The 57,671-nt window shown below is 43.6% G+C and carries 54 protein-coding genes (2 of these 54 only partly in view); 35 read left to right on the top strand and 19 right to left on the bottom strand.

Annotated features, from left to right (window positions below; genetic code table 11):
* The 3 genes from PP178_RS08580 to PP178_RS08570 form a co-directional block, all read right to left on the bottom strand.
* Positions 1 to 730, bottom strand: partial view of a carboxypeptidase-like regulatory domain-containing protein gene (locus PP178_RS08580; RefSeq protein ID WP_272593932.1) — the 5' portion only. The gene continues 743 nt to the left of window position 1, outside the view; the window shows 730 of its 1,473 coding nt (coding positions 1-730); it begins with the start codon at positions 728 to 730; its stop codon lies beyond the left edge, outside the window.
* Positions 731 to 795: 65 nt separating this feature from the next.
* Positions 796 to 1,575, bottom strand: a complete 780-nt coding sequence (gene speB, locus PP178_RS08575; protein WP_272593931.1) for an agmatinase — start codon at positions 1,573 to 1,575, stop codon at positions 796 to 798.
* 65 nt (positions 1,576 to 1,640) lie between these two features.
* A complete protein-coding gene (locus tag PP178_RS08570; RefSeq protein ID WP_272593930.1) occupies positions 1,641 to 4,331 on the bottom strand; it encodes a TonB-dependent receptor in 2,691 nt (896 codons plus the stop codon).
* A gap of 113 nt (positions 4,332 to 4,444) precedes the next feature.
* Between PP178_RS08570 and ychF the strand changes: the two genes are divergently transcribed.
* The 5 genes from ychF to PP178_RS08545 all read left to right on the top strand — a co-directional run bounded on the left by ychF (position 4,445) and on the right by PP178_RS08545 (position 11,732).
* The gene (gene ychF / locus PP178_RS08565) at positions 4,445 to 5,539 is read left to right on the top strand and encodes a redox-regulated ATPase YchF (protein WP_272593929.1); all 1,095 of its coding nucleotides are present in this window, start codon (positions 4,445 to 4,447) and stop codon (positions 5,537 to 5,539) included.
* A 145-nt stretch (positions 5,540 to 5,684) separates the two neighbouring features.
* Positions 5,685 to 7,544 carry a DNA topoisomerase IV subunit B gene (locus PP178_RS08560; protein WP_272593928.1) on the top strand — a complete coding sequence of 620 codons (1,860 nt, stop codon included), beginning with the start codon at positions 5,685 to 5,687 and terminating at the stop codon, positions 7,542 to 7,544.
* Positions 7,545 to 7,569: 25 nt separating this feature from the next.
* The gene (locus PP178_RS08555) at positions 7,570 to 10,233 is read left to right on the top strand and encodes a DNA gyrase/topoisomerase IV subunit A (RefSeq protein ID WP_272593927.1); all 2,664 of its coding nucleotides are present in this window, start codon (positions 7,570 to 7,572) and stop codon (positions 10,231 to 10,233) included.
* Positions 10,234 to 10,258: 25 nt separating this feature from the next.
* Positions 10,259 to 10,693, top strand: a complete 435-nt coding sequence (gene mscL / locus PP178_RS08550; RefSeq protein ID WP_272593926.1) for a large-conductance mechanosensitive channel protein MscL — start codon at positions 10,259 to 10,261, stop codon at positions 10,691 to 10,693.
* An 82-nt stretch (positions 10,694 to 10,775) separates the two neighbouring features.
* Positions 10,776 to 11,732, top strand: a complete 957-nt coding sequence (locus tag PP178_RS08545) for a sterol desaturase family protein (protein WP_272593925.1) — start codon at positions 10,776 to 10,778, stop codon at positions 11,730 to 11,732.
* Between the two features lie 301 nt (positions 11,733 to 12,033).
* On the opposite strand, the gene PP178_RS08540 is transcribed toward PP178_RS08545, so the two are convergent.
* The 3 genes from PP178_RS08540 to PP178_RS08530 are packed head-to-tail and all read right to left on the bottom strand — an operon-like array spanning position 12,034 to position 13,664.
* Positions 12,034 to 12,849 carry a TerC family protein gene (locus PP178_RS08540; RefSeq protein ID WP_272593924.1) on the bottom strand — a complete coding sequence of 272 codons (816 nt, stop codon included), beginning with the start codon at positions 12,847 to 12,849 and terminating at the stop codon, positions 12,034 to 12,036.
* A 1-nt stretch (position 12,850) separates the two neighbouring features.
* Positions 12,851 to 13,228, bottom strand: coding sequence for a DNA topoisomerase IV (locus tag PP178_RS08535; protein ID WP_272593923.1), 378 nt, complete (start codon positions 13,226 to 13,228; stop codon positions 12,851 to 12,853).
* Positions 13,229 to 13,286: 58 nt separating this feature from the next.
* A complete protein-coding gene (locus PP178_RS08530; RefSeq protein WP_272593922.1) occupies positions 13,287 to 13,664 on the bottom strand; it encodes a helix-turn-helix transcriptional regulator in 378 nt (125 codons plus the stop codon).
* A gap of 274 nt (positions 13,665 to 13,938) precedes the next feature.
* Here PP178_RS08530 and PP178_RS08525 point away from each other — a divergent pair, with 274 nt between their 5' ends.
* The 3 genes from PP178_RS08525 (at position 13,939) to PP178_RS08515 (ending at position 16,177) form a co-directional block, all read left to right on the top strand.
* Positions 13,939 to 15,042: a M14 family metallopeptidase gene (locus PP178_RS08525; RefSeq protein WP_272593921.1), complete on the top strand. Its 1,104-nt coding sequence runs from the start codon at positions 13,939 to 13,941 to the stop codon at positions 15,040 to 15,042.
* Positions 15,043 to 15,148: 106 nt separating this feature from the next.
* Positions 15,149 to 15,628, top strand: a complete 480-nt coding sequence (locus tag PP178_RS08520) for an Lrp/AsnC family transcriptional regulator (protein WP_133644300.1) — start codon at positions 15,149 to 15,151, stop codon at positions 15,626 to 15,628.
* Between the two features lie 33 nt (positions 15,629 to 15,661).
* Positions 15,662 to 16,177, top strand: coding sequence for a DinB family protein (locus PP178_RS08515; RefSeq protein WP_272593920.1), 516 nt, complete (start codon positions 15,662 to 15,664; stop codon positions 16,175 to 16,177).
* Here the strand turns inward: PP178_RS08515 and PP178_RS08510 are convergent.
* Both PP178_RS08510 and aroB read right to left on the bottom strand, forming a co-directional pair.
* Positions 16,172 to 16,525, bottom strand: coding sequence for a hypothetical protein (locus tag PP178_RS08510; protein WP_272593919.1), 354 nt, complete (start codon positions 16,523 to 16,525; stop codon positions 16,172 to 16,174). The genes PP178_RS08515 and PP178_RS08510 overlap by 6 nt on opposite strands.
* Positions 16,526 to 16,658: 133 nt before the next feature.
* Positions 16,659 to 17,720: a 3-dehydroquinate synthase gene (gene aroB / locus PP178_RS08505; RefSeq protein WP_272593918.1), complete on the bottom strand. Its 1,062-nt coding sequence runs from the start codon at positions 17,718 to 17,720 to the stop codon at positions 16,659 to 16,661.
* Positions 17,721 to 17,819: 99 nt separating this feature from the next.
* Here aroB and PP178_RS08500 point away from each other — a divergent pair, with 99 nt between their 5' ends.
* Positions 17,820 to 18,986, top strand: coding sequence for a proline dehydrogenase family protein (locus tag PP178_RS08500; RefSeq protein WP_272593917.1), 1,167 nt, complete (start codon positions 17,820 to 17,822; stop codon positions 18,984 to 18,986).
* A 12-nt stretch (positions 18,987 to 18,998) separates the two neighbouring features.
* On the opposite strand, the gene PP178_RS08495 is transcribed toward PP178_RS08500, so the two are convergent.
* Positions 18,999 to 19,727: an arylesterase gene (locus tag PP178_RS08495; RefSeq protein WP_272593916.1), complete on the bottom strand. Its 729-nt coding sequence runs from the start codon at positions 19,725 to 19,727 to the stop codon at positions 18,999 to 19,001.
* A gap of 70 nt (positions 19,728 to 19,797) precedes the next feature.
* Here PP178_RS08495 and PP178_RS08490 point away from each other — a divergent pair, with 70 nt between their 5' ends.
* Both PP178_RS08490 and PP178_RS08485 read left to right on the top strand, forming a co-directional pair.
* On the top strand, positions 19,798 to 20,481 hold the full coding sequence (locus tag PP178_RS08490) for an ABC transporter ATP-binding protein (protein WP_272593914.1): 684 nt from the start codon (positions 19,798 to 19,800) through the stop codon (positions 20,479 to 20,481).
* Positions 20,482 to 20,483: 2 nt separating this feature from the next.
* Complete coding sequence (locus PP178_RS08485) at positions 20,484 to 23,042, top strand: ABC transporter permease (RefSeq protein WP_336298524.1); 2,559 nt, start codon at positions 20,484 to 20,486, stop codon at positions 23,040 to 23,042.
* Positions 23,043 to 23,058: 16 nt separating this feature from the next.
* Here PP178_RS08485 and PP178_RS08480 read toward each other — a convergent pair whose 3' ends face one another.
* The 8 genes from PP178_RS08480 to tsaE all read right to left on the bottom strand — a co-directional run bounded on the left by PP178_RS08480 (position 23,059) and on the right by tsaE (position 30,249).
* Positions 23,059 to 23,646, bottom strand: coding sequence for an SET domain-containing protein (locus PP178_RS08480; RefSeq protein ID WP_272593913.1), 588 nt, complete (start codon positions 23,644 to 23,646; stop codon positions 23,059 to 23,061).
* A 49-nt stretch (positions 23,647 to 23,695) separates the two neighbouring features.
* Positions 23,696 to 25,255: a bifunctional GNAT family N-acetyltransferase/carbon-nitrogen hydrolase family protein gene (locus tag PP178_RS08475; RefSeq protein WP_272593912.1), complete on the bottom strand. Its 1,560-nt coding sequence runs from the start codon at positions 25,253 to 25,255 to the stop codon at positions 23,696 to 23,698.
* 61 nt (positions 25,256 to 25,316) lie between these two features.
* Positions 25,317 to 26,897 carry an amidase gene (locus PP178_RS08470; RefSeq protein WP_272593911.1) on the bottom strand — a complete coding sequence of 527 codons (1,581 nt, stop codon included), beginning with the start codon at positions 26,895 to 26,897 and terminating at the stop codon, positions 25,317 to 25,319.
* Between the two features lie 93 nt (positions 26,898 to 26,990).
* Positions 26,991 to 27,371: a DUF4258 domain-containing protein gene (locus PP178_RS08465; protein ID WP_272593910.1), complete on the bottom strand. Its 381-nt coding sequence runs from the start codon at positions 27,369 to 27,371 to the stop codon at positions 26,991 to 26,993.
* A gap of 2 nt (positions 27,372 to 27,373) precedes the next feature.
* Entirely contained in the window at positions 27,374 to 28,573 is a 1,200-nt protein-coding gene (locus PP178_RS08460; RefSeq protein ID WP_272593909.1) for an alanine dehydrogenase, read from the bottom strand.
* 95 nt (positions 28,574 to 28,668) lie between these two features.
* Positions 28,669 to 28,935, bottom strand: coding sequence for a hypothetical protein (locus PP178_RS08455; protein ID WP_272593908.1), 267 nt, complete (start codon positions 28,933 to 28,935; stop codon positions 28,669 to 28,671).
* A 378-nt stretch (positions 28,936 to 29,313) separates the two neighbouring features.
* The gene (locus tag PP178_RS08450; protein ID WP_133644287.1) at positions 29,314 to 29,538 is read right to left on the bottom strand and encodes a hypothetical protein; all 225 of its coding nucleotides are present in this window, start codon (positions 29,536 to 29,538) and stop codon (positions 29,314 to 29,316) included.
* 285 nt (positions 29,539 to 29,823) lie between these two features.
* Positions 29,824 to 30,249: a tRNA (adenosine(37)-N6)-threonylcarbamoyltransferase complex ATPase subunit type 1 TsaE gene (gene tsaE, locus PP178_RS08445; RefSeq protein WP_272593907.1), complete on the bottom strand. Its 426-nt coding sequence runs from the start codon at positions 30,247 to 30,249 to the stop codon at positions 29,824 to 29,826.
* 492 nt (positions 30,250 to 30,741) lie between these two features.
* Here tsaE and PP178_RS08440 point away from each other — a divergent pair, with 492 nt between their 5' ends.
* Both PP178_RS08440 and PP178_RS08435 read left to right on the top strand, forming a co-directional pair.
* Positions 30,742 to 31,515, top strand: coding sequence for a hypothetical protein (locus tag PP178_RS08440; protein WP_272593906.1), 774 nt, complete (start codon positions 30,742 to 30,744; stop codon positions 31,513 to 31,515).
* 84 nt (positions 31,516 to 31,599) lie between these two features.
* Positions 31,600 to 32,811, top strand: a complete 1,212-nt coding sequence (locus PP178_RS08435; RefSeq protein ID WP_272593905.1) for a hypothetical protein — start codon at positions 31,600 to 31,602, stop codon at positions 32,809 to 32,811.
* Between the two features lie 2 nt (positions 32,812 to 32,813).
* Here the strand turns inward: PP178_RS08435 and PP178_RS08430 are convergent, their stop codons facing one another.
* Positions 32,814 to 33,197: a hypothetical protein gene (locus PP178_RS08430; RefSeq protein WP_272593904.1), complete on the bottom strand. Its 384-nt coding sequence runs from the start codon at positions 33,195 to 33,197 to the stop codon at positions 32,814 to 32,816.
* 194 nt (positions 33,198 to 33,391) lie between these two features.
* Between PP178_RS08430 and PP178_RS08425 the strand changes: the two genes are divergently transcribed.
* From PP178_RS08425 to PP178_RS08405, 5 genes are all read left to right on the top strand, one after another.
* Positions 33,392 to 34,540, top strand: a complete 1,149-nt coding sequence (locus PP178_RS08425) for an HlyD family secretion protein (protein ID WP_272593903.1) — start codon at positions 33,392 to 33,394, stop codon at positions 34,538 to 34,540.
* Between the two features lie 777 nt (positions 34,541 to 35,317).
* Positions 35,318 to 35,479: a hypothetical protein gene (locus tag PP178_RS08420; RefSeq protein WP_272593902.1), complete on the top strand. Its 162-nt coding sequence runs from the start codon at positions 35,318 to 35,320 to the stop codon at positions 35,477 to 35,479.
* Between the two features lie 10 nt (positions 35,480 to 35,489).
* Entirely contained in the window at positions 35,490 to 35,648 is a 159-nt protein-coding gene (locus PP178_RS08415; protein WP_272593901.1) for a hypothetical protein, read from the top strand.
* Positions 35,649 to 35,665: 17 nt separating this feature from the next.
* Positions 35,666 to 35,830: a hypothetical protein gene (locus tag PP178_RS08410; RefSeq protein WP_272593900.1), complete on the top strand. Its 165-nt coding sequence runs from the start codon at positions 35,666 to 35,668 to the stop codon at positions 35,828 to 35,830.
* An 832-nt stretch (positions 35,831 to 36,662) separates the two neighbouring features.
* Entirely contained in the window at positions 36,663 to 38,879 is a 2,217-nt protein-coding gene (locus PP178_RS08405) for a peptidase domain-containing ABC transporter (protein WP_272593899.1), read from the top strand.
* On the opposite strand, the gene porX is transcribed toward PP178_RS08405, so the two are convergent.
* Positions 38,865 to 40,409: a T9SS response regulator signal transducer PorX gene (gene porX / locus PP178_RS08400; RefSeq protein ID WP_272593898.1), complete on the bottom strand. Its 1,545-nt coding sequence runs from the start codon at positions 40,407 to 40,409 to the stop codon at positions 38,865 to 38,867. The two genes, PP178_RS08405 and porX, sit on opposite strands and share 15 nt — an antisense overlap.
* A gap of 38 nt (positions 40,410 to 40,447) precedes the next feature.
* Between porX and PP178_RS08395 the strand changes: the two genes are divergently transcribed.
* From PP178_RS08395 to PP178_RS08315, 17 genes are all read left to right on the top strand, one after another.
* Positions 40,448 to 41,686, top strand: coding sequence for an HD domain-containing protein (locus PP178_RS08395; RefSeq protein WP_272593897.1), 1,239 nt, complete (start codon positions 40,448 to 40,450; stop codon positions 41,684 to 41,686).
* A 142-nt stretch (positions 41,687 to 41,828) separates the two neighbouring features.
* Positions 41,829 to 42,854 carry a UDP-3-O-(3-hydroxymyristoyl)glucosamine N-acyltransferase gene (lpxD, locus tag PP178_RS08390; protein ID WP_272593896.1) on the top strand — a complete coding sequence of 342 codons (1,026 nt, stop codon included), beginning with the start codon at positions 41,829 to 41,831 and terminating at the stop codon, positions 42,852 to 42,854.
* A gap of 4 nt (positions 42,855 to 42,858) precedes the next feature.
* Entirely contained in the window at positions 42,859 to 44,247 is a 1,389-nt protein-coding gene (locus tag PP178_RS08385) for a bifunctional UDP-3-O-[3-hydroxymyristoyl] N-acetylglucosamine deacetylase/3-hydroxyacyl-ACP dehydratase (RefSeq protein WP_272593895.1), read from the top strand.
* A 1-nt stretch (position 44,248) separates the two neighbouring features.
* The gene (gene lpxA / locus PP178_RS08380) at positions 44,249 to 45,034 is read left to right on the top strand and encodes an acyl-ACP--UDP-N-acetylglucosamine O-acyltransferase (RefSeq protein WP_272593894.1); all 786 of its coding nucleotides are present in this window, start codon (positions 44,249 to 44,251) and stop codon (positions 45,032 to 45,034) included.
* A gap of 6 nt (positions 45,035 to 45,040) precedes the next feature.
* Complete coding sequence (gene efp / locus PP178_RS08375) at positions 45,041 to 45,604, top strand: elongation factor P (RefSeq protein WP_272593893.1); 564 nt, start codon at positions 45,041 to 45,043, stop codon at positions 45,602 to 45,604.
* Between the two features lie 34 nt (positions 45,605 to 45,638).
* A complete protein-coding gene (locus PP178_RS08370) occupies positions 45,639 to 46,580 on the top strand; it encodes a UDP-3-O-(3-hydroxymyristoyl)glucosamine N-acyltransferase (protein WP_272593892.1) in 942 nt (313 codons plus the stop codon).
* A gap of 65 nt (positions 46,581 to 46,645) precedes the next feature.
* Positions 46,646 to 47,518: a succinate--CoA ligase subunit alpha gene (sucD, locus tag PP178_RS08365; RefSeq protein WP_272593891.1), complete on the top strand. Its 873-nt coding sequence runs from the start codon at positions 46,646 to 46,648 to the stop codon at positions 47,516 to 47,518.
* A 169-nt stretch (positions 47,519 to 47,687) separates the two neighbouring features.
* Entirely contained in the window at positions 47,688 to 48,434 is a 747-nt protein-coding gene (fabG, locus tag PP178_RS08360) for a 3-oxoacyl-[acyl-carrier-protein] reductase (RefSeq protein ID WP_272593890.1), read from the top strand.
* A gap of 70 nt (positions 48,435 to 48,504) precedes the next feature.
* Positions 48,505 to 50,541: a VWA domain-containing protein gene (locus PP178_RS08355; protein ID WP_272593889.1), complete on the top strand. Its 2,037-nt coding sequence runs from the start codon at positions 48,505 to 48,507 to the stop codon at positions 50,539 to 50,541.
* 14 nt (positions 50,542 to 50,555) lie between these two features.
* Positions 50,556 to 51,371, top strand: a complete 816-nt coding sequence (locus PP178_RS08350; RefSeq protein ID WP_272593888.1) for a prohibitin family protein — start codon at positions 50,556 to 50,558, stop codon at positions 51,369 to 51,371.
* A gap of 200 nt (positions 51,372 to 51,571) precedes the next feature.
* On the top strand, positions 51,572 to 52,429 hold the full coding sequence (gene hisG, locus PP178_RS08345) for an ATP phosphoribosyltransferase (protein ID WP_272593887.1): 858 nt from the start codon (positions 51,572 to 51,574) through the stop codon (positions 52,427 to 52,429).
* Positions 52,426 to 53,739: a histidinol dehydrogenase gene (gene hisD / locus PP178_RS08340; RefSeq protein ID WP_272593886.1), complete on the top strand. Its 1,314-nt coding sequence runs from the start codon at positions 52,426 to 52,428 to the stop codon at positions 53,737 to 53,739. The genes hisG and hisD overlap by 4 nt, the downstream gene beginning before the upstream one ends.
* A gap of 2 nt (positions 53,740 to 53,741) precedes the next feature.
* Positions 53,742 to 54,794: a histidinol-phosphate transaminase gene (hisC, locus tag PP178_RS08335; protein WP_272593885.1), complete on the top strand. Its 1,053-nt coding sequence runs from the start codon at positions 53,742 to 53,744 to the stop codon at positions 54,792 to 54,794.
* Positions 54,794 to 55,942: a bifunctional histidinol-phosphatase/imidazoleglycerol-phosphate dehydratase HisB gene (hisB, locus tag PP178_RS08330; protein WP_272593884.1), complete on the top strand. Its 1,149-nt coding sequence runs from the start codon at positions 54,794 to 54,796 to the stop codon at positions 55,940 to 55,942. The genes hisC and hisB overlap by 1 nt, the downstream gene beginning before the upstream one ends.
* A 42-nt stretch (positions 55,943 to 55,984) precedes the next feature.
* Positions 55,985 to 56,566, top strand: coding sequence for an imidazole glycerol phosphate synthase subunit HisH (gene hisH, locus PP178_RS08325; protein ID WP_272593883.1), 582 nt, complete (start codon positions 55,985 to 55,987; stop codon positions 56,564 to 56,566).
* Positions 56,563 to 57,339, top strand: coding sequence for a 1-(5-phosphoribosyl)-5-[(5-phosphoribosylamino)methylideneamino]imidazole-4-carboxamide isomerase (locus PP178_RS08320; protein WP_272593882.1), 777 nt, complete (start codon positions 56,563 to 56,565; stop codon positions 57,337 to 57,339). Before hisH ends, PP178_RS08320 begins: the two co-directional genes overlap by 4 nt.
* On the top strand, positions 57,336 to 57,671 hold the 5' portion of the coding sequence (locus PP178_RS08315; RefSeq protein ID WP_272593881.1) for a DinB family protein. The gene runs 171 nt beyond the window's last position; the window shows 336 of its 507 coding nt (coding positions 1-336); its start codon is at positions 57,336 to 57,338; its stop codon lies beyond the right edge, outside the window. The genes PP178_RS08320 and PP178_RS08315 overlap by 4 nt, the downstream gene beginning before the upstream one ends.

Here is a 57,671-nt window from a genome sequence, read left to right as displayed (position 1 = left end):
CGGTATAGGTCAAGGTGGTGTCCATGTACTGCAGGACGATGTTCTTAGCTCTTTCCTCTACATTTTCCATAGAGAAATCCTTCTTGCTGTCTAGTAGTTCCGTGGCTTTTACCACTTCTAGCTTAGACGAATCTGCGTTGTGGATCATAAAGTTACCCAGGAAGTCTTTAAAATTTTTAGATTGGCTTTCCATGACTGTACTTGATAGAGCCTGGAGTTCCCGGTTGGTCTTCTCCCTTTGCTCTTTATTGACATGGGAAGCTTTTTCGACCTCCATCTCCAGGTCCTCGAAATCTGCCTTAGAAGTCTCCCTGAAAAACAACCTGTAGGAACGATCATCGAAATCGTAATTATCGGGAATACGTTCTTGAACTTTTCGAAGGATTTGGTAGGGGTCCGGCCTAAGGTTGCTGACCATTACCTCGTCAAGGACAACCACTGCCTCGTCCAGTAAAATGACAGCATCAGATGTATTCAGTTTTTCCAGTGGTAATGTCTTAGTCTGGTATCCCATGCAGGAGATGGTAAGCCTGCTTGCTGCTTTACCAAGTGGTAAGACAAAATACCCTTCATCATTACTGATCACACCTTCCATTTGGTCGGACTGAATGGTGGCGAAGGCTACAGGTTTTCCTGTATTTACATCCAGGATCCGCCCGCTTATTTCCTGTCCGGCTAACTGTGTCCACAGTAAAAGGCTAATAATTGAGGTAAAAATCAGGGTCTTCAATCTTAAACGAGTTTGGTATTGAGACGATAAAAGAAAAGATTTGTTACAGGGTAGAATCCGATATTTTATTTGATCATCAGAGCGACCAATTCTTTAAACAGTTTACCACATACCATGGCCGTCTGTTCATTGACATCATTCTTGGGATTGAATTCTACAAGATCTGCACCAATAACCTTGGATTTAATGGATTGCAATATAGCGAGGACTTCTCGGGTGCTGAAGCCACCGGGTTCCAAATGAGATACCCCCGGGGCAAAGGCCGGATCCAGGGCATCTATATCCAGGGATATATAAAGGGGGTTTTTAAATTCGGGCAAGCGGGCTAATTCCCAATCTTTCATCTCTAAAATCTGTACTCCAAACTTTTCAGCTTGTACCTTCTGAGACCTATTCAAAGTGCGAATTCCGACTTGTACCAGGTTCTCTGCAAGCTGTTCCTCCATGATCCGGGCAAAAGAGCAGGCATGTGAAAGTCGGTCCCCTTCAAAATTGTCATATAGGTCAGCATGTGCATCAATATGGAGAATATCAACCGGGCCGTGTACCAGGTGGATCGCTTTCAGCAGGGGGTAGGTGATAGAATGATCCCCGCCAAGGGTCAATAACGGGAGTCCGTCTGACAGGTTTTCCAAGGTATGCCTTTCTATGTCAAAATGACCCTTAATAGCATAATCACCTTTATCATCAATGATATCCTCGGGAATATCCATCCCGTTCTCTGCGTAGGTATTGGACGAGTCGTTCAGGTAAGCCAGCCTGATCAACGGAGGGGCGAGGGCCGGTCCCCTTTGGTAAGATGACCTTTCATCATAGGCCATACCCTGCAGTACTATTTTTTTCATAGCTCCTAAAATAAAAAAGAGCTGCCTATTAAAGCAGCTCTTCTTGTTTTCTTTTATTGTATTAATTAGAAATTAAAACCTAACCTCGTATAGTAGAAGGTTCCGCTGAATCCCATCTGTACCGAATCCCAATATCCACCGGCTTCAGTCCAGTCGTCCTGCTGGTCCGGGTATACATTGAAAAGATTATTGGCTCCAACGTTCAATTTCAGGTTGTCCCAAAGTTCAAAACCTAATACGAGGTCTGTGACCAATTTAGGGTCATAGGTATCAGTTGCCGCAACGATCTGGTTCTGGAACCCACCGTAATCTGCAGGATCTTCAAAGGTTTGGAAATCGAGCAGTTCTATTCTGCTGAAACGGGTGAATCCAAGCCCGGCGTTAAACCAATCCTTGTCGTAATTCAGGTTTAACGTGAATTTGCTGTCCGGGGCTGATGCAAGTAAGAAAGCCTTGTCTCTCTCACCAAAGAAGGTCTGTTCATCCAGGTTACCGTTTTTAACTTCGGTGATGGTCATATTGTTGATGTTCCCGGTAAAGGTGGCGGAAAACCTGCTGTCTGCAAAATTCTTTCTCCAGGAAAGCACTACATCCAGACCGACAGTTTCTGTATCTGCGCCGTTTGCAAAGAACTGGGCCGCCTCAACATTCGGGATCTGTGGGGCATCAAAATTGCCCGTCAGAACAATTCGGTCCTGGACATTGATGAAATACCCGTCTACCGTTGCGTTGAATGCTCCGAAGGTAGCGGTAAACCCAATACCGGCATTAAGCGCAGTCTCTTCTTTCAACTGATCTATGCCGAATGAGGCCGTTACAGGGCTGTTATTGGGGGATAAAAGTGATTCCAGTGCTTCTCCACCCACGAAATTCGTAAAGCGCAGGTTGTAATAGATCTGGGCCAGTGATGGAGCACGGAATCCGCTGCTTAATGATCCTCGAATATTAAAGTTGTCTGAAGCTTTAAGGCGAGCGGCAAGTTTCCCATTAAGAGTGCTTCCAAAGTCGCTGTAATTTTCAAACCTCGCGGCGGCACTCAGTAAAAATGACTCGCTCAAGTCAAATTCCCCATCGGCATAGAGGGAGAAATTGGTACGGCTACGGTCCACTTCGTTCGCAGGTCCGTAACCCGGGAATCCCTGTGACCCACCCGGCCGGGGATCACCACTGATAGGATCTACAGGCTGTGTCTGGTTTGCCGGATCGGTAATCAGGATACCATTCTCGTCATAAGTCCCGTAAGAACCTTCTTCCCCGGCAAAAATGATAAAGTTCTCTGTCCGGTACTCCGCACCAAAGGCCAGGTTCATCCCGTACAGTACATCTTCATAATACTTGGAAAAATCGAGATTCGTGGTATTCTGGCTCAGGCTGTGGCCGCCGGCGTCAAAGTCTGTTGGCGACACTTCACCTAAAGAAGCATTCAGCGTTCCCTTGATAAAGTAATGGAAATTATTCTTCCCGTAGGTATTGCTCAGGTCAACTTTCCAGTCATTTTCCATGACCGTTCTAAACCCGGCAGTCACTGCATTATCAATGATATTTGAAGTGATCCTGGGAGTGAACCCATTCGGATAAATAGCAGGGATTACCCTTGCGCCCCCGTTACGGGTAAAGGCATATGCATCGGTATCCCTGTAATTTCGGCCTCCAAAAGCGTAAAACTCTGTATTCTCGGAAACGGGTATTGCGGCATTTAGCATAAAGTTCAGCCCGTCTATCGCAGCTTCTCCAAATCCTTTCCTGAAATCAAAAGCAGGTCTGAGGGTTTTATTCTTACTGATGTATTCCATGGTAAAATTGGCGTATCCTTTCTCACCGATTCCAACACCGTAATTCACCGCGGCCTTGACCGATCCGCCGTCAAAATTCTGGTCGTCTCCAATGGCGTTGCCATCGCGTTCGGTGTCCAGGCGAAAACCGTCTGTATTCCATACCCCGTAGTCATCAGCTTCAAAGTCAGAGATATCCACATCGGCATTGGTATTGTAGGCACCGTAGCTCACAACCCCGGATACTCCTTCTGTGCGATCTTTTAAAACAATGTTGATTACCCCGGCAATAGCGTCTGATCCGTATTGGGCTGATGCCCCGTCACGAAGAATTTCTATACGCTTAATCGCCGCAGCGGGGATAGCGTTGAGGTCTGTTCCTGTATTACCGCGCCCTCTGGTGCCGAAGATATTGATAAGTGAAGACTGATGCCTTCTTTTCCCGTTGATCAGCACCAGTGTCTGGTCTGGTCCAAGTCCGCGCAAAGTGGCAGGGTCTATATGATCAGCACCGTCAGATCCGGATTGTTTATTGGCGTTAAAGGAAGGAGCTGCATATTGCAACAGTTCATTCACTTCTATACGTCCACTTTGTGTGGTGACCTCGGCCACATCGATCACATCGACGGGAACAGCTGTATCGGTCGAAGTCCTTTTAGGGCTCCTGGAGCCAACGATCTGTACTTCATCAAGTGCAACGCCTTCGGTGAGAATTACATCCACGGTACTGCGATTATTGACCGGCTCTTCCAAAGTGTTAAATCCAATATAACTGAACACCAGGATATCATCCCCGTCTGCATCAATGCTATAGATCCCGTCAAAGTCGGTCGTAGTCCCGCGTGTCGTACCTTGTACTACTATATTAACCCCGACCATGGGTTCCCCGGCATCATCTTTTACTGTACCCGAAATCTGCTCCTGGGCCGTGAGGGAGGAAATGGCCGAGAGGCAACTTAATAGAAACAAAAACTGAATCTTCATATTTAAAGAGTTAAATGGTTAAGCGATTAAAATACTAAAATTCCTTAAGTGGGGATAGATAACTGTATTAATCAATAGAAGCACTATATTTGCGGCGTTAAAAAAATCCCTTAATGAAAGCAGGAATCGTAGGATTGCCCAACGTGGGTAAATCAACCCTTTTTAATTGTTTATCGAACGCCAAGGCTCAGAGTGCCAATTTTCCATTTTGCACCATAGAACCGAATATCGGGGTGGTCAATGTTCCGGACCCGAGACTGGAGAAGCTGGAATCCCTGGTGAACCCGGAAAGGGTAGTACCTGCAACGGTAGAGATCGTAGATATTGCAGGTTTGGTAAAAGGAGCCAGCAAGGGTGAAGGATTGGGGAACCAATTCCTTGGAAATATTCGTGAAACAGATGCGATCCTCCATGTATTAAGATGTTTTGAGGATGATAACGTAGTTCACGTAGATGGTTCTGTAGACCCTATAAGGGATAAAGAGACCATTGATATGGAGTTGCAGTTAAAAGACCTGGAGACCGTAGAAAAGAAACTTGAAAAAGTGGCGCGAGTTGCTAAGACCGGGAACAAGGATGCACAGAAAGAACAGCTTGTGCTCCAGCAGTTGAAAACCGGCCTGGAAGCAGGGAAAAGCATCCGCGCTATCGCTTTAAGTGATGAGGACAGGGAAGAATTTGTAAAACCGTTACAGCTAATCACAGGAAAACCGGTACTTTACGTTTGCAATGTGGATGAAGGATCTGCTGTCAATGGAAATGCTTACGTAGATAAGGTAAAGGCAGCAGTGGCTGATGAGAATGCAGAGGTTATTGTCCTTGCCGTGGGTACAGAAGCTGATATAACCGAATTGGAAACTTATGAAGAGCGGCAGATGTTCCTCGATGACTTAGGGCTGACAGAACCGGGTTCGGCAAAGTTGATCCGTTCTGCATATTCCCTGCTTAATCTTCAAACCTACTTTACGGCAGGTGTTAAGGAGGTGAGGGCCTGGACCATTCCAACAGAGGCCAGTGCTCCACAGGCAGCCGGGGTGATACATACTGATTTTGAAAAAGGATTTATCCGGGCCGAGGTTATTGCCTATGATGATTATGTACATTATGGGAGCGAAGCTAAAGTGAAGGAAGCAGGAAAAATGAGGGTAGAGGGTAAGGAGTATAAAGTGAAGGACGGCGATGTGATGAATTTCCGTTTTAACGTATAGGGCGCGTTGCCTGATCGATTATCTGACACTCAGATTAAATGAAGCTTTACCCGTGCCTATCAACAAATAGCGCAGGCATTGTTAATTACTTTAATTTTGATTATTCCCCCGAAATTTTATATTAGCGGGGTTAACCCCCTTAAACATGTCGGATACCCAGTATACAGAAGATAACATACGGTCATTAGACTGGAAAGAACACATCCGGATGCGTCCCGGGATGTACATCGGGAAACTAGGTGATGGATCATCAGCTGATGACGGAATCTATATCCTCTTAAAAGAGGTCATTGATAACTGTATTGATGAATTTGTTATGGGTGCCGGGAAGACCATCGATATTTCTATCAATGGCGACAAAGTTAGTGTTCGGGATTACGGTCGTGGAATACCCTTGGGGAAAGTGGTGGATGTAGTTTCCAAGATGAACACCGGTGGAAAGTACGATACCCGGGCATTTAAAAAATCGGTCGGTCTTAATGGGGTAGGTACCAAAGCGGTCAACGCACTTTCTTCGTACTTCAAAGTAGAGTCCACGAGGGATGGAAAATCCAAATCGGCAGAGTTCAGCCAGGGCGATCTGCAGGATGAAGAGATGCTGGAGGAGACTTCTCGCAGGAGAGGAACCAAAGTGATGTTTTGTCCGGACGAGTCCATTTTTAAAAAATACAAATACCGGAACGAGTATGTGGAACGCATGCTCAAGAATTACGTATACCTGAACCCGGGCCTGACCATTATTTTTAACGGTGAAAAATTCTACTCGGAAAACGGGCTGAAAGATCTGCTGGAAGACAATAACAGTGAATCGGATCTTTTATACCCTATAATCCACCTGAGAGGAAATGATATCGAGGTTGCACTAACCCACAGTCGGACACAATACAGCGAAGAATACCACTCCTTTGTCAATGGACAGAACACTACTCAGGGTGGCACCCACCAGGCAGCCTTCCGGGAGGCAATCGTAAAAACATTCCGTGATTTTTACGGGAAGAATTACGATGCATCCGATATCCGGAAGTCGATTATTGCAGCTATTTCCATTAAAGTGATGGAGCCTGTTTTTGAAAGCCAGACTAAAACCAAGCTTGGATCAACGGATATGGGGGGTAATCTACCCACGGTGAGGACCTATATCAATGATTTTATCGGGAAGCAGCTGGATAACTACCTGCATAAGAACCCTGAAACTGCCGAAAAGATTCAGCGGAAGATCATGCAGGCAGAGAAAGAGCGGAAAGAATTATCCGGGATCAGGAAACTGGCCCGTGACCGTGCAAAGAAAGCGAGCCTTCACAATAAGAAATTAAGAGATTGCCGGGTGCACCTAGGGGATATGAAGAACGATCGACGTCTGGAGACCACCCTCTTTATTACGGAAGGGGACTCTGCATCGGGTTCTATCACCAAATCCAGGGATGTAAATACCCAGGCTGTTTTCAGTTTAAGAGGTAAGCCATTGAATTCTTTTGGGATGTCTAAGAAGATCGTCTATGAAAACGAGGAATTCAATTTGCTCCAGGCCGCCCTGAATATTGAAGATTCCATGGAGGATCTTCGCTACAATAATATTGTGATCGCCACCGATGCCGATGTGGACGGAATGCACATCCGGTTATTACTGATTACTTTCTTCTTGCAGTTCTTCCCGGAACTGATTAAAGAAAACCATTTGTATATACTACAGACACCCCTCTTCAGGGTAAGAAATAAAAAAGAAACGATCTATTGCTACAGCGAAGATGAAAAAAGGGAGGCTATTCAAAAACTGACCGGCAAAGCGGAGATTACCCGATTTAAGGGGTTAGGAGAAATCTCCCCGGACGAATTCCAGCACTTTATCGGAGACGATATCCGCCTGGAACCCGTAATGCTGGACCGGGCACTTTCCATAGAAGAATTATTGAAATTCTACATGGGTAAAAATACCCCGGACCGCCAGGAATTCATCATAGAAAACCTTAAAGTAGAAGTAGATTTAGTAGAAGAAAACCAACTATAAATCAAATAAATACGATTCTCATTGAATGGAAGAGAATGAGGGAGTAAACGAACATCAAGAAGATTCACAGGATAACTCGCAAGATAGCCTGACGCGGGTAACCGGCATGTACAAAAATTGGTTCCTTGATTACGCTTCTTACGTGATCCTGGAAAGAGCGGTACCTGCAATTGAAGATGGATTTAAACCGGTTCAGCGCCGGATCATGCATGCACTTAAGGAATTGGATGATGGCCGCTATAACAAAGTAGCTAATGTTGTAGGGCACACTATGCAGTACCACCCGCATGGCGATGCCAGTATAGCAGATGCCATGGTGCAGATAGGTCAGAAAGACCTGTTAATAGACACCCAGGGAAACTGGGGTAACATACTCACCGGTGACGGTGCTGCAGCATCACGATATATCGAGGCCAGACTCTCCAAATTTGCCCTGGACGTAGTTTTCAGTCCTAAGATCACCGAATGGCAAATGTCTTATGACGGTCGTAAAAAAGAGCCGGTTAACCTGCCGGTAAAATTCCCTCTATTACTGGCCCAGGGGGCAGAAGGAATTGCGGTTGGACTTTCCACAAAGATTCTTCCTCATAATTTTATTGAACTGATCGACGGCTCTATTAAGCATTTACAGGGCAAGCGATTTAAAATATATCCTGATTTCCCTACAGCAGGAGTCATAGACGTCACTAATTACAACGACGGGATACGGGGCGGCAAGATAAGGGTACGTGCCAAGATTGAGCAACTGGACAAGAACACCCTCGTAATTAGGGAGATACCCTATGGCACCAATACTTCTTCTTTAATTGATTCTATTCTTAAAGCCAACGATAAGGGAAAGATCAAGATCAAGAAAATAGAAGACAATACGGCGGCAGAAGTAGAGATACTGGTACACCTGCCTTCAGGCCTGTCGCCGGATAAAACAATAGATGCACTGTATGCCTTCACGGCATGTGAGTCTTCCATATCTCCTTTGGGTTGTATCATCGAGGATAATAAACCGTTGTTTATAGGGGTGACCGAAATGCTGGAACGTTCAACCGATTATACGGTAGAGTTGTTGCGGCAAGAACTGGAAATCCAGTTAGAAGAGCTGGAGGCACAGTGGCATTTTGCATCCCTGGAACGAATTTTTATTGAGCACAGGGTATACCGGGAAATCGAAGAAGAAGAAACCTGGGAAGGCGTGATTTCGGCTATAGATAAAGGGCTGAAGCCGCATACGGGCCACCTGAAACGAGAAGTGACCGAGGAGGATATTGTGCGACTGACCGAGATCAGGATCAAGCGGATCTCGAAATTTGATCTCGATAAGGCTCAACAACACATTGAGAGCCTGGAAGATAAATTAGCTCAGACCAGGCACCACCTGGCCCATTTGGTAGAATATGCCATTGATTATTTCAAGGAATTAAAGGCAAAATACGGAAAAGGCAGGGAGCGTAAATCTGAAATTAGAGTATTTGATGAGATCGAAGCCACCAAGGTGGTGATCCGTAATACAAAGCTCTATGTGAACCGCGAAGAAGGTTTTATTGGTACATCCCTGAAGAAAGACGAATATGTCACAGATTGTAGTGATATAGACGATATCATCGTTTTTACCAAAAGTGGTGAAATGATGGTGACCAAAGTAGATGCCAAAACATTTATCGGTAAAAACATTATCCATGTTGCGGTCTTTAAGAAAAAGGACAAGCGGACTATTTATAACATGATCTACAAAGATGGTCGTGGAGGAGCAAGCTATGTGAAACGGTTCAGCGTAACCAGTATCACCCGTGATAAAATGTACGACTTAACAACCGGTAAGCCGCAATCAGAGGTGCTCTACTTCACTGCCAATCCAAATGGGGAGGCAGAGGTGGTTACTATTCACCTGCGGCAATCCGGTAGTATCAAAAAACTGAAATGGGATCTTGATTTTGCCGATGTACTTATCAAAGGCAGAAATTCTAAAGGGAACATTGTCACTAAATATGCTGTGAAACGCATTGAGCTTAAGGAAAAAGGCCTGTCCACCTTAAAGCCTCGTAAGATATGGTTTGATGAAACCGTACGCAGGCTCAATGTCGATCAAAGAGGCGAACTCCTGGGCGAATTTACCAGTGAGGATCTCTTATTGATCGTTACGCAGAAGGGAATTGTGAAAACGGCCATCCCGGAACTCACTATGCATTTTGAATCAGACATGCTTGTTCTTGAAAAATGGAAACCGAATAAGCCTATTTCTGCCATTTATTTTGATGGAGAAAAAGAACGATTCTATGTAAAACGATTCCTTATCGAAAAAGAGGGTAAGGAGGAACTTATTATTACGGAGCATCCAAAATCTTACCTGGAATTGGTATTTACGGATTGGAAGCCTGTAGCCGAACTGGTGTTCACAAAGCCGAGAGGTAAAGAACAAAAGCCAAACCAGGAGATAGCTTTAGAAGAGTTTATAGCTGTTAAAGGAATTAAAGCAATGGGGAACCAGCTTACTTCTGAGAAGGTCAAGCAGATCAATGCTTTGGATCCACTGCCCTATGAAGAACCCGAGCCACATAAAACTGAGGATATCGAAGTGGTTGATGAAGTGAATATCAGAGCTGAAGGGGGTGATTCAGGTCCGCAGCAGGATAAAGCCAAAAAAAATCCTGATAAAGGAGGCGAAGATGAAGATTCTCAGCCAACTTTGTTCTGATGATAAAAATAATAACGTAAAACGAATGAAGAAGTTTTTTACCGAGTTTAAGAATTTTGCGGTTAAGGGCAATATGATAGACATGGCGGTAGGTATCATCATAGGTACTGCTTTCAATAATGTGGTCAATACCATTGTAAAGAAAGTAGTAATGCCACCTCTTTCACTGTTGACCGATGGGGTAAACCTGGCGGATAAAAAACATGTTTTAAGAGAGGCGTCTGAAACGGCAGAGGAAGTGGCTATTGGCTACGGTGAATTGTTAGAGGTTTTAATTGACTTTCTCATCATTGCATTGACTATATTTGTGGTCATTAAATTTATCAACCGGCTTAAAGAAAAGTCGGAAGATCCGAAGAACCAGGAGCAGCCTACACCGAAGAACATAGAACTTCTTTCTAGTCTGGAGAATTTAATGAAGGAACAAAATAACTTATTGCGTTCCAGGAAAGACTCTTGAGTGTTATCGATTCAAAAAAACATAAAATGCTAGGCCACATCACTATGCCTTACCATTCTTAAATTAATACTTGACCTAATCAATGGATTTTACGAACCCCCTAGTATACGGAGTACCTTGTTTTATCGCATTTATATTGTTAGAGCTGACCTATAGCAAAACTCACGGTGATGACGATCTCTACCATTGGAAAGATCTTTTTGCCAGTGGCTTCATGGGGGTTGGTTCGGCCATATTGGGGCCGTTATTCAAGGTTATTTTCATGGTATTCTTGTTTGAGTATACCTATGAATTGTTTAACCCGGTAGTAGGCGGCGTTCGCACACATATATTAGGATATGAATCCTTTGGATACGCTTGGTATGTCTGGATCTTCTGCATGCTGGCAGATGATTTCACCTATTATTGTTTCCACCGTGCCAACCACGAAATCCGAATCCTCTGGGCGGCGCATATAGTGCATCATTCCTCGGATAACTTTAACCTGGGTACCGCGGTCCGAAATGGTTGGTTTACCATTCTTTATAAGCCATTGTTTTATATGTGGATGCCTGCTCTTGGATTTCCGCCAGAGATGGTAATAGTATGCCTTGGAATTGAAGCGCTATGGCAGTTTCAGCTTCACTCGGTCTATGTTCCTAAACTCGGTTTCCTGGAAACATTTTTGAACACCCACACCATGCACCAGGTGCACCACGCTCAGAATGTGGAATACCTGGACAAAAATCACGGGGGTATCCTCAATGTTTTTGACCGGATGTTTGGCACCTACAAAGCCCTGGATGAGAGCATTGACGTAAAATACGGGGTAATACACGCGCCGAACTCGTACAATCCTGTAGTTATCCTGACGCACGAATTCAAGGATATCTGGAAGGATATGAGGAAATCCGGTAATTGGTATCATAAATTCATGTATGTCTTTGGCCCTCCGGGATGGAGTCACGATGGCAGTACAATGACCGTAAAACAACAGCAGCGAGAATTCCAGGAGTATAAGCGCAAGAATCCTAAGTTAGCTTTCAGCAGGCCCAACTAGGGCGCATTTCAAGATAAAATAAAACGGCATCCCCAAAGGGTGCCGTTTTTGTTTAGAGTAATGTTGGGTCAGCTAGCTGTAGAGCTGAACCAGCTTATATAAGCTCTGTAGCTGGCAGAAGTCACTTTATGCAAGCCGTGTAGGGTACAGTTCAAAAAAAGCCGACTAGATGTCCTATGGCGGTGAATTTCGCCTAAGCTCAAGGTTGTATGGTGAAAATAGGGTCGGGGGCAAGCTCCCGCCTCCCCAATCGAAAGATAAATTTTCTAACTGCAGGAAAAAAGCAGTGGGATATCTTTAATTATTCAGATGGCCCAATATCCCTGACTTCGCTGGTGTTTTTCCTCATTCGCATATTCAGGAATTCGACCAGTAAGGAGAAAGCAATGGCAAAGTAGAGGTATCCTTTAGGAATAGCCCCGATTTGCTGACCGAAAATTTCGGTATGACTCAGGTGTGCTGCTTCTGCGATCAGCATAAAGCCGATCAGGATGAGGAAAGAAAGTGCCAATAACTGCATGGAAGGGTGCTCGTTGATGAATTTCCTGATCGGGTTGGCAAAGACCATCATTACGATGATAGAGATCACTACCGCGATAATCATTAGGACCAGGGCGTCTGAAGGTTTAGTTCCTATCCCGTTCGTCATCCCGACTGCGGTCAGGATAGAGTCGATTGAGAATATAAAATCGATGATGATGATCTGGACGATAGCACGAGAGAGGGTGGTGAGTTTCTTAGCTTTGATCTTTCCTGGCGCATGTTCTGGCTGGTCGACCTTATCGTGGATTTCCGAGGTGCTTTTATACAATAGGAATAGTCCCCCGAAAAACAGGATTAGCGCCTGTCCGCTTATGCCGATATTCACCCAGGAGGCTTCAATCTGGTAAAAAGGCTCTGACAACCCAATGAGTGCAGAAACCGCGAATAGAAGGAGGATTCGCTGCGCCATCGCCAGGATAAGTCCCCAATTGGTCGCTTTCTTCTGGTCTTTTTCCGGGAGTTTATTAGCCGCGATAGAAATAAAAACAATATTGTCTATTCCCAGTACAATCTCAAGAAAAGTAAGGGTCAGTAGTGCTACCCAAGCATCAGCGGTGGTGAGGATTTCAAACATTCTAGTCGATTTTTATGGCGGTTCCTTTAGATTTCTTTTCGCTGCCCACAATGGCATACTCAAAGGTGTAAGAGCTATCTGTAGTAGTCAATATTTTCATGTGCAAAGAAGCTTCTTCTGCCCGGTTCTTGGGGTTCAGCTTCTTGATGATGTACTCGCAATCATTCAGCCAGCGTATTTCAGAGGTATCTGCTTTCCCCTCGAAATAATCGACCTCCATATTCCCAGACCTGACGAACCTGGTGGTTTTACTTTCACCATTGATCTCGGTAGTAAACGTAAATGTACCGTCTTTGAAAGACTTGCAATCTCTTTCAGGGGTGTAACAACTGCTTAAAGTAAGTATAGCCACGAAGGCAGGAATAAATCTTTGGATCATGTTACAAAATAACTAAAAGGGGGCGAATTCCCCTAATACCAGGAGCGGATAAAAATGCCTAATTCTGATTGGTGTCTAAATTTTTCTGATAACTCTCAAAGCTTCCATCCTTATAAAATATGATAATCTTATCGATGGTCTTGGACCCGGAAGATTCTACAACAGGATCCGGAGACAGAATTTTGTTTGGGGTAGTAGGACTACCCTTATCGGCAGGAAAATTTCCTTTCCCATTCAGAAGCCAATACAGGTTTACTTCCGGAAATGTTTTTACGACCCTGAGTACAAAGTCAAGACTGGGTTTATTTCTTCCGCTAAGCAGGTGAGAAATACCCGATCGCTGTACTCCTAATTGATCAGCAAATGCCGCCGCGGTTAAGCCGTAATGAGCTATGATCCGTTCTAGTCTTGTAATAAACTCTTCTGTGTTTACCATAATAACTTATTTGTATGTAATTGAGGATGGCATGACAAATTACACCAAGATAAAACCTTAAATATATTAATCTTACACATTAAACATAAAGATGTAATAAATTGAAATAGAGCATAATAGTCTCATATCATAGTTTTTGCAAATCTAATGTTAAAATCAATTTACATTTGTATACAGAACCAAGGGTAGAGTCTGGTATTTATGTTTACAAAGGTAAATACTACGATTGACATTTGTGAATTATAAAGATGTTACTTTTGTAAACCAGAAAGCTATGGCAACACCATCATTAGATTATAAGGATATTGTAGAGCAGGCCGTCAAAGGACGATACCTTCCACCTAAAAAGGTGAACAAAGTTATTTCGTCCTGGTCTTATCTTTTTCACCTGAAACATATCGGATATTCTGTCGAGGACAGGCCTATCAGTTTGATCAGTCTGGGCAACGGGCCACGTAAAATCCTGATGTGGTCTCAAATGCACGGCAATGAATCAACAACCACGAAAGCTGTGTTAGACCTGATCAGGTTTTTTGGAAAAGGCGGAGGCAAGGATATCCTCGATAGCTGTACGATAAAGATTATCCCGCAGTTGAATCCGGATGGCGCATATGCTTATACCCGGGTAAATGCCAACGGTATAGACCTGAACCGTGATGCCACAGAACTTACCCAACCAGAAAGTAAGGTGCTCCGAGAATTATATGAGGAGTGGAAACCGGACTACTGTTTTAATTTACATGATCAGCGAACTATTTTTAATGTCGGTGAAACAGGCTCACCTGCCACACTTTCATTTCTTGCCCCGGCGGCAGACGCAGATCGGAGCATAACAGCTTCACGGGCTGAAAGCATGCGACTGATCACGTATATTAATAATGAACTGCAAGCTGTGATCCCGGGGCAGATCGGAAGATATGACGATAGTTATAATCCCAACTGTATAGGCGATACTTTTCAATCTTTGCAAACCCCTACCTTATTATTTGAAGCAGGGCATTCCCCGGGTGATTATATGAGGGAGGTTACGCGGCATTACGTATTCCGGGCTATACATTCGGCATTGAAAGCAGTTAGTCAAGGCCTGCATCTTAAGTTAGAATTGGATGGCTACAACAAAATCCCCGAGAACAGTAAACAATTCTTTGATGTATTAATTTCTAATGCTGAAATCCTATTTACGGCTAATCCGGAAAATAGTAGGGTAGGAATACTCTATAAGGAGGTCTTGAAGAATAACGAGATAGTATTTGAACCTTATATCGCAGAGAAGGGAAAATTGCCCCAATATTTTGGTCATTTACATTTTGATTGTAAAATACCCTCCGACATGGAGGCGCTTGAAAAAAATAATGATATTATGCAAATTCTGGCATAACTATTTTTCTCTGATTTTTAGTGATTATTGAGCATATTTCAAATATCTGCAATTTTTGTTAAGATTAATTTCTTAATTTTCTATTTTTGCCCTAAATAATGTCAACATGGGAAAAATTAAATTAGACGAAATTGATCACCAGATCCTGGACATGTTAATCGATAATACCAGGACTCCTTTTACCGATATTGCCAAAAAACTGTTGATCTCTGCAGGAACGGTTCACGTTCGTGTTAAAAAGATGGAAGAGGCCGGAATCATTAGGGGATCATCCTTGACCCTTGATTATGTGAAACTAGGCTATTCTTTTATCGCTTACGTCGGAATTTTCCTTGAAAAGACCCACCAGACTAAATTTGTACTGGAGAGATTGGTACAGATCCCAAATGTAACTGTAGCCCACATCACCACGGGAAAGTTTAATATCTTTTGTAAGATCAGGGCTAAAGATACTACCCACGCTAAGAATATCATTTTTAAGATTGATGATATTGACGGGATCAGCAGAACAGAGACTATGATTTCTCTAGAGGAAAGTATCAATGACAAGAAACGTCTGATGCATACGATCTTCAACGAGCTCTAAGAAGTACTTCTGAAAAAACACATACATTAAGGTATGAAGGTATCTGAAATAAAAGAGGGAGATTTTCACCCGTACTACCAGGCCTATATCGATACGTTGGGAGAGGTAGAGCTTATGCAGGTGCTGCGTAAGCAAGTTGAGAATTTTCCAAAATTTATTCAGAGTATTCCCGTGGATAAATGGCTTCATTCCTATGAATTGGGAAAGTGGACCATTGCCGAAGTGCTGTTACACGTACTTGATTCCGAAAGAGTTTTTCAATATCGGGCGCTTCGAATTGCCCGCCATGACACTACTCCTTTGCCGGGATTTGAGCATGATTCCTATGTACCGGTGTCCGGCGCTAATAATCGCACCAAAGAAAGTATTATTAATGAATACAGGGCAATACGAAACAGTACCATAGCCCTATTTGATAGCCTGGGGCCGGAAGAATTGCGTTTAAAAGGAACGGCCAGTAATGCTGCTGTCAGTGTTGGTGCCCTGGGATTCCTGATCTGTGGCCACCAGAAACATCACCGCAATGTGATAAGGGCAAAATATTTATAATTCTTCTTCCGGATCTTCTTCACCTTCGTGATCCAGGTTTAATTCAAGTTCACGAATATTTTCACTGAATTCTTCATCAACTGGAGCAACGGAGTCCTTAACCTTCTTGTTAGAGAGCTCTTCCTCAATCGAGGCATCGAAGTTGGCGATAAAATGCGAAAAACTTTTGCTGATCTTCACCAAGTAGAGAATATCCCCGGTACGGAGCTCCACGGCTTCAATATATTCACCGCCGGCAGTTTGGAAGGCGATGATATCGTCGTCCCCGTATCCGTCAGGGTAGGCCTCTATCAGTAATACGGCCACTTCATGCGGCAGGCGTTTGTAGTCTATCAGAATGCGTTTCATAGTTTACAAGCTTAAAGTGCTGACAATGAAGTGGTCATCATTGTGCCATTGGTTATTTACTTCTAAACTATTGTATTTTTTGGTGTTGAGAATTAAAGAGTTGTAAAACCACTGATTTCTGTACATGTAATGCTCATTCCATGTAGTATGCAAAGGATGATCTTAAGCGTTCATCCGGAACCTGTACATCGATGACAGGTTCTCCTATCGATTTCAACAGTACAAAATTCACCTTGCCGTGCGAATTCTTTTTATCATACTTGAGCAATGATATAATGGCATCAATATCATTATCACTAAACGTTATACGCTTAAAATATTTATGGAATATTCTTTTAATCTCAGACAACTGCTCTTCCGGTAATCCCGTCAGCCTGTGTGATAAGTAGGCTTCAAGGATCATTCCTATAGCGATCGCCTCTCCGTGAAGCAGTGGGTCTTTCTCTTCTTTTTCTAAAAAATAAGATTCCACGGCATGTCCGAGAGTATGTCCGAAGTTCAGTATTTTCCTTTCATTTTTCTCAGTAGGATCCTTAAGGACTACCTTATTTTTAAGCGAAACAGATCGGTGGATATGAGTTTCTAATTCATCCATGTTTTCTGTTTGCCCTAAGGCCGACCAATAGGCAGGATCCTGTATTAGGCCATGTTTAAGCATTTCTGCGAAACCACTGGTCAATTGTCTTTTTTCAAGGGTAGCCAGGAATTTTGGAATTACCAGTACCATGGCAGGCTCCCTGATCACCCCAACCTGGTTTTTTAGAGAGCCGAGGTCTACCCCGGTTTTTCCTCCTACAGAAGCATCGACCATGGCGAGAAGGGTAGTAGGGATGTTGATAAACGCTATCCCTCGTTTAAAGGTAGAAGCTACAAATCCACCAAGATCTGTAAGTACACCACCCCCAAGGTTGATCAACAGGCTTTTCCGGTCTGCATCTTCCCGGGATAAAGCATCCCACAATTGCATACAACTCGCAATATTTTTATTTTCTTCTCCGGAGGCTATTTGTAAAATTCCGGCCTTTTCCAGTAAATCCACTTCCCGCGTCAATAAGGGGAGACAGTCTTTCCTGGTATTCTCATCTACAAGAATAAATACAGTGGAATAATTTTCATCTCGCAAATGCTGCCGAAGCTGCAAAAAAGCATCTTTATAAAAATATACCCGGGATCCCAGGGTCTGTATAGATCGCATACTCAAAAAATCTGTTGATATGAGCAAAATAAAGGCAATTTTTAATGAATTGCTTCACTATTCTGTGTTTATATTTGGCGCAATGAATAATTGCTAATAATGAAGAAGATATTTGAGGATACTGCAACAGCTTTCGCGCTGAAAACAGATGCGGAATTGGAGCGAGCCTATTTTTTGTTTAAAATGATCGCTAATGAACCCCTGGTTAAGATCGGTACAGCCGTAACCAACCTTGCGATCAAAGCCCATCTCCCAGTGGAAGGCCTAATCAGGGCAACTGTTTTTGATCATTTTTGCGGAGGTATTAACGAGAAGGATTGTATGCCTGTCGTTCAAAAATTGTGGGATAAGAAGGTCTGTTCCGTACTGGATTATTCCGTGGAAGGAAAAGATACCGAAGACCCCTTAGATGATGCCCTGGAAAAAGTCCTTTATATATTAGATTTTGTAAAGGAAAAAGGGGCAATACCCTTCGCGGTTTTTAAACCTACCGGGTATGGGAGGATGTATTTATTTAAAAAGATAAATGCCGGCGAAGCCCTGAACAAAGATGAAGAGGCGGAATGGGGCAGGGTAGTTAAACGATTTGATAAAACTTGCAAAAAAGCGTACGATCTTGATGTATCCCTACTGATAGACGCCGAAGAAAGCTGGATGCAGGATGCTGCGGATGAACTCGTAGAAGAGATGATGCGCAAGTACAATAAGAAAAAAGCCATCGTTTTTAATACATTACAGTTTTACCGATGGGACAGGTTGGATTACCTCAAAAAGCTGCATCAGCGAGCCAAGGAAGAAGGCTTTAAAATCGGGATCAAAGCCGTAAGAGGGGCTTACCTGGAAAAAGAAAATGAAAGAGCTGAAGAAAAAGGATACCGATCTCCTATCTGTACCTCTAAACAGGAAACCGATGAAAATTTTGATGCAGGTGTAAAATACGCCTTAGAGAACCTGGACAACATATCGATATTCGCCGGTACCCATAACGAACAGAGCAGTTATATGCTGATGGAACAAATGGAGCAGAAAGGTATAAATAAAGATGATTCAAGGATCTGGTTTGGCCAGCTTTACGGGATGAGTGACCATATATCGTTCAATATGGCGGCAGAAGGATACAAAGTAGCCAAATACCTTCCGTTTGGGCCGGTACGCGACGTGATGCCTTATCTTATAAGGCGCGCCCAGGAAAACACTTCGGTTGCAGGGCAAACCAGCAGGGAATTAGAACTCCTGAAAAAGGAACGTAAAAGAAGAAGGATGTAATTTGGAAAGATATTAGGGCAGAGATGCTGTTTCTTCCAATTCTTCTTGAGTTTCTCGTATGGCTTCAAGCAGGTAGGGCCACACTGTCCTGGCCATTACCTCGTGTCCCTTTTTGGTGGGGTGAATACCATCCTCTTGGTTTAATTTTGGATCTCCGGCAACTCCTTCTAATAAGAATGGGATCAGGATTACATCTTCCTCTATTGCAATTTCCGGGTACATATTTTTAAAACTACCGGTGTATTCAGGTCCGAGGTTGGGAGGAAGTTGCATGCCGGCCAGAAGTATGGCGGTTTCCTCGTTCTTTTTCCTGACCGCCCTTATAATGGATAAAATATTCTGTCTCGTTTCGGTTAAGGAGATACCTCTTAATCCATCATTAGCGCCAAGTTCTAATAAAAAGATGTCTATATCCTGTTTCAGCGTCCAGTCCAGGCGACTCTCGCCGCTGGCAGTGGTATCACCACTCAGACCGGCGTTTACAACAGTATATTTGTACCCAGCTGAATCCAGCATTTTTTGTAACAGTGCCGGATAAGCATCTTCCGGGGCAACTCCCAAGCCTGCGGTCAGGCTATTTCCGAAAATAAGAATGATTTTTTTATGCTGAACCACCGCTGGTTCAGAAATTTCTTCAGTCCCGGACGCCTCCTTTTTCTCGGCTGCTTTTTTGGTCTCAGTACCGCAGGAGATCATCAGGATCAAGGCAATTGGGCAAAAATATTTTACAAGCGGATTCATACGGAATAGACTTATCGTAAAAATTCTTCTTATTTTGTCTCCATACAATTATACAATAAAAGGGAATAGGATGGCAAACATTTTAAGCGTGCGTAACTTGTCTAAAAGTTATCAAAGCGGAACCAGCGAACTGCACGTCTTACAGGATATCACTTTCAATATCAAGGAAGGTGAATCATTTGCCATTGTCGGACCGTCCGGAAGTGGTAAAACAACCTTATTGGGACTCTGTGCTGGTTTGGATAAGGCAGATACGGGAAGTGTTGAATTATGTGGAACAAAGCTTGAAAGCCTTAATGGGGATCAGCGTGCGCTACTCCGTAATCAACATGTGGGCTTTATTTTCCAGGATTACCAATTGTTACCAACACTCACGGCCCTTGAAAACGTGATGGTGCCCATGGAGTTAAGGGGGGTGAAGGAAGGAGATGCCCTTGCCCTGGAGCTGATGGAGCGTGTAGGGCTGGGTGAAAGAATTCACCACTACCCATCCCAATTATCAGGCGGAGAACAACAAAGGGTTGCCCTGGCCAGGGCTTTTTCCAATAATCCTTCCATCTTATTTGCGGATGAGCCAACCGGAAACCTGGACGAGGAAACCGGAGACCGAGTTGTTGACCTGCTTTTTGAACTGAACCGGGAGGCTGGTACTACCCTGGTCATTGTCTCGCATGATATGGAGTTAGCAGGCAAATGCGATAATATCCTTCGACTGAAAGGTGGTAAGATCATTGAAGAACCAAGTCACTCATAAATGTGAGCTGGAAAGAAAAGATTATATCTAAAGCCGGAATATTCTGGCTGATCAAAATGGCCTGGAGAGATGGAAGGGCCAGCCAGGGGAAGCTTTTTCTTTTTATGGCTTCAATTGTCATTGGTATAACCGCTGTTGTTTCTATTCAATCTTTTAGTGACAGTCTTAAATCCAACATCGATCTGCAATCTAAATCACTAATTGGAGCAGACTATATCATAGATAGCTCCAGCCCTGTGAACCAAAGAGTACAGGAAGTAATAGATTCCTTAGGAGGAACCGCGGGCGAAGAAGTCAATTTTGCATCAATGGTACTGTTTACCCAGAGTGGGATGTCCAAATTGATGAAGGTACGGGGTATCACGGATGGTTTTCCATTCTATGGAAAACTGGAAACCCGGCCGGGATGGGCGGCGGACGACTTTAAAAAGCACGGCGGAGCACTGGTAGACGCCACAGTTATGCTGCAGTATAACCTGAAAAGGGGAGACAGTATAAAGATCGGGAATATCACGCTACCGGTAGCAGGGGCTTTAAAATCTGTCCCCGGTGGCTCTGCCCTGGCCAGTACAGTAGCTCCCCAGGTTCTTATTCCGCACGAATTGATAGAGGAAACCGGTTTAATCCAATTGGGTAGCCGTATTGCTTATGAATATTATTTCGTTGCCGAGAACGAGGATATGGATATGGAGGTATTGGAAGACCAGTTAGATGCCATGCTGGATGCCGAAGGAGCAGACCTGGATACACATACGGCAACTAGTCGTAGCCTTGGTAGGCGTTATGGGAACTTCACCCGATTTCTGAACCTGGTGGCTTTTATTGCCTTGCTTCTTGGCTGTATTGGGATAGCGAGTTCTATCCATATCTATATGAATGAAAAGCTTACCAGTGTGGCAGTTCTTAAATGTCTTGGTGCTACACGGATCCAGACTTTTTTAATTTTCCTGATTCAGATCACTGCTATGGGCTTCCTGGGAAGTGTGCTTGGTACACTCGCAGGTTTGCTGCTCCAGTTGTTCTTTCCACTGCTACTGGATGACTTCTTACCCGTAGATATGGTGATCCGCTTGTCTTACCCTGCAGTGTTCACCGGCTTATTGCTGGGTTTATCCATGTCTGTATTGTTTGCATTGCTCCCATTAATGGGAACCTTGCGCGTTGTCCCATTGCAGGCCTTAAGGATTGAAGCAAAGGGTCCGGCACGCTCTAAAAGGATCCGGATATTAATACTATTCCTGATATTCCTGGCGATTTACCTGTTTTCCCTGAGAATGCTCGAAAACTGGCTGTATGCCTTCTTTTTTGTACTGGGACTTGTTGTCGCATTTTCGGCCCTGGCTGGGGTAGCTTATATTTTTGTGAAGGGGATACAGAATTTCTTCCCTGAGAGATGGAGTTTCTGTGCCAGGCAAAGTATGAGGAACCTTTCCCGCCCCAGGAACCAGACTATGACCATGATCCTGGCTATCGGAGTAGGGACATTTTTAATCAGTACCTTGTATTTTACGAAAGATATGTTGCTGGCACGGGCGACGATAGACAGGACCTCGGATAGTCCCAACCTCTTATTCCTCGACGTACAGAAAGAGCAGTCCGCTCTTTTATACCAAAGCCTTGAACAGCAAGACCTACAGGTAATGGAAAACATTCCCATTGTCACCATGAGAGTGCACAGTGTAAAGGGTAGGGGGGCTAAAGAATTAAGAGACGATCCCGATGCCAAGGTTGGTCGGTGGGTCTTGAACCACGAGTTCAGGGCAACCTACCGGGATAGTCTGATCGGGTCCGAATCGGTTGTGCAGGGAGAATGGGTCGGAATGCATAATGGTAACGGAATTGTTCCTATTTCGGTCGCACAAAACTTTGCTTCGGATGCCAGTGTTAAAATAGGAGACCGGGTAACCTTTAATGTCATGGGGCAATTGCTCCCTACCCGGATCGCCAGTGTACGTGAAGTGGATTGGGGCAGAATGCAGCTGAATTTCTCCGTGCTCTTCCCAAAAAATGTATTGGAACAAGCTCCACAGTTTCATGTGCTGACCACTAAAACCGCGGATGAAGAGGCTTCTGCAGAGATTCAGAAAGAGATCGTGATGAAATACCCGAATGTCTCTGTTATAGATCTTCGGCAGATCCTGAATACTATAGAGAATATCCTGGACCGGATAGGGTGGGTGATTAATTTTATTTCGTTCTTTAGTATAATTACAGGAATTATTGTGCTCATCGGTGCGGTCAGAACCAGCCGATTGCAACGGATCAAAGAAAGTGTACTGCTGAGGACAATCGGGGCTAGTGGTAAACAGATTATGAAGATCGTAGCACTGGAATACCTTTACCTGGGAATTCTTGGTAGCCTGTCAGGTATTCTGTTATCCCTGCTGGGAAGCGAATTGCTGGCAAGGTTTGCTTTTGAAACGGCATTTATTCCATCCTGGATCCCATTTCTGATATTGTTTCCCTCCATTACGGCAGTAGTAGTTCTGATCGGAATTACAAATAGTCGATCTGTTCTGGAAAGCCCGCCCCTGGAGGTGCTGAGGCGAGAAGTTCGTTAAAAAAGACCTTTACAGCCTATTTTGCCTTATAATAATTATTCAGGATAGAAGCAATGGCTTGCTCCCCTGACAGAACGGCTTCAATTTTCCTAACCACCTCTTTTTTAAGGAGAGGTTTCAGGGGTTGATCCAATTCCGGGATCCGGTGAAATACTGCCCCGATCTTTTTATCCCAGCTCTTATAATATCGCAGCAGGTCGTCAGGGTAGACCACTTTCCTGCGCGTACCCTCGTCAACTCCTCTGAAAGGTGACTGTATGTTCAGGTAGCCATAATCATCAGTCAGTTGTTCTCCCGGCTGTATATCCCGTATGGCTATCTCAAAATCATAAGCGGTCGTCAGGCAGTTGGCCTTGAAACTGTGATTGACAAACCTGCCATTGTCCCAACAAAGGATGTAGTTGCCCTTATTGTTCCTATAGGTATAGATATCCAGGATCTCCTTGTAGGGAGCATTCATTTTCTGGTATTGCTTTGGAGTGAATTCCCTGTCCAGGTCGTCCAGTACCCAGGTTATAGTGCCTGCAGGAATAAGCTTGGTGGCTACTACACCATGGCCAACTACATCATTGATAAACTGCAGGCTGGTATGTGGGTGGATCATAAATATACTTCTAAAATAATACAGCTAATGTAAGCTGAATTTAGACTTCTCAGGGAAGAATATCATCCTTCTGCTTTTTATTTTTTGAGCGGATTACATCGTATATATCCCGTCTTCTATCACGCAGGTTCTTAACGCTGCCATACTGATTAAGCTCGCGCAACAGATCTATATCCACATCAGCAATAAGGGTCATCTCTGTATTAGGAGTTGCCTCCGCTTTGATACCATTAGACGGGAAAGCAAAATCACAAGGGGTGAACACCATGGATTGGGCGAATTGTATATCCATATTGTGAACATTTGGTAGATTCCCAACGCTTCCTGCTATGGCAACATAACATTCGTTCTCTATGGCTCGTGCCCTGGCACAATTCCGGACCCGCGAATAGCCATTCTGGGTGTCGGTCAGGAAGGGAACAAAAAGAATATCCATTCCATCATCGGCCAGTAACCTGCTCAATTCCGGGAATTCCGCATCATAACAGATCAGGATGCCGATCTTACCACAATCGGTGTCAAATACCTTTAATTCCTGTCCTCCCTGCATGCCCCAGACTTTTGCCTCGTCAGGGGTTACGTGAATCTTTTCGTATCGTTCTACGGTTCCATCCCTTTTGCAGAGGTAGCCTACATTGTAAAGCATTTCATCTTTGATCTCCGGCATACTCCCGGAGATAATGTTGATATTGTAGGAGATCGATAATTCTGAAAACTTCTGAACGATCTCTTCGGTATATTTAGCCAGTTCCCGGATAGCATCAGGTTCTGCAAGATGATTGTTCTCTGCCATCAAGGGGGCATTGAAAAATTCAGGGAAGAGGGCGAAATCTGAACGGTAACCCGCCACTGCATCAATAAAATACTCCGCTTGTTCCAGGAGATCTTCCAATTTCTTATACGGTCTCATCTGCCATTGGATCAACCCGATCCTCACCACTTTTTTCTTGGCGGAAGCTTTTTTCGAGGGTTTATCATAATAGATATTATCCCATTCCAGCAATACAGCAAATTCGTTAGAGTCCTCGTCACCTTCCAGGTACCTGTGAAGGATACGGGAGGGATGAAAATCATTTGAGATCTGGAAATTGAGTACAGGGTCTTCGATTTCTTTTCGGCGAACCGCGGCGATATATTCTTTTGGAGTTAGGGTTTTCGCATGCTTGTGATAATTAGGCAATCTTCCACCAAAGGCAATACCCCTTAGATTCAGTTTTTCACATAGTTCTTTGCGGTAATCGTAAAGACGTCTTCCTAACCGAAGACCCCGGTATTCGGGCTTAATAAAAACATCGATCCCGTAAAGTGTATCGCCCTCGTCTGTATGGGAATCAAAAGTGTAATTCTCCGTGATCTCCTTGTAGGTATGCTGATCAGAAAGCTTGTCGTGATCCGTGATAATAGAGAGCGCACATCCTGCTATTTTTTCATTGATTTTGATCACTACCTGTCCTTCCGGGAATTTCCGGATAAGACTTCTGATTTCTGCCTCACGCCAGTATTCATCAGGCATGGACGGATAGGCCTCTATCATGGCCAGCTTTAGTTCCTTATAATCTTTAAGCTTAAGGTAGGTAAGCTCTATATTTTCTATGTCTTCAATGTTCATGGCAACCTTCGTCTTATTAACGCTCAAAGATACGTGCTAAAAGATCATCTTTCACGGAAAATCACGGGAGCTCCGGTGACATCCTGTGCTTGGTACCCTGCTCAAAGTCGTAAGCGATTTCTAATAATACAGGTTCTGACCAGGGTTTCCCGAAAATAGAGATACCCACCGGGAGGCCGTCTAATTGTCCCATGGGTAACGTGATGTTGGGATAGCCTGAAATAGCAGCAGGTGAACTACTTGAAAACTGGAAATTATCACCGTTGGTAAGATCGGTTTTCCAAGCCGGGCTCCCTGTAGGTGCAATGATGGCGTCAAGCTTATGCTCATCCATTACCTTATCAATTCCTTCTGCCCGACTTAATCTCAGCATGCTGGCTAAGGCTTCTTTGTACTCCTTGGAATCCAGGTCTCCCTTTTCTTGGGCCTGGTTGAGAAGGTCGTGGTCAAAATATTGCATCTCTATGCTGTCTGCCTGAGTCTGCATGATAAGATCTTCCAGGTTATTAACAGGCGCATTATCCCCTAAAGAAGCAAAATATTCGTTTAAGCCATCTTTAAATTCGTAAAGCAAAACCTGGAAAGAATGTCTCCTGGCTTCTGAGGGCATGATCTCCTCTAAAGGAACTAACTCGGCTCCGCGCGATTCAAAATAGGCTTTTGCCTCTTCCATAACTCCCTGCATGCGAACATATCCATCAATAGGTGCCGTGTAGTAGCCGATACGCTTACCACGGATCCCGTCCGGGTTGAGAAATTGTGTGTAATCTGTATAGATCTTCCTACCGGGCTGTGTCGTTTTAGAGTCTGCAGAATCTACCTGGGTAAGTACCCCAAGGGTGATAGCTGCATCTCTTACCGTCCGGGCCATAGGTCCGCCTGTATCCTGGGAAAATGAGATCGGGATAATCCCTCTGCGACTGATCAACCCCACGGTAGGTTTAATACCTACAATACCGTTGTTATTAGATGGGCATACTATAGAACCATTCGTCTCCGTACCAATGGCGACCACGGATAAATTGGCAGCTACCGCAACTGCAGAACCTGAGCTACTGCCACATGGATTCCTGGTCGTGTCATAAGGGTTTCTGGTCTGTCCCCCAAGTCCACTCCAACCGCTGGAAGAAAAGCTGGAATGAAAATTAGCCCACTCACTCAGGTTAGCTTTACCCAGGATTATGGCGCCCGCCTCCCTCAATTGTGCGGCAAGAGGACTGTCTTCTTTAGGGTAGGAATCCCTCATTGCCCTTGCCCCGGCAGTTGTTGGCATAGGATCGGCGGAGTTGATATTATCTTTTAAGTATACCGGGATGCCGAATAGCGGTCCTTTCATCGCATTGTTCTCCAGCTGTTCATCCATAGCAGCAGCAATATCCATGGCATTGGGGTTAAGGCTGATCACAGCATTTAATTCCGGACCATTGAAACTTAAGTCGTTAGCCCGGTCCAGGTAGAATTTGGTGACCTCGCTAACCGTAAATTTGCCTGATTGATAGCCTTCGTGGATATCCTGTATCGTTATCTCTAAAGGAAGGTTTAAACTTTTGGGAGCATCTTCCGTTTTATCTGTTTTGCAGGAAGTAATAAGAAGAAAAAGGCACAGGGATAGTGCCATGGTCGGGATTGCGGTAACTTTCATTCAGAAGTTTTTTTAGTCCGGCCGGTATTTTCGGTCAGGGCTGATTCTCTTCGGCTGAAGTTACTAAAAATTTTTCCTGGTAAAAAAGAGATATTAGTATTGCAAGCTCTGCAGAACTACCAGGGAATCACAATTCTGAACCTGGAGTATAGCGGCCCTTTCCTTGATATTTCCTTCTATCATATAGCTCTTGCAAGGCTTAGCCTCGGTATTGCTAGCACCGAAATCGATATCCCCTTCGGTAAAGAAGTACTGTACCGTGGTGGAATCAAGCAAAGCGTCTAACCCTTGGTTCCTTATTTCTTCAGAAAAGGTGTACTGTTTAGAGCGGATGTCTTTTAGCACCCTGCAATTCGGTAAATAACAAAAGGAGGTCCCGGTTTCTTCAGATTTTTTCCGCAAAAATATAGCGAGGAAAATCAGCCCGATGGAAAGACCGAATAAGAAAAACCCAAGACGTTTAATAAATGGCATGCTTAAAAAATAAGAAAGTTTATATCGCTGTACTTAAGGTCGAACCACTCACCTACAGTACGATTTGTGAGAATCCCGTGGTACATGTAGAGTCCGTTACGCAGACCCTTATCAAAACGCAGGGAGTTTTCTAACCCTCCTTCCTCACCGATTTTCAGTAAGTAGGGGGTAAATATATTGCTGATGGAAAGCGAAGCTGTTTTTGGGAACCGCGCTGGCATATTGGGTACCCCGTAATGCAGTACGCCGTATTTTTCCCGGACGGGTTTATCGTGGGTAGTGAGTTCGCTGGTTTCAAAACATCCACCCATATCTATACTGACGTCAATGATCACGGCACCTTTTTTCATATGCTCCACCATGGTCTTGGTCACAACGACCGGGGCCCTGTCAATACCTCGCATGGCCCCGATGGCGACGTCACATCGCTTTAATGCTTTTAGCAGATTTTTGGGCTGCAAAGTAGAGGTATAGAGAGTTTGCTTAAGATTGGTCTGAATGTTTCTCAGTTTGGTGAGCGAATTATCAAAGATCTTCACATTAGCTCCAAGCCCAATAGCAGAACGCGCGGCATAATGACCTACAGTTCCTGCACCAAGGATAACCACTTCAACCGGTGGAACCCCACTGATATTACCGAACATCAGCCCGCTACCGTGCTGGTTGTTCGCCATGATCTCGGCTGCGAGAAGTATGGAAGAAATCCCTGCGATTTCACTCAGCGACCTGATGGCCGGGAATTTCCCGTCTTCATCCCGAATATATTCGAAGGCTATGGCTGTAATCCTCTTTTTGGCCAATGCTTCAAAATATTTTTTTGATTGCGTTTTAATCTGCAGGGCCGAAATCAGGTTGGCCTGTGGACTGAGCATTTCAATTTCGGAAAGGGTAGGGGGTTCTACTTTAAGTACAATCGGGCATGAAAATACTTTTTTTGTATCCCGGGTCATTGTAGCCCCGGCATTGGTGTAATTAAGATCCGAAAAATTTGCGCCTTCCCCGGCTCCGCACTCGATCATCACCTTGTGACCATGAGCCGTAATCGCGTTTACGGCATCAGGGGTGAGGCATATTCTTTTTTCCTGGAGTTGACTCTCCTTGGGAATTCCTATATGGAGTTCTCCTTTTTGTTTCAGGATTTCAAGGGTTTCTTCCTGTGGCAGGAGTTGTTGTTTGCTGAAAGGCGATGAAGGTTGGTTCATAGGATGTACATCTGAGAATACCCGTCAGTAAGCAGCATTGGTCTGCCGGGAGCATTTCAAATTTACGACTTTTTGTAGAATGTAAAAGGAAGATCTTATAGGGTGGTCTCGCGTTCAATAGCGCGTTCTACTTTCTGATTTTTTTTCGCTTCTCTTTCAGCTTCCTTCTCGCGAAGTGCTTTTAGTTCGGCATCCATGGCATCCAGGTCTATCCCGTGCACATACTTATCGTAGAGTTTGATACGAATCAGGTATACGAAGGGGATAACTATCATACAGAAGGGAAGAATCCAAAGAATATTATCTGTGTCTATAAAATTATCATCAGAAATAGCGGATTCAAATATTTGAAAGGCGTACATCAATACCGGTATGATGATTATATGGTACCACCAATGTTTACAAGTAAAGAACCAGATGAGCAAGAGATAAAAGGGTACTACTTTACCCAACATAAACCAAATAAAAATATTGACATTGGGGAACCCGTTGCTTCCAATTGTAATCCCCAAAAAGTTTACAGAATCACTTTCTGGAACATATTCATGTAGTTTGAAAACAAAGGGAGATATAACAATTAATAGTGCTAATAAAGATTCAACTATTAATCGCCTTTTTGCCTTTGAACTTCTATCGGTTAATTTAGTTCTCATTAGGGGAATTAAGTGGTTTAACCTCTTTAACGAAAAAAAGGGCAATTTATGATTGCCCTTTACAATTTTCTCTAAATCTTTATCAGATTAAGATTTCTTGTCACCGTTAATAATCTTCGTCCGGTCGACACTTTTTTTGTCGCCATTGATGATTTTTGTGCGGTCAACACTCTTCTTGTCCCCGTTAATGATCTTGGTTCTGTCAACACCTTGCTCATAAAGACCATCCTCTGCGGCGGTGTTTTGAGTACAGGAAGCAACCAGGAACAAAGAACAGGCGAACAAGCCAAAAATAGTTTTTCTTGTGTTCATCGTACAAGTTTTAAGTTAATTATTCGGTTCCATTTTCACAACAAATGTAGGAAAAAAATTACTAATCATTTGTTATTTATCGGAAAAATATAACATTTCGTCGGTAAAACCTAACAGTTCGTCGATTATATCAGCAAGTCACGTCTTGAAAGGCAATAAAACCGGGGGATTTCGTTGTAGGAAAAAAAACAACCGAATTCATGAGAAAAATAGCTCTGCGACTTGAAATATAGGATTTTTTTAAAAAAACAGGCTTTCTTCCCCGGTATTTTTTTCTTGATAATACTAGTGATCCAGGTTTTCCACCTTAATCTTCCGTCGTTCCGGGTCCAGCACTTCCAGTAAGATATGGGTGCGTTGTTCCGGCAACAGGGAAGGGATTTTTTCCGGCCATTCTATAAAAACCCAGGCCTGCTGTTGTAAATAATCCTCAAAACCCAGGTCCAGGGCTTCCATTTCATCATTTAATCGATAAAAATCGAAATGATAGCCCAACAGGCTTCCATCAGACTTGTGATATTCATTAACTATACCAAAAGTTGGACTGCTGCCGTGATCAGTTCCACCCAGTTGTTGGACAAGTTCTTTGATGAGGGTGGTCTTCCCCGCTCCCATCTCCCCATAGAAGCACAAGACGGTAGTCTCAGCTTTGTTGAGGATTTCCTCTGCCATGGACGGGAGTTCTGTTAGGCTGTAGGATTTACTTGACATTTGGTCGGATTAATGTTTTGCATAAGTATTAGATTATTTAGTTTTAGTGAAAATTTCCACGTGCTTTTAATTCATAGGCCCAAATTTAGAGTAGAATTTTTAACTGCACTTGCAATTTTGCTCATTCCATTTTTAAATTTTATTCACATAGCTTTCACAGATGAGAGTTACTTAAATTTTATGGGATGGCAGATTGATCATGGATATGGTTCAAATGAAGTATTTATTTGGATGATATTGGTAAAATTGATTCCTATCTTTATGTTGTCAATTTGGTTCGCTACCAACTATTTCTATTGGCGATTCTTCATATTCATTCCTATTGTTCTATTCAGCGATTCCCTAATACGATATAACTTATTCGGTTTCATAGAAAATGATTTAATCTCAATTATAATATCAATTCTATTAAATAGCGTTTATTTATTATTACTTATAAGGATAAATAAGCTCTATCTATCTAATCTAAATGCGGCGTTTGATAGGACCAACTTGAAAAAACTGCTAATTAACAATTCAAGGGATTTTTATCAAAATTTACTTGAAACCTTAGAAAAGAAAAATAACATCCATTCTTTTAAGGTAAAAGATGAGTATAGAAAAAGGTTAACTTTTACGCGTAATATACTTTCTGATCGACTAGTGGCTTCGTCTGATAAGAGGCCTTCAGTTAATTTGTTGACTGAAAGAATTGTTGTTGGCATATTAATTCTTCTTCCATTTATATTTAATGTTCATAGACTTATTCCTTCAGGTACTACGACTCTTGATCTATATTTTATAGAAATTGGAACCTTTGACTTTGCTGATATTGATACAATGATATGGCTAGTAATGTTGAACCTGGTGTACATTCTTCCACTTTTCATTTGGTTCATAACTTGCCCATATTGGTGGCGATATGCCATCTTGGCACCAATTATATTATCCACATTTCAACTTTGGGAGTTATTCTTTGAGATTAATATATATGAATGGCGAAATTTAAAGACTGTACCGTACTTATTGATTGTGTTATCGTTATTGATTTATGCTTCAGAAAAGGTAAAATATGAAGTGAAACTATCGAAAATACTGATTGAATTGGATAATGAACTTTCTGAATTAATAAATTTCTTATCAGAAGACTCGATTATTTCTAATGTCAGAAACAAATTAAGCTCCATTAGAGCAAAAGATAATACTGGAGACAAAGATAAACTCGAAGAACTCATCCGGCTAAGGGAACGGATCATAGCAGAGCTGCAGGATAAGGAAGAGAAGTAGAGCAGGATGGTGGCGATTTTGCTATGCCGGTATCCTAACGTATATTCCGGCAAATTTTATTTAGAATTCTTAAAGCGGTAGCCCATGCAAAAAACAAGAACTATTCGCTTTAAGATTGATATCGGCATATCTGTATTATTGGTCATCCTTCCATTTTTCATCGTTTTACACTTACTGGCATCTGAAAAGAAAAGCATACATATATTTGGCCTGGAACTGCAGCATGGTTACCACGATAATATGGTATTCCTGTGGCTGCTCCTTACCATTATCATCCCTTTCTGTTATCTCAGCCTTTGGTATATCACTTGCGTCTTCCGCTGGCGTTTCCTCATTTTGGTCCCCGTAGTACTTTACCTGGATTACCTTACCAGGATGGTATGTCATTTTGGAACGCCTAAAGCTTGGATGATCGGAATTTCAATTTTAGTAAACCTCATCTTTCTTGCACTGCTATATGTCTTTCAGAAAGGGTACTCCAAAAATGTCGGATTAATGCCGGATGACAGGGTGATCAATCGGATGTTCGGTTCTAATTCCAAATCCCTGTTCGAAAGGATCACCGATGTCTTCAGTAATCTCGATTCGGATAACCAGGATGACAAGTCTGCCCGAAAAAAATTGCGGTCACTATTTCATCTTAAAGGCATACTGTCTGCAGATACAGGCGTTTCCCATGTACGCAATCTCAGGCCTGTTCTTAAAACAACAGAACTCTGCGTAGTTCTTGTTCTGCTGTTGAGTGTACCTTTTATTTTCTATGCTAACATATTGATCCCTAACGGGATACAATCCTTATCGCTGGGACCGTTTGTTATTAATGCAAATGGTTTTGAGAATGTCCAGGTCTATATCTGGTTGGCTACTATTAAACTCACTACATTAATCTGTCTTGGAGTCTGGTACATTACTTCCTACCAGTGGTGGAAATATGCTATCCTGGTCCCTATTATTTGGACTATTTACCAGCTGTGGGAAATTAGCGTAGATATTCAGAATTTAGATGCCTGGGGTAACCTCAGGGTATTACCCTACATCCTCGCCCTGGTTTCCCTCCTGATCTTTCTTTCCCGGAAAGTCAGGTACGAGTATAAACTGTCCGAATTACAGGAATTGATAGATTCAGAAATTGAACATCGCTTACTGGAATCCGGTGTTGACGGGATGTCAGGGAAACAGTACCAGTGGGACTCCCTTAAAGAAAAAATAGATCACAAGGGTGCAACCCACAACGAATTGCAGGCATTGGGGAAACTTCGCGAGGAATTAATTGATCTTCTGAAAGAAAAGAAATAGAATTATTTCTTGCCTTGGTTCTTTTCGATCTCCCGGGTTACTTCCTTTAGCAGGAACTGCAACTGCTCATCCTGACGCTCTTTAACCTTTTGTTCAATCAGGCGTTCAATTTCGGCCTGCTTTTCACTAGGTAGTTGTTCGTAGGAAGCAAATGCCGGTTGCTTCTCAGGAAGCAGCATTTCACCTTCACCGGTTAATAACCACACAACATTCAGCTGGGGGTATGTTCTAAGAATTGTCTCGATCACATCACTGCCGATAGAGGCGTGATTTTTTTTCATCCTCAGGGTATATCCATTGCTTGCACCAATAGACAAATCAAATTGTCTTGCGCTTAACCCTGCGTACTGTATGAACTGCCAAAGGCGGTCGATTGTTTTTAACATATTAAGACTATATTCGATGAATGAGTTGATTAACGGAGTAAAGATACGAAATTATATGATTTATTGCTTAACGAAAGTATTTATTAGCAAGTGATTAACTTTTGTGTTTAGTTAATTTATTTGCATATATAGAATATAGTCGATATATTTGAAATGTCAGAACACCCCGAGATCTATATTAACCTCTATTCGCTATGGAGATATTACCAGACAAACGGAGTGTACTTTTGACTGTTCAGGGCTATTCTGCGCATCTATCCAAAAGAAGTAATATAGTCTATAATGTTCTGTTATTTTCGATTAGCGGTTTTTTGATCGCTCTGCCTTTAATCCGCGTGCCGGTAAACAGATCGGTAAGGGGGATTGTCCGGGGAGAACGGTTGCGAATACCTGTCAGGGTCCGTGAAAGTGGTGAAATACTATGGAGTCTGATAGAACATAATCGATATGTGGAAAAGGGTGATACCCTGCTTGTTCAAGATTATGGTCTCAGAAAGGAGATCGCCCTGGATCTCGAAAACCGATTAGCAGAATCCAGGCTTATTTTGTCAGACTTGGATAACATACTAAGTGATCTGCCAGAATCCACGGCAAATATAATCACTGATGACTATCGCAACGCTCTTCATACATATCGCCTAAAATCACAAGCACTATTTAAGCAGTGCCAGTCCCTTAAACAAAAATTAAGGCGTTTTTCTGCATTATTCGAAAAAGGGGTTATTTCTGACTTTGAACATCAGAAACACCTGAGGGAATACCGGGAAAAGTATTTTGAATATGAACATTTTATATCACAACAAAAAAATATATGGCGGCGGGAGCGACGTATATTGAAAGATAATATCAACAAACTGCAAATACAGGGAGAGTCGATTCGTGCAGAACTGAAAAATCTAATCATTATTTCTCCTGAGACCGGCCATCTCATATCGCCCACAGCGGCCCGTCCGGGCACAATGCTGCTAAAGGGAAATGTACTGGCCGAACTATCGCCGGAATCTGAAAAGCTCGTAGAGTGTTTTGTCAGTTCGTCCTTGATAGGCCAAATCAGAGAGAACGTTCCTGTCCGGTACAGTATTGATGCCTATAACAGCAACTTATGGGGAATGGCGAGCGGAAGAATCGTAACAATTGGCAAGGATGTAGAGCTGGTTGATTCTCGTCCTTATTATCGAGTCTTATGCAGCCTGGACTCTGAATTTCTTCAATTAAAGAGTGGACTCAAAGGGGAAATTAAGAAAGGAATGTCACTTACATCTCATTTCTTGCTTGCCGAAAGAAGCCTTTATCAGCTCCTCTTTGACAAAATAGATAACTGGTTAGATCCCAATAATTTTTGAGAGCAAATGATAACAATAAATGTCGTGAATTATGAGAACAATTAGGAATTTGGAAAGGTTACAGCGTCTGCACTCATTAATTGAGCAGGAAATTACAGGGTCACCCACGGAATTGGCCGAGAGGCTGCATATCAGCGTTAGGTTGGTTTATCACCTAATAGAACAGTTAAGAGATTACAGAGCCCCAATCCTGTATGACCGGTCCAGGAAAACATATTTTTACGACGATGACTTTCATTTGAATGTGGAGATTTCTGTATCCGTAATAAACCGGGATGAGACCACACACATCTTTGGTGGTAGTTATTGGGTGCCTGAGGGTTCAGAGCCTAATTCCTGGGAAAAGGCAACAAATTTTCGACGAAATCCGTTGACTGCAAGTTTTTTGCAGTGAACGCCTTTATCTTGTCTATAATAAGTCATTTAACACTTTCTGAAGCAACAGCAGAACATTGTACGAATAGGTTGGTTATTTGGTTCCATTAAAATGACGCCTCTAATCGGTGTTCGACTTAAAAAGAGAGGTTTAAGTCCTGGGTTTCGGAATGTGGAAGGGTGCTGAGTTTTTAAGTTATGTCCGTCATTTCTTGGTGGTGTTTACAGACGGTGACATAGTTTATAAAACGGCACCCTATTTTTTTGGCTTGTGCTGAAGTTTCTTAATTATCACTTTAATGAATGTTTCCTGCAGTCTGGGTCAATACCTTAGAGCCTTGAAATGAAGAAAGTGCACGTTGTTCATTTTTAAAACAGAAACATTAATTAAATAGTTGAAAAATGAAAGAATTAAAGAACTTATCGATGGAAGAGCAATGTATGATCAATGGGGGATTCTGGGTTGGCCCGCCTCCGAAATGGGCAATTGATGTAGGCATTGCCATAGGGCAAAGTGCTAAACTTTTTATAGAGGGGTTCAAAGAAGGATCCAGGGAAATTTAATTCGATGATCATGGAAGATATGAATCAAATAGAATTGGAACAAGTTAGGGGAGGTGAAGAACCTGCCTTTTATCATACGGCAGCTTATATCGCCGGACATGCCCTGGGCAAAGGTGTAGACCTTTTACATGGGCTGTGGGATGGTTTGATGGGCGTTGATGCTCATTAATTGTAAATCTTGAAATTATGAAAATTCAAATATTGAATGCAGGAGAGCTACTGTCGATCAGCGGTGGTAATGACAGTGATTATAACATGGGTTATGCCATTGGAGAACACATCCGGAGTGGCTTTAAATCTTTGGGTGATTTCTTAGAAAGTGTCTCTAGTATATTAAGTCCTATTGACTAGTATTCAGGAAAAGGTCAACCGGATTCCCGGTTGGCCTTTTGCTATAAATGTCTCTTTTATGAAGCAGTCATTTAGTTTAATGGATTGTTGCAGGCAATTAGCACATTTTGCATTTCACCCGAAGCAGGAAATACGAACACGGCTGAACCCCGGCGATGCTTTCCGGATGCTGCGTTCTTATTTTATTATTGATTTTGGTATATCTTCAGTAGTTGCGGTTCTCACGATCTTATTTTTGCAACAGGAAAATATTGGGTTAGAGAGGATCAGCCATAAATTTGAAGGATTTTCATTACTTCTTGTCGGAGTTCTTGTGCTGCCGTTGCTCGAAGAACTCATCTTTAGGTTGCCCTTGCTATTTAAGCCTATGAACCAGGTTACTTCGATCGTACTGGGAGCCTATTGCATTCTGTTTATATCATTTCGGTCTTATACCGGCTTCGGTCCATGGCTGTGTATTCTTTATTCTATGATGGTTGCCATTGCTCTGGGGATAGTTTGTTATCAAACTTTAAAGAGGCATGAACAGAAAGCAAAATCCCTTTTTAAGAAATACTATTCCTTGATTTTTTATTTCAGTGTATGCTCCTTTGGTTTTCTGCATATTACCAATTACCATGTTGAAACTTACTTACTTCCCTTTCTCTTTTTGCTTACTCTGCCTCAATTAATTTCAGCCTTTATTCTCGGTTATCTACGAATAAGGTATGGACTCCTGTATTCCTATGTATTGCATGGGATGGTAAATTTTTTCCCCTTAATTATCGCCTGAATATTTCATTACCAAGAAATTGCAGTCTGCAGGCATAACTTAGAGTCACAACACAATACGGTGACTCAAAAACTTGTAAAACAACACGATGTATCGGACTGTGGGGCTGCCTGTATAGCTTCCGTGGCAGCACATTATAAACTTTACCTGCCCATAGCACGGATCAGGCAATATGCAGGTACAGATAAAAAAGGCACAAATGTATTAGGTATGCTTGAGGCCCTGAACAGGCTGGGGTTTAAAGCAAAAGGGGTGCGGGCCAACTCGGAATCGTTGACTGCAATCCCTTTACCTGCTATAGCTCATGTAATTCTGGAAAATAACCGTCATCACTATATAGTATTGTATTCTTTATCTGCTAAACATCTGCGGGTAATGGACCCGGCCAGTGGAAAAATGATCCGTAAATCAAAAGAACTGTTCTGCAGCGAATGGTCCGGTGTACTCGTACTGCTGGAACCGGAAAAGAATTTTACTGCTGGGAACCACACTGTCTCCATAGCTCAGCGTTTTTACAGCTTATTGAAACCACACCGAGCCGTTTTGATCCAAGCTCTAATTGGTGCCTTAGTATACACCCTGCTTGGTTTTTCAACAGCTATTTACGTGCAGAAAATCACGGATTTTGTACTGGCCGGTAATAACCAAAAGCTGATGAATTTATTAGGGCTTTTCATGCTGGTATGCATAGGGTTACAACTGGTTATTGGTGTTTTTAAAGACATTTTCCTAACAAAAACAGGTCAGCAAATAGATATGCGCCTTATCCTCGGGTATTATAAACACCTGCTTCACCTGCCTCAATCTTTTTTTGACACCATGCGGGTAGGGGAGATTATATCCAGGGTGAATGATGCGGTCAAAATCCGTCATTTTATCAATGGGGTTGCCCTGAACCTGACGGTAAACTGTCTCATTATAATCTTCTCATTTCTATTCATGTTTACATATTACTGGAAGCTGGCCCTTGTCATGCTATTCGTAATCCCTGTTTATGGGTTACTCTACCTGGTTGTAAACAGTTTAAATAAAAAAACCGAGCGAAATGTTATGGAGCATGCTGCCGAATTAGAGAGCCAGCTGGTAGAGTCGTTAAAGGCGGTGGGTACTATCAAGCGATTTGGCCTGCAATCGCACTGCAATGCTAAAACTGAATTTCTCTTTGTCAGGCTGCTGCAGTCGACCTACCGATCGGCTATGAATCGTATCTTTTCCGGTAGTAGCAGTGGTGTAATTTCCCAGGCCTACGTGGTATTACTTTTCTGGTGTGGATCTTATTTCGTAATCGACCAGGAGATCTCCGCCGGGGAATTAATGTCTTTCTATGCCATAGTTGGCTATTTTACCGGACCCCTTTTAGGTTTGATCAACGCCAACAAAGATATTCAGAATGCCCTTATTGCGGCAGATAGGTTGTTTGAAATTATGGACCTGGAAACTGAAAATCAATCCGGTAGCCTGGTCCTGGATAAAAAACATTTTAATGTTTTGAGGTTTCGCAAGGTCAGTTTCAGGTATGGTAATAGGGCTGTTACCCTAAAAGATCTCAGTTTTAGTATTAAGAGGGGAGAAGTGATCGCATTTGTGGGGGCAAGTGGTTCAGGAAAATCTACTATTGCAGCCTTAATGCAACGCGTATATCCTATTCATGACGGTAGTATCAGGTTAAATGACCTTGATTTAAAACATCTGTCAGAGGGTTGTTTGCGGACCATAATTTCTGCTGTACCACAGAATATAGATCTTTTCAACAGCACTGTGATTGAAAATATAGCTTTAGGTGATCCCAACCCGAGAATTGAAGATATTATCAGGATATGTAAGCAGTTAGGAATCACTGAATTTATTGAAGCGCTTCCTTACGGATTTAATTCTGTGCTGGGCGAGAACGGGGCTACTCTGTCCGGAGGGCAGAAGCAGCGTTTAGCTATTGCTCGTGCCCTCTACCGTGAGCCTGCCATCCTGATTCTCGATGAAGCCACGTCATCCTTGGATTACACTTCTGCCGAGTATATCAATTCTACGATAGAGTCATTAAAAGCCAAAGGAGTTACGGTCATCATAATTGCTCACAGGCTCAGATCAATCCTCCATGCGGACAACATTCTTGTGTTGGAGAAGGGACAAGTCATTGAGAAAGGAGGGCACCAAGAATTAATACGTAAGAGAGGCGCTTATTACCGGATGTTCCGGGATCAGCACTCAGATTTTATATTTCGCGGTTCTTCAATTTTACGTGGACAGAATAACACCATCAATTCCTTACCTGGGGTCTAGAACCACGAAAGGAATGACCATTTCTTCCAGGGAAACGCCCCCGTGTTGGTAGGTGTTCCGGTAGTAGCCCACAAAGTGATTGTAATTATTTGGGTAGGCAAAAAATAGATCGTTCTTCGCAAAAATGAAGGAACTGCTCATATTTATACGCGGAAGGTTGATCGCAGAAGGGTCCTTGGCCTCCAATACATCCTTCTCCTCGTAGGTGAGACTTCGGCCGGTTTTATACCGGAGATTAAGGCTGGTTTCCCGGTCCCCAATTACTTTTGAAGGTTGTTTTACATTAATGGTTCCGTGATCTGTGGTGATGATCAGTTGAAAACCTAAAACCTGTGCCTGCTGAATCATCTCCAACAAGGGGGAATTCTTAAACCAGCTTTGAGTTAAAGACCTGTAGGCCTTATCGTTACTAGCCAGCTCTTTTATCACCTCCATCTCTGTTTTAGCATGTGAAAGCATATCGACAAAATTGTACACTATCACGGTCAGGTCGTTATTCTTCTGTGACTTAAAATTCTGTGAAAGATGCTTCCCCTGCTTAAGGCTGCTGATCTTGTGGTAAGACCAGTTCAAATTCAGGCCCAAACGCTGGATCTGGGCTCCAAGAAAATCTTCTTCGTGAAGGTTCTTTCCTCCCTCATCCGTATCATTCTTCCACCATTCAGGATATTTCTTTTCCATATCAAGTGGGGTTAACCCGGAGAAGATGGCATTCCTCGCATACTGGGTTGCAGTCGGGAGAATACTGTAATAAGGGACTTCTTTCCGTTTCCTGTAAAAGGGGGCGATAATATCTTCAAATGCCAACCATTGGTCATACCGGAGGTTGTCTATCACTACCATAAGGGTAGGCCTTTCTTTGATTTCCGGCACTACCAGTTCTTTGAATAAGGTATGAGACATAACAGGCCCTTCCCCGGAGGAGAACCAGTCCCGGTAATGCTTATCCACAAATTTCCCGAACTGGCTGTTGGCCTCTGTCTTCTGGGATTCCAGGATCTCGAACATGCCAGAATCCTCAATCTCTTCAAGCTGCAGCTCCCAGTAAATCAATTTTTTGTACAATTCTGCCCACTCCTGGTAGTTGTTTACCATAGAGAGGTCCATCGCAATCTTCCGAAATTCCTGCTGGTAGTTCGCCGTTGTCTTCTCGGAGATCAGCCTGGAATGATCGAGATTTTTTTTAAGAGAAAGCAGTATCTGGTTGGGATTCACGGGTTTAATAAGGTAGTCGGCTATCTTAGACCCGATGGCCTCTTCCATGATATATTCTTCTTCACTCTTAGTAATCATCACTACCGGCAAAGAAGGAGAGTGTACCTTTATCTCATTCAGGGTTTCAAGGCCGGAGAGCCCGGGCATATTCTCATCGAGAAAAACGATATCAAATTGATTCTGTGTGATTTCCTCTAAAGCATCCTGCCCACTCTGGCAGGTAACAACCTTGTAATTCTTAGCTTCCAGAAATAGGATATGGGGCTTCAGCAGGTCTATCTCATCATCTACCCACAGAATGGTAATTTTCTTCATTTAGTCCGTATATTTACGCGTTCAAAGACGACGTGATCTTGCGAAAATCTAAAAAGCTCAAAATTTTCAATGATCCAATTTACGGATTTATTGGAATACCGAATACCCTTATTTTTGAACTGATTGAAGCTCAGTACTTTCAGCGTTTGCGAAGAATTTCGCAGATGGGGCTCTCTTACCTGGTGTACCCCGGTGCGCATCATACGCGCTTTCACCACGCCCTGGGCGGGATGCACCTGATGCGACAGGCCATACAGATACTACGCTACAAACAGGTTGAAATTACGGAGGAGGAAGAATCCGGACTTCTTATCGCTATACTTTTACATGATATAGGGCACGGACCATTTTCCCATGCCATGGAACACAGTATAGTAGAAGGAGTTACCCACGAAACCCTTTCTGCAGAATTCATGCAGCAGCTAAATCGGGAATTTAAGGGGAAACTAAGCCTGGGAATAGAGATCTTTAAAGGTAATTACTCCAAAAAATATCTCAATCAATTGGTGTCCAGTCAATTAGATATGGATCGATTAGACTATCTGAAACGCGATAGTTTTTACACCGGGGTTGCCGAAGGTAATATCAACTCTGAGCGACTTATAACCATGCTCAACGTGGCAGACGGGCAACTTGTCGTGGAAGAGAAAGGGATTTACTCCGTAGAGAAATTCCTTATGGCGAGGAGATTCATGTACTGGCAGGTCTACCTGCACAAGGCTAGCCTGGTTGCCGAGCAGCTACTTATCAATATACTACGCAGGGCCAAAGAACTCTATGGTCTTGGTCATAAATTCCAAGCAAGTGCTCCCTTACTCTATTTCCTGGAAAATCGCATAACCGGCCCCCAGATCAATAAGGAGGTCCTGGACCAGTTTGCTGCCCTGGACGACATCGATATTTTATCGGCCATAAAAGCCTGGCAGTACCATGACGATTTTGTCTTATCTAACCTTTGCGGGATGCTGCTGCATCGAAAATTGTTGAGCATTAAGATAAAGAACAAGCCCATAGACCTGAACAAGCTGGAGGAGAAATTCAGCAAGGTGCAGGAGCGGTATAAACTCTCTGCGGAAGAGACGGCTTATTTTGTCTTTCACGGTGCCATTGAGAATAAGGCATATGACCTGGAACAGCAGAATATAATGATCCTTAGGAGTAATGGTAAGTTGACTGATGTGGCTAAGGCTTCAGACCATCTCAATCTAAAGGCCTTGTCTAAAACGGTTACTAAATATTATTATTGCTACCCCAAAAAGGGACATATCGGACTCTGAGCCAGGGGTTGAGATGTGTGTATTTACAGTATTTGAGACTAGCTGAAATAGTACAGAAGTTGCAATCAGGCTACTTCATTTCCATTCGGCATTTTTTCTTACTTTTGTCCCCATCATAGCGATATGAACTAAATCTTTATCATTGGAATTTACAGCGAGTCAGATTGCCGGAATTTTGGAAGGAAAAGTCGTAGGCGACCCGGAAACGGCCGTCCATAAACTGGCTAAAATTGAGGAAGGGGAAGAAGGTTCCCTGACCTTTCTGGCCAACCCAAAATACACCCAGTACATCTATAGTACAGAAGCGTCTATCACTATCGTTAACAAGGACTTTGAACCCGAACACGAGTTGAAGACCACTCTTATCAAGGTAGAGGATGCCTATAAATCTTTTTCTAAATTATTGGAGTATTACAACCAGGTGAAATTTAATAAAAGCGGGATAGAGAATCCTGTCTTTATTTCAGATAACGCCAAATACGGTGACGATCTGTACCTAGGGGCATTTTCATATATTGGAAACAATGTTACCCTCGGTAATAATGTCAAGGTATTTCCGAATGTCTACATCGGGGATAACGTAGTTATAGGGAACGATGTTATAATTTTCCCGGGGGCCAAGATCTATTCAGAATCACTGATCGGGAACGGTTGTGTTATTCACAGCGGGGCGATCATCGGGGCAGATGGATTTGGTTTTGCTCCCAATGCTGAAGGAGAATACAGCAAGGTGCCCCAAACTGGAAACGTAATCCTGGAAGATAATGTGGATATCGGTGCCGGGACTACTATAGATCGTGCAACATTAGGTTCTACTATCCTGAGGAAAGGGGTTAAGCTGGATAACCAGATACAGATCGCTCATAACGTTGAGATAGGAGAGCATACTGCAATTGCGGCCCAGACCGGTATCGCCGGATCTACTAAAATCGGTAAAAATTGTATGATAGGCGGGCAAGTAGGTATCGTCGGTCATATCGTTATCGGGGATCGCGTAAAGATACAGGCACAATCCGGAGTTGGACGTAATGTGAAGGACGATGAAGTTCTGCAGGGTTCTCCCGCGATCAACTACGGGGATTATAATAAATCATATGTTCATTTTAAAAACTTACCGGGGATCGTGAACAGGGTCCAGGAACTAGAAAAAAATATTAAGAGGGATTAAAACAATGGCAAAACAGAAAACTATCGCTCAGGAGGTAACACTGGAGGGTGTAGGCCTGCATACCGGGGAAAACGTAACCATGAAATTTATTCCGGCCCCGGAGAACCACGGTTTTGTCTTTAAGAGGGTAGACCTGGAAGGTGAGCCCCTTATAGAAGCGGATGCCAATTACGTGGTCAATACACAAAGGGGGACCAACTTGGAAAAGAAGGGTGTCAAGATACAAACTTCGGAACACGTGCTTGCTGCCCTGGTAGGTATGGATCTCGATAATGTTATGATTGAACTGGATTCTTCCGAGCCCCCGATTATGGACGGATCATCTAAATTCTTTGTCGAGGCCCTGGAGAAAGCGGGGATAGTTGAACAAGATGAGGAGCGAGACGAATATATTGTTAAAGATGTGATTTCATTCAGGGATGAAGTCAGTGGGAGTGAGATCACGATAATCCCTTCTGAACAATACCAGGTGACTACCATGGTCGATTTTGGCACTAAGATCCTTGGAACCCAAAATGCTACCCTGGATCAAATGTCTGATTTCAAGGAAGAAATCGCTTCGGCGAGAACTTTCAGTTTTCTTCACGAACTGGAAATGTTGCTGGAGAACGGTTTGATCAAAGGAGGAGACCTCAATAATGCTATCGTTTACGTGGATAAGGAGATCTCTGATGAAACCATGGTGAAGCTTGAAAAGGCATTTAAGAAAAAGAAATTGTCCGTTAAACCCAACGGTATCCTTGATAACCTAACGCTTCATCATCCCAACGAGGCCGCAAGGCATAAGTTACTGGATGTGGTTGGTGACCTGGCCTTGGTAGGTACCCGTATCAGGGGGAAGGTCATTGCCAATAAGCCCGGGCATTATGTCAACACACAATTTGCCAAGAAACTTTCCAAGATCATCAAGGCCGAGAAAAGAAATAACATTCCTCAATACGACCTGAGCCTGCCGCCGCTTATGGATATTCACCAGATCATGGGTATGCTGCCACACAGGCCGCCATTCCTCCTGATCGATCGTATCCTCGAGCTTTCGGATGAACATGTCGTAGGGATGAAGAACGTGACCATGAATGAACCATTTTTTGTGGGGCACTTTCCCGGTGCGCCGGTAATGCCTGGGGTCTTGCAGGTAGAAGCCATGGCCCAGACCGGGGGAATCCTGGTACTGAGTACCGTTCCGGATCCTGAGAATTACCTGACATTCTTTATGAAAATAGATAAGGTTAAATTTAAGCAGAAAGTACTTCCGGGGGATACCCTTATCTTCCACTGTAGCCTGATCACCCCTATCAGAAGAGGAATTTGTCATATGCAGGCTTATGCCTACGCCAACAACAAACTGGTCTGTGAAGCCGAAATGATGGCCCAGATCGCTAAAAAGAAATAATATGAATCAACCCCTGGCCTACATACATCCCGGAGCCAAGATCGCGAAGAACGTAGTCGTTGAACCCTTTACAACCATTCATAACAATGTAGTAATCGGAGAAGGAACCTGGATAGGGTCTAACGTTACCATCATGGAAGGAGCCAGGATAGGTAAAAACTGCAATATTTTCCCCGGCGCTGTTATCTCTGCTCCACCACAGGATCTGAAATATAACGGGGAAGAAACAACGGTAGAGATTGGCAATAACGTCACTATACGCGAGTGTGCTACCATTAATAAGGGAACTTCTGACCGTATGAGAACAGTTATCGGTGATAATTGCCTGATCATGGCCTATTGCCATATTGCACATGACTGCCTGGTAGGAAAGAACTGTATCTTCTCTAACAATTCTACCCTGGCAGGGCATGTTACCATAGGTGATAACGTGGTATTGGCCGGATTGGTAGCTGTTCACCAATTTGTGGCAATAGGTAACCATGCCTTTGTAACCGGGGGATCCCTGGTGCGTAAAGACGTGCCGCCATTTGTTAAAGGTGCCCGGGAACCTATGTCTTACGTGGGGATTAATTCGGTGGGACTCCGCAGGAGGGGGTTTGCTTCAGAAAAGATTCGTGAGATCCAAAACATTTATCGTATACTGTACCAGAAGAATTACAACAATTCACAGGCGGTACAGATTATTGAGGCCGAAGTGGAGGCCACCCCGGAAAGGGACGAGATTTTACAATTTATCCGCGATTCACAACGCGGTATCATGAAAGGTTATTTCAGTAACAATTAATACATTATGGCAAGCACATCAGATATCAGGAAAGGACTTTGTATCCGGTATAATAACGACATCTATAAGATCATAGAATTCCTGCACGTAAAGCCCGGCAAAGGCCCGGCTTTTGTCAGGACAAAATTAAAGAGTGTTACCAATGGAAAAGTATTGGAAAATACATTTTCTGCAGGTCACAAAATTGAGGACGTAAGGGTTGAGACCCGTTGTTACCAGTTCCTGTATGCTGATGGTCTTACCTACCACTTCATGAATACAGATGACTACAACCAGATCGCTTTACAGGAAAGCAGTCTGGACACTCCGGAACTCCTGAAGGAAGGTGAAATTGTAACCATCCTCTTCAATACGGAAGACAGTATGCCGCTCTCTGTAGAGATGCCTGCCAGTGTAATTCTCGAAGTTACAGAAACGGAACCCGGTGTTAAAGGGAATACCGCAACCAATGCTACGAAACCTGCAACTGTAGAAACCGGGGCAAGGGTTAATGTTCCTCTCTTTATCAATGAGGGCGACAAGATAAAAATAGACACCGAGAAGGGTAACTATATGGAAAGGGCTAAATAATAAAGCGGCTCCGGTACCCCATTAAAATCAGCTTATGAAGTTTCCAAGAACCCATTCCTTAAAGGAAATAGCGAATCTTATAGACGCAAGTTATGTGGGTTCTGAAGATTTCCCTGTACAGGGGATGAATGAAATTCATGTAGTAGAAGAGGGGGATATCGTTTTTGTTGATCATCCTAAGTATTATGAAAAGGCCCTGCAATGCGCGGCAACCGTTGTACTGATCAATAAAGAAGTGGACTGCCCGGATGGGAAAGCCCTGCTCATTTCTGACGATCCATTCAGAGATTTTAATCGGCTGAGCAAGCATTTCAGACCTTTTAATTCATCTTCAAACACAATTTCCCCTACGGCGAGCATTGGAAAGAACACGGTGATACAACCAAATGTCTTTATCGGAAATAACGTAGTAATCGGTGATGACTGCGTCATTCATTCCAATGTCTCTATTTACGATAACACCATCATAGGCAATAGGGTAAGCATCCATGCCGGAACGGTGCTGGGTGCCGACGGTTTTTATTACAAGAACAGGCCGTCAGGATTTGATAAGTTAGTATCCGGGGGTAGGGTAGTCATTGAAGATGATGTGGAACTCGGTGCTATGTGTTCCATAGATAAAGGGGTCACCGCCGATACTACTATTGGAAAGGGAAGTAAGCTGGACAACCAGGTGCAGGTAGGACATGATACGGTGATCGGGAAAAAATGTCTGATCGCAGCGCAATGCGGCATCGCCGGATGCGTGATTATCGAGGATGAAGTTACCCTGTGGGGACAAGTCGGAATAACCAGTGCCGTAACTATCGGGGCAAAAGCCATATTACTCGCGCAATCCGGTGTATCTAAAAGCCTGGAAGGCGGGCATACTTATTTTGGAAGTCCGGCAGAACCGGCCCGGGAGAAAATGAAACAGTTGGCAGTATTAAAGCAGATTCCGGCCATTATAAAACAATTAGATAAACAATTGGACTGAGAATTCTTTACCAATTGTCATCAAACACATATTTTTGTGAAACTTTTAAACAAACTAAGAAAATAATGAGTGTATTAGTCAACAAGGACTCCAAGATCATCGTCCAGGGATTTACCGGTAGCGAAGGAACTTTCCATGCCGAGCAAATGATAGAATATGGCACCAATATTGTCGGAGGGGTAACCCCCGGTAAAGGCGGGCAGGAACATTTGGGGAAACCTGTTTTCAATACAGTCGCTGAAGCCGTTGAAAAAGCAGGTGCAGACACTACCATTATCTTTGTTCCGCCGGCATTTGCTGCCGATGCGATCATGGAAGCGGCTAATGCAGGTATTAAGGTGATCATTACTATCACCGAAGGAATTCCTGTAGCCGACATGGTAAAAGCCTATGCCTATATCCAGGATAAGGATTGCCGATTGATAGGACCAAACTGTCCCGGTGTAATCACCCCGGGTGAAGCTAAGGTAGGTATCATGCCCGGTTTTGTTTTTGAAAAAGGAAAAGTTGGAATAGTTTCCAAATCGGGAACCTTAACTTACGAAGCTGCAGACCAGGTAGTACGCCAGGGGCTGGGGATCACTACAGCTATCGGGATTGGAGGAGATCCAATTATCGGTACCACAACTAAAGAAGCTGTAGAATTGCTGATCCAGGATCCGGAAACCGAATGCGTTGTGATGATCGGTGAGATCGGGGGGCAATTAGAAGCTGATGCTGCTAAATGGTATAAGGAAAGTGGAAGTAAAAAGCCAATAGTAGGATTTATCGCAGGTGAGACTGCGCCTGCCGGAAGAACCATGGGGCATGCAGGGGCCATTGTCGGTGGAAGTGATGACACCGCCCAGGCTAAGAAACGAATCATGCGCGAATGCGGAATCCACGTAGTGGACTCCCCGGCAGAGATCGGAAAGAAAGTAAAGGAAGTTGTTGGATAGATAACTTTGACATAGCATTTAAAGATCCCGCACAATACTGCGGGATTTTTTTTCAGTAGTCTGTAGAACAACGCTTATATTTGAGTCACCGATCCATTTGTGGCAGGTAGTCTTATCTTTTACACAAGAAATCACGGATCGGGATATAGCATAACCAAATACAATTAAAATGAAACTTTTAGAAGGAAAAACAGCCATCATTACCGGGGCAAGCAGGGGGATCGGTAAAGGAATTGCAGAGGTATTCGCCGATCACGGCGCTAACGTGGCATTTACTTACAGTTCTAGCGAAGGACCGGCACTGGAATTACAGAAAGAATTAGAGGCTAAAGGTGTAAAGGCAAAAGCATATAAGAGTAACGCTGCCGATTTTAAAGAATCTGAAGAGCTGGTGAAGCAGGTACTGGAAGATTTTGGCGGGGTAGACATCCTGATAAACAATGCGGGTATCACTAAAGACAATCTGCTCATGCGAATGGGAGAAGAGGATTTTGACAGTGTTATCGAAATCAACTTGAAGTCCGTATTCAACATGACCAAGGCTATTCAGCGTACCTTCCTGAAACAACGTAAAGGTTCTATAGTAAACATGAGCAGCGTAGTAGGGGTTAAGGGGAATGCCGGGCAGGCAAACTATGCCGCTTCAAAAGCCGGTATGATCGGATTCACGAAATCTGTGGCCCTTGAACTGGGATCCAGGAATATAAGGTGTAATGCTATCGCACCCGGGTTTATCGAAACTGAAATGACAGCGAAACTGGATGAAAAGACCGTACAGGGCTGGAGAGATGCTATTCCTTTGAAAAGAGGAGGAACCCCTGAAGATATCGCAAATGCATGTCTTTACCTGGCATCAGACCTATCTGCATATGTGACTGGCCAGGTATTGAATGTCGATGGCGGGATGCTTACCTGATAAGCAGAATAATTCACCTCTCCCTGTACCGGGGAGAGGTATAATTCATTTTTGCGGAGAATAGTATTGCATGCAAACAGCTACCCTTGTTCTGATTTTTTTGGCACTCCTGCTTGCCTTGGTATTGGCTTGGTATCAATACGGCAAACTTCGAAAAAACCTGGGAGTACGGCTTACCTTTCTCCTGGCTGCCCTTCGCTTTCTCACGATCAGTATTATCCTCTTATTACTGATTAACCCCCAGATGACTCGCAATAGTTACAGTGAAACCCGGCAAACCCTTGTTTTATTAACGGATAATTCCTCGTCCTTATTAAATTCCCCTGCCGCGGATCAATTGAGGCAGAGCTATGAAAAGATAGCCGGGGACAGTGAAATACAAGATCGATTTCAGGTACAGGAGTTCACCTTTGGGACCGACTTATCTGTAGAGGACACCCTCACATTTTCAGAATCAGCAACAAACATCAGGGCAGCTCTTGATGGCGTACATGAACTTTTTAGAAAAGAGGAAACGGCTATCGTCCTCTTCTCAGATGGTAACCAGACTTTGGGGGCCGATTATGAATTTATTTCCAGCAGGGAACGCTTCCCGGTGTATAGTATAGCTGTAGGCGATACTACTCAATATTCTGATCTTGCCATAGACCAGGTAAATGTCAACCAATTTGCTTTCCTGAATAACCAATATCCTGTAGAGGCCTTTATCTCGTATTCGGGAGACAGCCCGGTACAAACTACCTTATCGCTCCTCGTGCAGAATGTTCCGGTATACCGGGAAACCCTTAATTTAGATCCTGGCAACAATAGTTTTTCTTTTAGGCACCTTCTTACGGCGGATAGTACAGGTTTCAAGGAAATCACCCTTGTTCTCAGCGCCTTACCTAATGAACGTAACCAGGCAAACAACCGGCGTAAGGTGGTTTTGGAAGTGGTAGATGAAAGAACAGAGATTGCCGTGATTTCAGAGCTGATGCATCCTGATCTCGGAGCCCTGGTTCAAGTGATAGAGAGCAATGAACAACGGTCTGTCACTATTTTAAAGCCGGATACAGATCTCCAGCTGCTGGAAGAAAAGGACTTGTTAATCCTGTACCAGCCGACAGCCCGGTTTCGGGGTATATACGAATGGATGCGGAACAAAAAACCTAACCGCATGACCATTACCGGTACTGTGACTGACTGGTATTTCCTGAATAATGCACAGGATAATTTTCAGAAGGAAGTTTTTGATGAGACCGAGAATGCCGTCCCGGTATTAAATGCCGGGTTTGATAAGTTTGATATCAGTGATTTTGAAATAGATAATTACCCTCCGCTCGATGTAAACCTTGGTGATATCCTTATTACCAAACCTTATGAAGTGCTGCTGGGCCAGAAAATACGGGGCATTGATATAGAGGAACCCCTTCTGGCGGCGATCACCAATGAGCAAGAACGTGAAGCGGTACTCTTTGGGGAGCATATCTGGAAATGGAGAATGCAGGATTTCCGTAACGGTAATTCTTTTGAAAATTTTGACCAGTTCATCAATAAAGTACTGAGATACCTTACCGATAATGCTTCAAGGGAAAGACTCACTTTGGATTACAAGAACCTTTTTGAAGGCAATTCTCGCGCTAAAATTCGGGCTTCCTTCTTTGATGAAGCCTATATTTTTGATAGCGGAGCTGATTTGCTTCTCAGAATCAATGAGACCGGGGAGGATGAAAGTATTGAAATGCCCTTGTTGCTAAAGGGAGCTTTCTATGAAGCGGACCTGAGTAACTTGGAGGCGGGAGAATACGAATTTAGCGTTACGGTTAAGGGTGAGCCATACAGCAAATCGGGCCGTTTTACCATCATGGATTATGCTGTAGAAGACCAATTGATCTCCACAAATTATAAGAAGCTGGATCGCCTAAGCGAAAGGACCGGTGGGGCCATGTTCTTTCCTGCCCAGACTGATAGTCTTTTAAGGCTCTTACAGGGCAATCCCGGCTTGAGTCCCGTACTTAAAAGCGAACAAAATGTCGTATCTTTGATAGAATTCGCCTGGCTACTGGCAATCCTTGCTGCGAGCCTGGCATCCGAATGGTTTATTCGGAAATACAACGGTCTAATATAAAATCAAAACAATCAATGGACAGACTTCCAAAAATTGCGTTACCCGCAGTATTCATTATTATTTTACTTATTATTCTTATTTCTAAATCGGCTGTTACCATCGGCTCCGGTGAGGCAGGTGTTCTATATAAAACCTTCGGCGGAGGAGTGGTTACCGATGAGGCCCCTTTGGGTGAAGGTTTCCATATCGTAGCTCCTTGGAACCGGGTATTTATTTACGAAGTAAGGCGTCAGGAATTATTTGAGAAAATGAAGGTGCTATCCTCGAACGGTCTTGACATTCAGCTGGATGCATCTGCATGGTATAAGCCCGAGTACAATGAGCTTGGTAAATTACACCAGGAGATAGGCGATGGCTACGTACAGCGTATATTGCTACCTACCATTCGTTCTGCCGCGAGGAGTGTAGTAGGAAGGTATACTCCGGAGCAACTTTACAGCAGCAAACGTGATGCAATACAAAAAGAGATATTTGAAGAGACCAAGAAAATCATAGACAACCAGCATATTGTCTTGGATGAAATCCTGGTCAGGGATGTTACTCTTCCGCCGACTATTAAAGATGCGATTGAGCGTAAATTGAGACAGGAACAGGAATCATTGGAATATGAATTCCGCCTGGAGAAAGCAGACAAAGAAGCCCAGAGACAAAGGATAGAGGCACAAGGTAAGGCTGATGCCAACAAGATTCTTAGTGCATCCCTGAATGATAAGATCTTACAGGACAAGGGGATAGAGGCTACGCTGAAATTAGCACAATCACCGAATTCTAAGGTTGTGATCGTTGGTTCAAGCAAAGATGGACTGCCTCTAATTCTCGGAAATAATTAAGATATAATTTTTATCCAATAAAAATATGTTTTAATTTTACCAGCCTAATGAGAAATCAGAACACACATCATCATTTCTATACTTGCCCTCAAGCGAGCTAGAAGTGTATTGTTGTACATCAAAATAATTCTAACCCGTTTGAGCAATCAAGCGGGTTTTTTTATTGATACTGGGAAAAAAAATAACAGGATATAGAAAACATGGATAAAATAAGAATTGCTATACAGAAGAGCGGAAGGCTCAATGAAGACTCGCTCTCCATTCTAAAGGACAGCGGAATTTCTATTGATAATGGTAAGGACCAGTTGAAGGCCTCTTCCCCTAATTTTCCCCTTGAAGTTTTTTACCTTAGGAACGGTGATATTCCCCAGTATCTCCGCGATGGTGTAGTTGATATTGCCATTATTGGGGAAAATGTACTGGTAGAAAAAGGGAATGATATCGAGGTCGCAGAAAAACTTGGATTCTCCAAATGCAGGGTGTCCATGGCTGTGCCAAAAGGGCAATCTTACAAGAGTATGGCAGATTTGTCCGGGAAACGTATCGCGACTTCTTATCCCAATACCGTAAATTCATTCTTGGAGCAAAATGGGATAAAGGCAGACCTGCATATTATTACCGGGTCTGTAGAAATTGCACCGAATATCGGGTTGGCAGATGCCATCGTAGATATCGTATCCAGCGGTAGTACCTTGTTTAAAAACAATCTGAAAGAGGTAGAAGTATTATTAAAGAGCGAAGCGGTACTTGCTGTTTCTCCCGGTATTAAGCCTGAAATCAGGGAAATTCTTGATCAATTGCGATTCAGGATCAGGTCGGTCCTCAAGGCACAGCAGTCTAAGTACGTGCTGATGAATGCGCCTAACGATAAGCTGGACAGGATACTGGAATTATTACCTGGCATGCGAAGCCCTACGGTGCTTCCATTGGCAGAAGAGGGTTGGAGTTCTGTGCATACAGTGATCAACAAAGACACCTTTTGGGAAGTTATTGATGAATTAAAAAGGGCTGGGGCAGAAGGTATCCTGGTATGCCCGATCGAAAAAATGGTGTTATGAAAGTGATCAGGGAACCCAAAAAGGAAAGCTGGAATGAATTACTGTCCAGGCCAACGCAGAAATTTGAAGCGGTGGAAGGTGTTGTCAGGGAGGTCTTCTTAGAAGTGGAGCGGCAGGGAGACCAGGCTGTTTTAAGCTATACGGATCAATTTGACGGGCTGCGTCTGGAGGAGATTAAAGTATCACGGGAAGTTATAGCTTCAAAGGCTGCAGAAGTTCCTGAAGATTTAAAGCAGGCTATAGAACTGGCTAAATCCAATATTCACAAATTTCATACTGCACAGCTTACTCAGCGAGTTGCAGTAGAAACCAGTCCCGGGGTACAATGCTGGCAGGAAAAACGACCGATTGAAAAAGTCGGACTTTATATACCTGGGGGCAGTGCGCCACTTTTTTCTACAGTTCTCATGCTGGCCATACCGGCCCTGATTGCAGGCTGTAAGGAGGTCATTATCTGTACTCCCCCGGCCGGGGATGGAGAGGTAGATCCCGCTATCTGCTACGCCGCACAAAGCTGCGGAATAGACCAGATATATAAAGTAGGTGGCATACAGGCCATAGCAGCAATGACCTTTGGTACCGAGAGCATCCCGGCGGTATACAAGATATTCGGCCCGGGAAATCAGTACGTGACTGTCGCGAAGCAATGGGCAACACGTTATGGAATCGCCATTGATATGCCTGCCGGCCCCAGTGAATTGATGGTGGCCGCGGACGACAGTGCAGATCCCGCCTTTGTGGCCTCGGACCTGCTCAGCCAGGCAGAGCACGGACCGGACAGCCAGGTGGTACTCCTGTCAACATCTGAGGATCTGCTGCAAAAAGTGGGAGACCAGATTAAGGAGCAGTTGTCTGTTCTGCCCCGTAAGTCTATTGCTGAAAAGGCAATGGAAAATAGCAAATTTATTTATGTCTCCTCCGTGGAAAGGGTAGCGGAACTGATCAATGCCTATGGCCCCGAACACTTAATTGTCTGTATGGAAGATGAGGATTTCATCGTAAGTCATATCGCCAATGCCGGATCGGTTTTCCTGGGGAATTATACCCCGGAAAGCGCAGGAGATTACGCATCGGGGACCAATCATACCCTGCCGACCAATGGCTATGCAAAACAATACAGCGGGGTAAATCTCGATAGTTTCTCAAAGAGCATTACGTTCCAGAAGATTACGGCTCAGGGAATACAGAGCATTGGGAGTGCAATAGAAATTATGGCTGCTGCAGAAGGGTTACAAGCACATAAAAATGCGGTCACTCTTCGGCTGAAAGAGATTCAAAAGAATCTATCTGAATCCACTTTAACAAATTAAAGATGTCTCAAGTGTTTAATATTGAAAAGCTGGTAAGGGAAAATGTCCTGAAGATGAAACCCTATGCCTCCGCCAGGGATGAATATCATTCGGATGGATCAGAAATGGTATTTCTTGATGCCAATGAGAACCCATTTAACAACGGGCTGAACAGGTACCCGGATCCGCAACAGTGGGATGTAAAGAAAAAGCTGGCATCCCTGAAAGGGGTTTCAGAAAATCAGTTGCTGCTGGGAAATGGTAGTGATGAAGTACTGGATTTACTGTTCAGGGCTTTCTGTGAACCGGGAATCGATAATGTGATTACCCTTCCGCCTACCTACGGGATGTACCAGGTCCTGGCTAACATCAACGCGGTTGAAAACAGGGAGGTTTTACTGCGCAGTGACAAGCTGGAACCGGACGTAAAACGAATCCTGGAAGCTGCCGATGAGCACAGTAAATTATTATTCTTTTGTTCCCCAAACAACCCGACAGGAAATCGATTCTCCGGTGATATCATAAAGCAGCTGCTCAGTACTTTTAATGGGCTGGTAATTATCGATGAAGCGTATATCGATTTTTCGCGAGAAGAAAGTTGGCTCAGCGATCTGGATAACTATCCTAACCTGGTCATAACCCAAACATTTTCTAAAGCATATGGCCTTGCCGGTCTACGGCTTGGCATATGTTATGCTTCTTCGGAAATCATATCAATCCTGAATAAAATCAAACCTCCTTATAACATCAATGCCCTGACCCAGAGACGGGTATTAGAGGCACTGGCTGATACGGCGTCTGTTGATCAAGAGGTTCAGATTATCGTTGGCGAAAGAGAACGACTAATCCCCCTTCTTGCCAATGTTCCATTTGTCCGTAATATCTATGAGTCCGATGCTAATTTTATTTTAATAAGGGTTGATGATGCCGACCTGCGCTATGCACAGATGTTGCAGAAGGGGTTTGTTCTCAGGAATAGGTCTACCCAGCCTTTGTGCAGTAATACCCTTAGGATTACCATAGGAACGGCAGAAGAAAATACAGAACTGTTAACCGCATTAAAATCATTGAAGTAATGGAGAATCAACCACAGAAAAAAGTGCTTTTTATAGATCGTGACGGTACCATGATCAAGGAACCTGCGGATGAGCAGATAGACAGTTTTGATAAACTGCAGTTCTACCCCGAGGTGTTTCGTTATCTCGGAAAAATTGCAGCAGAACTGGATTTCGAGCTGGTGATGGTTACCAACCAAGATGGTTTAGGGACCGAGGCCTTCCCGGAAGACACTTTCTGGCCCGTACAGAATTTTATCGTGGAAGCTTTTGCCAACGAAGGGGTTACCTTTACCGAGTTCTGCATAGATCGCACCTTTCCCAAGGATAATGCACCTACACGTAAACCGGCAACCGGCCTGCTCACGGCCTACCTGGAGGGGCCTTACGACCTGCAGAATTCGTTCGTGATCGGGGACCGACTGACGGATATAGAGCTGGCAAAAAACCTGGGGGCAAAGGGAATATACATCAATGACAAAACATTTCTTGGGACTGATGAAATCTCGGTGGACGAAATTGCCTTGCAAGAGTACATCGCTTTGGAAACCAATTCCTGGAAGCGCATTTACGAGTTCCTGAAATTGAAAGACCGTACCGCCACCATCCACCGGAAGACCAATGAAACCGATATTAAAATCGATTTAAACCTGGATGGAAAGGGACAGGGTAAGATCAGTACAGGCTTGGCGTTTTTTGACCATATGCTGGATCAGCTTGCGCGGCATGGGCAAATGGATCTATCCATAACTGTAGACGGAGACCTGGAAGTTGATGAACACCATACTATAGAAGATACCGCCATAGCCCTGGGAGAGGTTTTCCACCAGGCACTGGGCAATAAACTGGGGATGGAGCGCTACGGCTTCTGTCTTCCGATGGACGACTGCCTGGCCCAGGTATCTATTGACTTTGGCGGAAGGAACTGGTTGGTATGGGAGGCCGAATTTAAGCGAGAGAAAGTAGGGGATATGCCTACAGAAATGTTCCTGCACTTCTTTAAATCTTTTTCAGATGGTGCCAAAGCTAACCTGAATATTAAGGCAGAAGGGACCAATGAACACCACAAGATAGAAGCTATTTTCAAAGCTTTTGCTAAAGCGATTAAAATGGCAGTCAAGCGGGATGCGGAAAAAATGGTACTTCCCAGTACTAAAGGAGTTTTATAAACAATAGCAGGTAATTTAAAAGCAGCCGCAAGGTGGCGATATATGAAGTTAGTTATTATTGATTACGGTGCCGGGAATATTCAGAGTATCAAATTTGCATTTGAACGCCTGGGGTATCAGGCGGTACTCAGCGATAATGCCGTAGAAATAGCAGCGGCCGATAAAGTGATCTTCCCGGGAGTAGGTGCAGCAGCCAGCGCCATGGAGAAGTTAAAAGCTAGTAAACTCCATAAATTGATACCCGAATTGACTCAACCGGTCTTAGGAATATGCCTGGGAATGCAGCTGATGTGCACTTATTCCGAAGAAGGGAATACCCAAGGGCTTTCTATCTTTGATGTCCCTGTAAAGCGCTTTAACGAAGGACAGAAAGTGCCTCAGATCGGCTGGAACAAGATTGAGCAATTGCGATCTCCTCTGTTTAAGGAGATCGATGAAGGAGCCTATATCTACATGGTTCATAGTTATTACGCACCCCTGTGTGATCAGACTATAGCCACATCAGAATACGGTCTGGCCTACAGCGCGGCCCTGCAACGGGATAATTTTTATGGAGTACAGTTTCACCCGGAAAAAAGTAGTGTAGAAGGGGAAATTATTTTAAAAAACTTTTTAGCATTATGAGGATAATTCCGGCCATAGATATCATAAACGGGCAATGTGTCCGCCTATCGCAGGGCGACTATAACACTCAAAAAGTCTACGACAGCAACCCGCTCGAGGTGGCAAAACGTTTTGAAGCCCACGGGATAAAACACTTGCACTTGGTAGATCTGGACGGAGCCAAGGCAAGTCATATTGTCAATTACAAAGTCCTGGAGAAGATCACTTCCGGCACTTCGTTAAAAGTAGACTTTGGTGGGGGGATCAAAACCGATGAGGATTTACGAATCGCCCTGGATAGCGGTGCCTCTCAGATTACAGGGGGGAGTATTGCCGTGAAAGACCCGGAAACTTTTACCAATTGGATTTCTACACATGGCCCGGAACGTATCATTCTCGGGGCAGATGCGCGCGATGAGCAGGTAGCCCTGGGGGGGTGGTTAGAAGATTCAGGAGTAGCGTTGTTGCCGTTTATTAAACAGTACCAGGAAAAGGGTATTCAATATGTGATTTGCACCGATATCTCTAAAGACGGTATGTTGCAAGGACCGGCCTTTGAACTCTACAGGAAAATCTTGGCCCACACTTCTAAAATAGAGACCAAAATTGGGGCAAGCGGGGTAGAGGATTTCCTGATTCCCCAGATCAAACTGATCGCCAGTGGCGGCATATCAGCATTTGACGAATTACCAAGATTGCAAGACATAGGTTGTGAAGGGGCCATCATTGGCAAGGCGATTTACGAGAACCGGATAAGTCTTAAACAGTTAGAACAATTTATCATATCACAATGAGATCGATCACTGAGGAATTTAAAGAAAGTAACTGTTTTTACCTGGACCAGGGAGAAGAAAAAATTCGTAAAAGTTTTTCTTTCCTGGATGAGGAGGATGTCTGGCAAAAACCCAATGCGTCTCTCAACAGTATGGGGAACCTGCTGCTACATCTTAAAGGCAATATCAGCCAGTACATCATTTCATCCCTGGGCAGTTTGCCCGATACGCGCCAAAGAGATGAGGAATTCAATGCAAACCCTGGTTTTTCTAAAGAAGAACTCCTTCAGCTGCTTTCAGCTACTATAGCTAAGGCCAAAGAAATAATCAGGAACTGTCCGGAAGAAGAATTA

This window comes from Zeaxanthinibacter sp. PT1 (genome assembly GCF_028464225.1).
In the GTDB taxonomy this organism is placed as follows: domain Bacteria; phylum Bacteroidota; class Bacteroidia; order Flavobacteriales; family Flavobacteriaceae; genus Zeaxanthinibacter.
This window is presented reverse-complemented; position numbering and strand designations above follow the sequence as displayed.

Excerpts from the sequence above, each read along its gene's own strand:
- speB (WP_272593931.1), bottom strand. The coding sequence starts at position 1,575 with ATGAAAAAAATAGTACTGCAGGGTATGGCCTATGATGAAAGGTCATCT.
- PP178_RS08570 (WP_272593930.1), bottom strand. The coding sequence starts at position 4,331 with ATGAAGATTCAGTTTTTGTTTCTATTAAGTTGCCTCTCGGCCATTTCC.
- ychF (WP_272593929.1), top strand. The coding sequence starts at position 4,445 with ATGAAAGCAGGAATCGTAGGATTGCCCAACGTGGGTAAATCAACCCTT.
- PP178_RS08560 (WP_272593928.1), top strand. The coding sequence starts at position 5,685 with ATGTCGGATACCCAGTATACAGAAGATAACATACGGTCATTAGACTGG.
- PP178_RS08555 (WP_272593927.1), top strand. The coding sequence starts at position 7,570 with ATGGAAGAGAATGAGGGAGTAAACGAACATCAAGAAGATTCACAGGAT.
- mscL (WP_272593926.1), top strand. The coding sequence starts at position 10,259 with ATGAAGAAGTTTTTTACCGAGTTTAAGAATTTTGCGGTTAAGGGCAAT.
- PP178_RS08545 (WP_272593925.1), top strand. The coding sequence starts at position 10,776 with ATGGATTTTACGAACCCCCTAGTATACGGAGTACCTTGTTTTATCGCA.
- PP178_RS08540 (WP_272593924.1), bottom strand. The coding sequence starts at position 12,849 with ATGTTTGAAATCCTCACCACCGCTGATGCTTGGGTAGCACTACTGACC.
- PP178_RS08535 (WP_272593923.1), bottom strand. The coding sequence starts at position 13,228 with ATGATCCAAAGATTTATTCCTGCCTTCGTGGCTATACTTACTTTAAGC.
- PP178_RS08530 (WP_272593922.1), bottom strand. The coding sequence starts at position 13,664 with ATGGTAAACACAGAAGAGTTTATTACAAGACTAGAACGGATCATAGCT.
- PP178_RS08525 (WP_272593921.1), top strand. The coding sequence starts at position 13,939 with ATGGCAACACCATCATTAGATTATAAGGATATTGTAGAGCAGGCCGTC.
- PP178_RS08520 (WP_133644300.1), top strand. The coding sequence starts at position 15,149 with ATGGGAAAAATTAAATTAGACGAAATTGATCACCAGATCCTGGACATG.
- PP178_RS08515 (WP_272593920.1), top strand. The coding sequence starts at position 15,662 with ATGAAGGTATCTGAAATAAAAGAGGGAGATTTTCACCCGTACTACCAG.
- PP178_RS08510 (WP_272593919.1), bottom strand. The coding sequence starts at position 16,525 with ATGAAACGCATTCTGATAGACTACAAACGCCTGCCGCATGAAGTGGCC.
- aroB (WP_272593918.1), bottom strand. The coding sequence starts at position 17,720 with ATGCGATCTATACAGACCCTGGGATCCCGGGTATATTTTTATAAAGAT.
- PP178_RS08500 (WP_272593917.1), top strand. The coding sequence starts at position 17,820 with ATGAAGAAGATATTTGAGGATACTGCAACAGCTTTCGCGCTGAAAACA.
- PP178_RS08495 (WP_272593916.1), bottom strand. The coding sequence starts at position 19,727 with ATGAATCCGCTTGTAAAATATTTTTGCCCAATTGCCTTGATCCTGATG.
- PP178_RS08490 (WP_272593914.1), top strand. The coding sequence starts at position 19,798 with ATGGCAAACATTTTAAGCGTGCGTAACTTGTCTAAAAGTTATCAAAGC.
- PP178_RS08480 (WP_272593913.1), bottom strand. The coding sequence starts at position 23,646 with ATGATCCACCCACATACCAGCCTGCAGTTTATCAATGATGTAGTTGGC.
- PP178_RS08475 (WP_272593912.1), bottom strand. The coding sequence starts at position 25,255 with ATGAACATTGAAGACATAGAAAATATAGAGCTTACCTACCTTAAGCTT.
- PP178_RS08470 (WP_272593911.1), bottom strand. The coding sequence starts at position 26,897 with ATGAAAGTTACCGCAATCCCGACCATGGCACTATCCCTGTGCCTTTTT.
- PP178_RS08465 (WP_272593910.1), bottom strand. The coding sequence starts at position 27,371 with ATGCCATTTATTAAACGTCTTGGGTTTTTCTTATTCGGTCTTTCCATC.
- PP178_RS08460 (WP_272593909.1), bottom strand. The coding sequence starts at position 28,573 with ATGAACCAACCTTCATCGCCTTTCAGCAAACAACAACTCCTGCCACAG.
- PP178_RS08455 (WP_272593908.1), bottom strand. The coding sequence starts at position 28,935 with ATGTACGCCTTTCAAATATTTGAATCCGCTATTTCTGATGATAATTTT.
- PP178_RS08450 (WP_133644287.1), bottom strand. The coding sequence starts at position 29,538 with ATGAACACAAGAAAAACTATTTTTGGCTTGTTCGCCTGTTCTTTGTTC.
- tsaE (WP_272593907.1), bottom strand. The coding sequence starts at position 30,249 with ATGTCAAGTAAATCCTACAGCCTAACAGAACTCCCGTCCATGGCAGAG.
- PP178_RS08435 (WP_272593905.1), top strand. The coding sequence starts at position 31,600 with ATGCAAAAAACAAGAACTATTCGCTTTAAGATTGATATCGGCATATCT.
- PP178_RS08430 (WP_272593904.1), bottom strand. The coding sequence starts at position 33,197 with ATGTTAAAAACAATCGACCGCCTTTGGCAGTTCATACAGTACGCAGGG.
- PP178_RS08425 (WP_272593903.1), top strand. The coding sequence starts at position 33,392 with ATGGAGATATTACCAGACAAACGGAGTGTACTTTTGACTGTTCAGGGC.
- PP178_RS08420 (WP_272593902.1), top strand. The coding sequence starts at position 35,318 with ATGAAAGAATTAAAGAACTTATCGATGGAAGAGCAATGTATGATCAAT.
- PP178_RS08415 (WP_272593901.1), top strand. The coding sequence starts at position 35,490 with ATGGAAGATATGAATCAAATAGAATTGGAACAAGTTAGGGGAGGTGAA.
- PP178_RS08410 (WP_272593900.1), top strand. The coding sequence starts at position 35,666 with ATGAAAATTCAAATATTGAATGCAGGAGAGCTACTGTCGATCAGCGGT.
- porX (WP_272593898.1), bottom strand. The coding sequence starts at position 40,409 with ATGAAGAAAATTACCATTCTGTGGGTAGATGATGAGATAGACCTGCTG.
- PP178_RS08385 (WP_272593895.1), top strand. The coding sequence starts at position 42,859 with ATGGCAAAACAGAAAACTATCGCTCAGGAGGTAACACTGGAGGGTGTA.
- lpxA (WP_272593894.1), top strand. The coding sequence starts at position 44,249 with ATGAATCAACCCCTGGCCTACATACATCCCGGAGCCAAGATCGCGAAG.
- efp (WP_272593893.1), top strand. The coding sequence starts at position 45,041 with ATGGCAAGCACATCAGATATCAGGAAAGGACTTTGTATCCGGTATAAT.
- PP178_RS08370 (WP_272593892.1), top strand. The coding sequence starts at position 45,639 with ATGAAGTTTCCAAGAACCCATTCCTTAAAGGAAATAGCGAATCTTATA.
- sucD (WP_272593891.1), top strand. The coding sequence starts at position 46,646 with ATGAGTGTATTAGTCAACAAGGACTCCAAGATCATCGTCCAGGGATTT.
- fabG (WP_272593890.1), top strand. The coding sequence starts at position 47,688 with ATGAAACTTTTAGAAGGAAAAACAGCCATCATTACCGGGGCAAGCAGG.
- PP178_RS08355 (WP_272593889.1), top strand. The coding sequence starts at position 48,505 with ATGCAAACAGCTACCCTTGTTCTGATTTTTTTGGCACTCCTGCTTGCC.
- PP178_RS08350 (WP_272593888.1), top strand. The coding sequence starts at position 50,556 with ATGGACAGACTTCCAAAAATTGCGTTACCCGCAGTATTCATTATTATT.
- hisG (WP_272593887.1), top strand. The coding sequence starts at position 51,572 with ATGGATAAAATAAGAATTGCTATACAGAAGAGCGGAAGGCTCAATGAA.
- hisD (WP_272593886.1), top strand. The coding sequence starts at position 52,426 with ATGAAAGTGATCAGGGAACCCAAAAAGGAAAGCTGGAATGAATTACTG.
- hisC (WP_272593885.1), top strand. The coding sequence starts at position 53,742 with ATGTCTCAAGTGTTTAATATTGAAAAGCTGGTAAGGGAAAATGTCCTG.
- hisB (WP_272593884.1), top strand. The coding sequence starts at position 54,794 with ATGGAGAATCAACCACAGAAAAAAGTGCTTTTTATAGATCGTGACGGT.
- hisH (WP_272593883.1), top strand. The coding sequence starts at position 55,985 with ATGAAGTTAGTTATTATTGATTACGGTGCCGGGAATATTCAGAGTATC.
- PP178_RS08320 (WP_272593882.1), top strand. The coding sequence starts at position 56,563 with ATGAGGATAATTCCGGCCATAGATATCATAAACGGGCAATGTGTCCGC.